This is a genomic window from Peribacillus sp. 05N428 (genome assembly GCF_056397085.1).
This window is the reverse complement of sequence record NZ_JBFTMS010000005.1, coordinates 173,014-230,684: the sequence shown is the minus strand read 5'-3', so window position 1 is coordinate 230,684 and position 57,671 is coordinate 173,014. Positions and strand designations below refer to the sequence as shown.

Below are 57,671 nucleotides of genomic sequence, written 5' to 3'. Positions count from 1 at the left end.
CTAATCGAAGGACACAATGATCTTTGTTTGTATTTTAATGTACAGACTAATCCTATCCAGAAAAAAATTCGTTTTAAGCACGCATTTTTTCTTTAAAAATAGGATTAAATGATCATTGTTTAAAGGTCACCCTTCCATTTTATGTTATTTTCATAATAATTTATTTAATCTGATAAATCAAGGGAAAAATTAATAAAATAAAACTATTTTTGGGGATGGGTTTGTTCTATTTTTCTAATTAAAAAAAGGACTTCCTTTAAAAGAAAGCCCTTTAATATCCTTAAGCTTCAAAGGGCTGCCGTCGAATATGGCTTCTGCCCTTTGTTACCTTATCCATCATTTTTTTCATGACCTTTTCCCGGATTATCTCAAGCAATTGTGTTTCTTCTTTTCAGTTTTCCAATAAACGTTCTTGATTAGGATTGCCCTGTACAAGCAAATGGGAAGATGGCATTAGAATTTGATGCTCATGTAAAGCAGTCATCATTTCAAACCTCACGCTTCTCGATGTTTCAAAGTAATCATCAGGTTTCACAAGTCCCACTATGCATAGTTCATATCCAACATATTTTAGATTCGGATTTAAATCCGTTATGCCTATGTATCTAAAATCCTCTTCAGGTGTACCATCTTCTAGCCTTAGAAGGCTTTCACCATACTTATCATTACAGATAATACATATATCCTCCAACAGACTTTTTACCTTTTCAGGATTTTCCTGGTAACTTACTGTAATGCGTTCAATGATTCGCATTCTCCCTTTATTAAAATTTTGGATCGTCCTGATTTCACTATGTGGGATGGTCAGCAATTTTCCTGACCATTCCCTGATCTGCATGAACCGGATACCGATTTCCTCAATCGTCCCGGAACTTGTCCCGTTGAATGTCACGAAATTCCCGACTCGGAATTCATTATCCGAGAGCCTTACAAATCCCAATAGGATATCCTTAAGCATTTGCTGAGCGGCAAATCCGATCACGACCCCTAAAATACCAGCTCCAGCTAAAATTCCTTTTAGGTCTATAAACTGTCCAATCAAATATATAAGGAAAAGCCCGGATATACCGTACCTAAGAGAAGAACGAGTAACCCCCTGTATTGTTTTTTCGACTTCTTCGTCGAAAAAATTGGATCTTCTAAAGAACCATTCAACCAGTTTATTCAAAATATAATAAACCGCCAATAACAGTATAGCCAATATGAAAAGCCTCAATAATAAAAATTCTTCCCAGTAATCCACAGCAAGCTCAGAAAATTTCAAGATATTCATGTTTTCACCTCCATTTTCACGTTTATTCAGAATCGATTAAAATCCAGTCATCATCCTTTCCGATTATCCCTTTATCAAGGATAAGTCTCGTTTTAAGGCGATAGGATACCCCTCGCTTATAAGGCTCCTTCAATATAGGCAGACAAAAGTTGAAAGGAATTTCGTTGCTTTCCCCTGAATTTATCTCCCTTGTAGACAAAATGGTGCTCGTTTTAAGGATCTCTTCCATTCCGGTAGAATGAGTATCCATGATCAAATCACATTCAATCCTTCTTATTCTTTGCGCAAGGGTACCACCCTTAATCAAAAAATATCCATTTATGCATTCACCGGATTTATACGTATTTTTCGGAAGGATTAAATCTATTTGTGCAGAACCTATTCCTAAAAGTAGCAAAGATTTTCTAAGTATCAAAGAATACACTCCATTTATATTTATTTGTTTTTCTATTAAAACCCACATGTTTATACATTTCCTTAAGGGGACTACAAAAAAACCTTTACCATTTTGGTAAAGGTTTACTAAAAGAAAATAGACCTTTACCAATAGGTAAGGTCTGGCTAACAACAATATGCTGCCAACAACACCGAGAGCAAAGAGCTCTGTAATGACGACATTGTTGTAAAAGCTACTCCCCTTTGGAGAATGTATTCAAGTATATAATTTATAATACGGTAGAATTAGAAAGTTTGTCAAACCTTTATATTTTATTTTTTTCGGGCTCTGCCCGGGTAATTCGAGTTCTTTGAGCATATCTTGTCATTAATGAAAATATAATGGATGAACTTGTCCAGTGAGAGAATTAACTGCCAGGTTTTAAATAGGCCAGTTCGTGGAATAGGAAGTATGTAACACCTCCTTCTATTTACAAATCGGTGAACGCCTTTCAAAAAGAATAAAGTGAACAAACTATGAATATTTTATAAAACCTAAAATTATATTTAAAAATTAACAAGATTTCTCTTTTACTTATGCCAAACTTGTTGTAATATAAATGTAACAATTGTAATATTTATTAAACTTTCGTTACATAAGTATCCTAATTAGGGATTGGGGAGATATGATATGAAAAAATTTTCAGGTATGCTATTATCCATTATCATTTTATTTTTCACATTAAGTGGTCCGGTTACCGCAAAAACGACATCATTGTCTGACGCAAATGCATTAAAGATAGCCGATAATGCCAGCAAACATTTTTGGAGTGCTTTACATGGGTACAAAACCCGTTCATGTTCACAAAAAACTTTCAATTATAAAGGGACAGAATATTCATACCTTTGCCAAGAGTTTAATACAAAAGATAAATTGACTGCCTACTTAGCAGAGACATTTACTAATAATGCAGTTGAAAAAGGGCTGACTAAATATAATTACATTACCCATAAAGGGAAATTAGCCCGTCCAGTCGGAGACGGCTTTAGCATGTTAGAGTGGAAAAAAGCAAAAATTAAATTGGTCTATCAAAAACAAAACGTTAGGTCATACAATTTAACAGTACCTACAGTTGACGGTGAGTCAGTAAAAAGAACGGTTACCTTTTATAAGTCCGGTTCCGCTTGGAAAGTCAATCAGTTCGATGCAGTTCAATAAAACATTGGTTTAAATGTAACGCCTCATATGCTGTATAGTTAGTTAAAAACTATATGATATATGAGGTGTTTTTTTGTTGTCCCTTGTATCTTGAGAAATAATCTTTCAGACTTGTATCAGCTCACCTTTCACTTCACAAAATATTTAATAAAAAAAACACAGCTTAGATGCTGTGCCTTAACGGATTTTTGCTTTTCGGAAGCCTTGATAGGTATCGTAGGCGGCAAAAATGATGGAGATGAGTATGAGACCCCAGTATATCGAGCTTTTCCATTCATCGATTGAGAATAGTGTTCTTTGGTATGCAAGGAATTCCGGGTTCAATAAATCAGGATTACTGATGATGATGATGAAAGCCAGAGTGTACAACAGCTGGTATATGGCATGAAAAAAAGCTAATTTCAGGGTCCATCGACCTAAAAATAATTTATATATCGCTAAGAGCACCCCAATGATAATGACGCAAGATACCAGCAGCCAATAGGAATTCAATACATCTTGATTAAAAGAAGGTGTCACGAAAATGAGACTGCCATTTCTTTTTTCATAGACGCCTAAGAGGTTTGCTGCATTGAAATAAAGGGCTGCGAATACGGAAAGGCCTAACAAACTTGCAAAAACCTCGACCATAGGGACCGCTTTTTTCTTTGAAATGTTTGGAATATCTTTTAAGTTTTCCGGTGTCCATGGTTTCAAGTCTTTTGTTACAGGCGACTGGTCTTTTGAAGTATCCAAGCGTTCTAAAATGGCAAATGAAAGCGTTAACCAGAAAAACACTTGGATACCTGTACTGATGATACCTGAAATTCCTTTCCCGAATATTTTTAAAATTGCTTCCATAACCGTATTCCCCGTATCCCGAAACGGATTATCCCCTACTAATGCAATCAGTGAAATGACTGCAGCGATTGGTAAAATCATTTTCAATAGACTGATATAAACATCATAATAACGAGGCCCGATCAGATGCATTGGCCGATCGCAATAACCACTTGCCAGTGTAACCGGATCTCCTAATTTTAAAAGTACCGCTTTCACGTCTTGCTCCGTATAATCCTCCGGAAGCATATCTTCGATCGTGGATTGAAGCTCAAGCGCAATATCCGCCCGGTTTTTTTCTGGCAGCCTGCAGGTCACTTCCTGAATATAAAGTTCAATCAGCTCCATCTTCTCCCTCTCCTTTTAATAATATATAAAGCTCTTGAGAAGTTTTTTCCCATTCTTCCTTTAACTGAGTGAAGATTTCTCCCCCATAATCACTTAAAGAATAGTACTTGCGCGGTCTACTTTCAGAAGTATCCCAGCTGCTGGTCACCAATTCTTGTTTTTCCAGGCGGCGAAGCAAAGGATATAAAGTACTTTGATCAATGGTAATTCCAGACTTCTCTAAACGCTGGACAAGCGAGTACCCATACTGCGGAGTTTTGAGCTGACTTAAGACAGCTAACGTCAAAGTGCCTCTGCGCAGCTCAGTGGTTAATGAATTCAGTAAAGTGCTCATCCAATCACCCCTTCTCTATACTATGTGACGTACACCATACCTTATACTATGCATCATACACTATTTTAGTTCTTATAACACCATAAAAATGAAAATATATTTTATTTAAAGCATAAAAAAGAGAAGCGGTTCACGCCTCTCCGTTTTTCCAATATTAATATTACACAAGAATGACCCACAATATCATCGTCGTGATAATCGTGACCACTCCTTGTATTAAGGTTGCCATTGTTTGAGCTTTATAGGCATCCGTCACTTTCATCCCGCTAAATTGGGTGACCACCCAGAAGAAGCTATCATTTACATGGCTTACTGTCATCGCACCTGCTCCAACAGCCATGACTACCAATGCAAGAGGAACAGCCCCTTCAATACCCAACGTTGGAAGCATGGGGGCAATCAAAGATGAAGTGATGACCAGTGATGCTGTCGAAGAACCCTGGGCCGTTTTCAACCCAGCAGCAATTAGGAACGGGACCAACAGGAACAAGGAACCGCTAAAGATGCTGCCCATATCCCAACTTTGGATGATGTCTGCAATCCCCGTATTTTTAATGACGGTACCAAATGCTCCCCCCGCCCCGGTAATCAATAAAATTGGCGCAGCATCCAATAAGGCGGCTCCTATCCAGTTTGTTAATGTTTCTTCATCATACTTAGGCAGCAATGTCAGAGCGGAAATTACTCCGACGAGCAATGCGATGACCGGCTGGCCCAAGAATACGAAAAATGCGGCGATCCCTCCCTCTGTCCCAAAGAGCGTTAATACAGAACTGGCTCCAATCAGGACAATCGGTAAAACGATCGGTAAAAATGATTGTAAGGCAGAAGGCATCTTGCCGAATGAACGGACAATTTCATCATAATCGTAATCCTGGTCACTTCGGTCATCTTCAACTTCTATCTTGGTCGCTACTTTCATTGACCATATATAACCAGCAAGTGCAGCTGGAATAGCCGTAATAAGACCTATCAAAATGACGGTCCCCAAGTATCCATCCGCTCCGATATTCCCGGCTGCCGCAATTGGCCCCGGAGTTGGAGGTACAAGTGTATGTGTTGCATACAAACCAGTTGCAAGTGCAACTGACATGGAAGCAACCGCTACTTTTGCGCGTCTTGCCAATGCTTTTCTTAAGCTCGATAAAATAACGAAACCTGAATCGCAAAAAACGGGTATGGATACGATAAAGCCAATCATACTCATGGCAAGCTGCGGTCTTTTAGGGCCGACAATCCTCAATACGACTTCTGCCATTCTTAATGCGGCACCGGCCTTTTCCAAAATGGTTCCGATTATTGTACCGAAAACGATTACAAGTCCAATGCTTGTCATCAGTCCGCCAAAACCGCCGTTGATATTCTCAACGATCTGATCCAGAGGCATTCCAGAAGCAAAACCCACAAATAAAGTGCCTAATAGAAGCGATAGGAACGGATGAAGCTTGAATTTAGTTGTCGCAAAAACAATTAAGAACACGCCGATGGCCAAAACAATAAATAACATAAGATTACCCCCTATTTTTGATTGCTGCCAAAAAAGTCCGCATTACTTGTTCGGCTGAAGCTTCCAACAATTCAGCTCCTCTTTCCATAGCTTCCTTTAAAGGCATGGGAGAGTTCACCAAACTATGAACACTCGTTATTCCGTGGTCATATAAAACTTCAATACCTGTTCCAATCGATCCAGTCAAAACAAATACCGGAATACCATGCTTTTTGGCTTCTTGTGCAACTCCCATGGGTGTTTTGCCTGAAGCAGTCTGGTAATCGATTTGGCCCTCACCGGTAAAGACACAATCGGCACCGGACAATTTTTCACCCAGTTTCGTATACTCCATGACAATATCTATGCCCCTTTTTGTTTCTGCACGGAAAAAGGCTTGAAATGCACCTCCAATTCCTCCTGCAGCACCAGCACCTGCTTTATCATGCAAGTGTATGCCTGTTTTGATTTCCACCAAATCAGCCCATGTTGATAAAGCTTTATCAAGCATTTCAACCATGTCAGGAGTCGCCCCTTTTTGAGGTCCGAATACCCTTGATGCCCCATCAGGACCGATTAACGGATTTTGGACATCCGACGCAATCAAAAATTCGGAATCCGCTATTCTGGAATCAAAATCCTCTGTATTAATGTCTGATATCCGTGATAATTCGGCACCTCCGTATCCCAGACTTTTACCTTCTTCATCAAACACCTTCATTCCCAAAGCCTGGAGCATACCGACACCGCCATCGTTGGTAGCGCTTCCACCAACCGCTAAAATGAACTTTCGACAGCCATCATTCAATGCTTTTTGTATAAGCTCCCCTGTCCCGTATGAAGTAGTGATCAATGGGTTCAATTCAGCTGGATCGACTAGGCATAGACCAGATGCACTGGCCATTTCAATCACACATGTTTTTTGATCGCCCAAGATTGCATATGCTGCCTGAACATCTTCAAGTAAAGGTCCTTTAACGGTCACTTCAACTTTTCGTCCATTTGTAGCTGCAACAAGACTATCCATCGTGCCTTCCCCGCCATCCGCCGCAGGAACCAATTCTGTCTCCGCATCCGGCAGTGCCTTCCTGACTCCTCGCTCAATAGCTTTTGAAGCTTCTGTTGCTGATAAACTTCCTTTATAGGAATCTGGTGCAATAACAATTTTCATGCTCAGTTCCCCTTTGAATATATTTTTATATCAATTTAATTATAATCTTCAGAAATATTTTAATCATCGTACATTCTAAACGAAAATTAGTATGACATATTTGACTTTTTTGGCTATACTGTATAGAAAAAATGATCTTCGGGAAAGTTTTCTGTTATTTGCCCATTTTCCTAGAGTACAAGATAGCTAAGGTCTTAAACTACCGACAATCCCCTTTACATGAAAAATCATAGCTTGTTTGCATGAAATATGATTACCATTCTGTTAGCGCAAACTGGATAACCAAATAAAAAAACTCTAGAAGGATGACTTGAATGCTGACCCAAGAAATTGCAATGGAAATTGTCAAACAAACCACCAATAGACTTAACAGAAATATTAATATTATGGATGATAAAGGAATCATCATCGCTTCCGGAAATCATGACCGCATCGACCAATTGCATTTAGGAGCAATGGAAGTACTGAAAACGGGAAAGCCTTTAATCATTCCCGAAAATGATCGTCATCAATGGGTAGGTGTCCTTCCTGGAATTAATTTGCCGATTAATTTTCAAAATGTAATTATAGGTGTCATCGGGATCACCGGAGATCCGACAGAACTTTTGGAATTCGGCGAATTGGTGAAGATGATAACGGAAATGATGCTTCATCAAGCTTTTATGGCGGAACAACTCGAATGGAAACAACACTTGAAAGAATTGGTATTTGAAGACTTATTAAAGGAAGATATCAATCAGCATTCGATTGATCAAAGACTTGAACTGATTGGAATGAAATTAGAACCTCCCTATCAAGTGGGGGTAATGGAAATGAAATTAAATCCGTTAAATAAGAATGAGCTGATTCAAATGACTGAAACTGTTTTTGGTTCCCAGCAAGCCCTTGTTGGGTTCCTGAATGTGAATCGGGTTTTCATTCTCACTACGGCGCTTAGCGTAAAAAACATGGACAAAAGACTGGATTCAGCCATCAAACAATTAAAAGCAAAAGGCTTCGTTATACGAATCGGTTTGGGCTCTATTGTGGATAAGGAATCATACATCGTCCACTCCTTCCGTGAAGCTGAAGCGGCACTTTTACTAGGTGAAGCCAATCAAGCTTTAACTAGATATACTGATGTGGAAACAAAAGCTCTGTTGGAAAGGATAGATGAGCGGACGAAACAGCAATTTCAGGAAAGAATTTTAGGCAGCTTATCCGAAAAGTTGATTGAGACGCTGCAACAATTTTTCCTTAGTAACTTAAATATCGGGGAATGTGCAAAAAGAATGTATATCCATCGTAATTCCCTTATATACCGATTAAAAAAAATCAAGGAAATTACCGGATATAACCCACAGGTGCTGCATGATGCCATAACTTTGCAGTTTGCAATTTGGGTAAGCCAATCGAAAAGGAGAAGTTGAAAGATATTGTGAGAACAATATTGCAAATTTAAATTGTTTTCGTTCAATCCCTATAAAAGCCTTGCATGGAAATCTGTATAATTGATCGAATTACCGAGTAGATTAAAAATACATGATTTTTTTGCATATCAGGAGGGATTGAATGAGTGGCATCGCAAATCTTTTAATTATCCTTGGATTTACCGTTGTTTTCATCATTATCATCGTTTTGGTTTTACTATTAATTTATATGATTTTCTTTGATCGCATGCAGAAGCATCATGCAATTTTAAGGAATTACCCCGTGCTTGGGAGAGTACGATACTTTCTGGAAAAAATCGGACCTGAGATGCGGCAATATTGGTTTAATAGTGATAACGAAGGAAAACCCTTTTCCCGTGATGACTATGAACATATGGTGAAAAGTTCAAAATATTTACGGGATGTCATAGGTTTTGGCTCAAAACGGGATTTTGATGAGGAAGGCTTCTTTGTTAAAAATAGCATGTTCCCAAAATTGGCCGAAGAAGAAAAATATGATCGTGAAACTAAAGTGACGACGAAAAGGTACATTCTATTAAAAGACCCGCTTTTCTCACAACGTGAAGAAAAATGGGAAGATGAAGTATCCTCTGCATTCTTATTGGATGATGAGGATGCCGTAATCATTGGCCCAAACACTAAGAACCCTTTTCGACTAAAAGGTCTTATCGGCATGTCAGCCATGAGTTATGGCTCTTTGGGAAAGAACGCAATCACTGCGCTTTCTGAGGGATTGGCTGCAGCAAAAGGCACCTGGATGAATACAGGTGAAGGTGGACTATCTCCTTATCATTTAATTGGCGGTGTCGATATAATCATGCAAATCGGTCCAGCCATGTTTGGAGTTCGTGATAGTTTCGGCGAAATGGATTGGGATGAGTTAAAAAGAAAAAGTGAAATACCTGAAATCAAAGCATTTGAAATCAAATTGGCTCAAGGTGCCAAAACTCGCGGAGGGCATATCGATGCTGAAAAAGTGAATCCGGAAATCGCTGAAATCCGTAAGGTCGTTCCGTACAAAGCGATTGATAGTCCGAATCGGTTTTATCAATACAATGACGTAAAATCCATGTGCGATTTTATCGAAAAAATCAGGGAACATACTGGAATCCCGGTCGGTATCAAAATGGTCATCGGCGGCACTGACAGTGTTGAAGAGCTTGCTAGCTACATGAAAGAAACCGGGAAAGGTCCGGATTTCATTTCATTGGATGGCGGTGAAGGCGGCACAGGTGCATCTTATCAGGAATTGATCGATAGCGTAGGATTGCCGATAAAATCCGCTTTGCCGATTTTGGTATCGACATTGGAAAAATACGGTGTCCGCGATCGGGTTAAAATCATCGCCTCCGGTAAATTGTTCACGCCTGATAGAATTGCGATAGCCCTGGCCATGGGAGCAGACCTTGTTAACATAGCTCGAGGTTTCATGATTGCGATAGGATGTATCCAGACGATGAAATGCCATTCCAATGCTTGTCCTGTCGGGGTAGCCACCACTGATCCGGAATTGCAAAAAGCACTTGTCATAGATGAAAAGAAATACCGCGTGGTTAACTTTCTTGTAACCCTTAGAAAAGGATTATTTCGGATCTCAGCGGCTGCCGGTTTAGAATCGCCTAACCATTTTCAACCTAAGCATATTAGCTATAAGGACGATAAAGGAATTGTTACATCCCTTGAAGATATTATGAAAGAGGTTAATGGACAAATAGGTTCCAGGCAATGAAAAAATCACCGCCCAAGTATGTTGGGGCGGTGTTTTTTTCTTTTTCAATCAATGAAGCCTTATAAGCTGCAAAAATGTATTAGGCATGTAATCGAATATCCCCCTGTCTCCACTTTTCCCTTACCCGCCAGCTTTCCATAGCGATAATAAACATAAGCTGCAGTAATACAAGCGGCATTAGCTAAAATTCGGGATTATCAAAAATTTCAGATGGATTGATAATACCATTTGCCATCACGTTTAAACTTTCTGCACTGGTCATTCAAAAGAAGGTATTCTAGGTGTGCCAATGTTTCACCAACAGCAAATCTGGTTTCGTGAATGGACAGATTTCCAAATAAGATCTGGCAAGCACTTTTTACAGAAATCGGCTCTTTCATGTTTTCATGAATTATATGCAACCGGTCCTGGTGGTGATCCAACAATTCAACAATTCTTTTATTGGCATTTTGAAACGGTTTCCCATGAGAAGGGATGACATATTCAACGTCCAGCTTTTGTATTTTTTTCAAAGAATTAAAAAACTCTTCCAATGGGTTGCTGAAACCTTTAAACCAATAAGAAATATTTGGAGATATCTTGGGCAATATATGATCTGTCGAGAAAAGGACGCTATTTTCCTTATTGTATAAGGAAATCAGGCCATCAGAATGTCCCGGAGTGAAAAGCACTTCATACTCATATTTGCCAAAATGCAGTTTCATTCCTTCCTCAAGATGATGATTTACGGTAGGATAGGGTTTTACTTGTGGCATGAATCCGCTTTCGTCACTGGATAAGGCCACGGCGACATCTTCTTCCATACCACACGCATTGTAATTTTCTTTAAGCAGATTCAGCGATTCGGCTTCCCAATACGTAGTTCCCGCATGCTCATCGACTTCTGTCATCCATACATCCGCACCGGTCAATTGTTGTAATGTCCCTGCATACCCGAAATGATCTGGGTGATAATGTGTGATGATAATATCGGTAATATCGTGTTTTTCGGTAATTGGGTTCCATAAATCCCTTGTCGTTTTGTTATTTAATCCCGCATCAATGATAGTCCATCCTTTTTCACCTTCCGCTAGGAAACAATGGACATGGTCCAATCTAAAAGGCAATGGAATGGTAATTTGAGTAACTTTCAATTCATTCAGCAAGTATAACTTCCCCTTCCGATTTAACTGCATTTACATAAAAAAAATCGAAATTGCTAAAACAAAACATTTAAGTTTATTAAATATCGTATATCATTAATAAATTCGACGAATTTTCTCAGTTTCCTTTAATCATATCTAGAGCCAATCGATTAAAATCCAGAAGCCATAGCCTAGGGGCAATGGATTATCCATGAAAATTTAAAAAACCGCCATTAAAATTAATGGCGGCACCTCGTTTTACATATCTTCCTCGATCGTTTGAACAAGGTTGAAAAGAAAATGATAAATTAAATGAAAAGCTTCTTCCAATGACATGTCTTCTTGAAACCCATTAATGTTATCCAAGGCAAAATTCACATCCCATAGCCCTTCGCCCTGGTTAAACATTAAACTGAACGACCCAATTCCTTCTTGGAGTTCCTTGGTTAAATACGTTTTTAAAACATCTCCCATTTTTTTCTGGAATTTCAATCCGAACATAGCATTATATGTACCGAAAACATCATCGACTTCTAACGAAAGTGCCTCAACACCGATTAATTCGAACCATTGTGATTCAAAGTAAAGGAATTCATCTTTGTTTTTTTTCAAATACTCGATTGGTTGTGATAAAAATGCAGACTTCTCTTCAGAGATTAATTCTTCACTCTCTTTATTACTCCGCTCCATATAAGCATCCGTAAAACGCGATGCATTTTCTTTTTCCACTATAATGATATCTTCAGCGAGTAATTTATGCTTTTCTACATAGTCCTTTTCTTCTTTAAATAACTCAATCTTGTTTTCGATTACGGATTTTGATATGTATGATTCCATTTGTTTTTTTAGCATGATATGTCCTCCTAGTGTCTTTTCAAGCTTTCACAATTTCAATCATAGCATATTCAGTATAGATAAAATAACTTTGTGAAAGAAATTACAATATCAGATATGGCAATCATTTCGAGTCTTCGATATAGTAGTGGTAAGTGTTTATACATATGAAAGAAATGAGATGTTGAATCATGCAAAAAATCATTGTAGTTGGTGCAGGAATTTTGGGAGCTTCCACTGCCTATCAGTTGGCTAAAAATGGGGTTGAAGTGATTATTATTGACCGCCAAGATGTCGGTCAAGCAACATCTGCAGCTGCTGGAATCGTTTGCCCGTGGATATCGCAAAGACGCAACCAAGCTTGGTATCTTCTTGCCAAAAATGGTGCGGCATTTTACCCGGGTTTAATTAAAGAACTTGAACGGGACGGTGAAACCGAGACCGGGTATGCCCAGGTCGGTGCCATAAGTCTGCATACAGATGAAGCTAAACTGAATGCCATGAAGGACCGGGCGACAAAACGGCAAGAAGATGCACCGGAGATGGGGGCGATCACCTTACTTTCCGCAGAGGAAACACGTGCCTTATTCCCGCCTCTTTCCAGCGAATATGCAGCCGTTCATGTGAGTGGTGCAGCGCGGGTCGATGGACGCGCACTACGTGATTCCTTATTGAGGGCTTCACAAAAATACGGTGCAAAACTTATGTATGGCGAGGCTAAACTTACATATAACGGTACTCAAGTGTCAGGTGTAACACTTAGAGATGAATTCATTCCTGCTGATAAAGTGATTGTTTGTGCTGGCGCCTGGGCATCGGAATTACTGAAACCACTGGGCGTGAATTTTCAAGTGACTTTCCAAAAGGCTCAAATCATTCATCTGGAAATGGCAAATGAAAATACAAATAACTGGCCTGTAGTCATGCCTCCGAGTGATCAATATCTATTGGCTTTTGATAATAATAAAATCGTTGCGGGGGCGACTCATGAAAATACGGAAGTTTTCGATAACCGAATGACCGCAGGAGGGCTGCAGGAGGTTTTCAACAAAGCCTTGCAAACCGCCCCCGGTTTGACAGATAGTACGTTTGTTGAAGCAAGGGTCGGATTCCGTCCATTCACGCCGGGATTCCTTCCCGTCATGGGACCTTTACCTGGCTGGGGAGGCATAATCGTAGCCAATGGTCTTGGAGCTTCAGGTTTAACAATGGGCCCGTATATAGGCTCACTATTGGCAAACCTCGCACTTGACAGAGAAATTGAAATCGAAATCGAAAATTATGATGTAAGAGGTGCGCTATAAATTTAGCTTCCCTTTAATTAACTTGCTGTATGAACTCCACTGATCAGAAAATGATCAGTTCCGTTTTTTTAAAATGGTCCTTTTCATAAAAAAATCAAGGACCTTTAATGGGTCCTTGATTCAGACTGTAGACAAACTCGAGGAAAATAGAGTTTGTCTATTTATTTTGGTTTGTACAATTTGGACGTTGCTTTAACTTTTAGATAGAACACTTTTGCCTAGTCATTTTTGTTTTAAAATAGAAGTATTAAAACTTGAGGTGATGAAGATGCTTTCTAAACATGATTCTATTCTGCGCGATCAACGTGAAATGATTACTTTAGATCAACTGGTGCCACCGAACCATTTGGTTCGTAAAATGGAGGCTGCCATTGACTTCACTTTCATTTATGACTTGGTGAAAGATATGTATTCAGAGGTAGGACGCCCAAGTATTGATCCAGTTATTTTAGTTAAACTGACATTCATTCAACATACCTTTGGTATTCGCTCCATGCGTAAAACGATTGAAGAAGCGGAAACAAATATGACTTACCGTTGGTTCTTAGGCTATGGTTTTCATGATAAAGTACCTCATTTCAAAAATCATGCTGTTCTTTGAAATGAAAAAATAAGAATCTTCCATTTCAATTTATTTCATCTATTTATTAATATCAGGTTCACTTACTTCTTCATAAATAACTTTTAACTCTTCAATAGTGAGTGTTTTTAAAAATTCCTCTAATTCATCCATGTTAATGCCTCCTATAATTAAGAACATTCGTTCCTATTATAATCACCATAATATCAGTAGTAAATAGTTAATTTTACTTTTAACACAAATAGATGAATTATAGAATTCAATAATTAACTGTTTTCCATCCTTTTATACCTACAAAAGATTCAATGAGCATACAGCACTCCTTTTTAACCCGCGGTCATTTCCTTTGAAAAATAGTGCTGTAACATCATTTTCATTTGCTCTTTATTTGCTGCAAATTGCTTATGTCGATGCCCATTTCCTCCAGATGGATGAGGAAATCCTAGAAGTATGTTATTGGCATCCATATAATCTTGACCCGCTAAATAGTTTAAGACCTTGGTAACATTAACGCCTAAAGGAATAATAAGCGGACGTTCAATGGTACCTATTTCGGTAGCAAAGCCTTCCATTATATTTTTTTTAAGCAACTCGGTCTTTAAAATGTTCGGAGTTGTTCCACTATAGTTTTTTCCGTTATAAAAAACTGGGTAGGTTAAAACTGAGGTAGTATGAACGAGGTGACTCGCTTCGTCAAAAAGATCTAGTGTGGACGAAATGTTTAAGTATGTGTGTAATCCAAGCTCATCCAACATTTTAACTAAATTTTTTCTCATCGTTCCGTCAAAACTGGAATTTTTTTTTACTTCGTGCAGGATCTCTTCGTCACCATGCAGGTGCCCTCTTGCATTAATTACGGTAGAATAAGATTTTTTCATTTGATGTAAACCAGGAGTGATTCCGACAATCACCACTTTGGCCCGTTCATTTATATATTCGAAAGGAGCATAATATAATTCGAGTTTTTTCTTTTCTTCTCTTTCAAGCAAAAATTGCTCGCTCTTTATCATTTCTTCTGTATAGACAGCAGGTAAAGCTTTAATTAAGTCTTTAAATTGCGTAAACTTAGAAAAATTAGCGATCCCCATAAATTACTACCCCTTCTTCCCTTTATTTATTTTGGCCAATTCAGTATATCAGAAATCCAGATTTGCCACCGACATAGGGGCATTATGAATCTTGTTGGAAACCTCAAAAAAAAGATAAATTGCTTTCCAACCCTTGGATTGAAAAGAATTTATCTTTAAAATGGTATTTGGGGATGAAAAAAATGTTTGGGTTTACAAAATGAAACTATTGATTGAACCTTCCGCGTTGGCGAAGTAATTCACGATTCAGGTTCGAATCCTTTTCAAATGCAGCGCGGCCGTGAAGCCAGAATATGTTGTTGACAACAACTAAATCTCCAACAGGCAGTTCAAGTTCAAGTACACTTTCATCACTTTCTAATGAATTGGATAAATCGCGCAAGTATTTGGCTTGTTCGATTGATTCAGGATAAACAAATTGATCGATAAAACATACACCAGGTTTGTTATTATGATTGAAGAAGGTCAATCTTTCAATTTCCTGGTCAACGTTCTTACTTTTTGGAGCTTTATACGTAAATTTGTGGCTGGATAATGGATGATTCACATACATATCAAGCTCTTTCCAATCGTCTAAATGCAATAAACGTGATTCGCCACCGCGTGCATTTTGTTCGATCATCTTCATCATTAGTAACCAGTCCGTTGGTTCATCTACAAAGGTGCCATCCGTATGAAGTGTAAATAAACGATAAGCCTGACGTAAATATGAATCACTGCTATCCGTGTCTTGAACACTGAAGCGGGCATAATATTTCCCTGACATGGAATCATGGTTTGGAGTTCCCAGCAAGTATGAAATGGCCGTTGCAAAAATGACATATTCATCTGTATTCTCCGTGACACCCTCCAAGCCAAGGGTGAAGCCGCCGGATTCCCGATCATGAACGATGTTACAAAGCAATTCACCAAAGTCTTCCCCTACTTGATCCAAAAGATATGAAGCAATGATGAGTCGTGCATATGGCGTATATTCCAGATGTTGAACAGACTGATTATCCTTGGATACCGTTTCTAAAAAAGCAGCAATCGCCTCTTTTGAAATTTCAATATGATATAAACGGCTGGATTGAGGGTGAACTTTCACCTCGTATTTTTCTGTTTTCCTTTCAAACTTCGCTCTCTTTTTTTCTGCAATGTTCATGAATGATTCCTCCTGTTATTTGTAATATAGGTGACAAAGTTAACAGGAAATATAAAAAGCCAGTCGCACATGATCCCCAAATAAAATGGGAATCCAACTGTACAACTGGCTTATATTCACTTCACTGCTCTATGCAAATAGAGTCACAGCGAATATGCAGTTTATGTATGATTTATTTTTCCTGTTTCCAATCATTAAGATCTTTACACGATTCTGAAAAGGTATTTTCCAAAAGGTGTTAATGTCATAATATTGGCTTAATTACATTAAAACGTTTTTCCGTAAAAATGTCAACACCTTTTACAAATTATTCTGATAAATCATTTTACTAACTTGGTAGTTTCGTTTTTTCTGCCGCTTTAATTTGCTGAAAATGGAGATCCAGGTCCTTCAAGGCAGCAATCAATGCATTAGCCGCTTTCCCCCGATAATAAGATGTAATCGATTCTATCGCTTCATCAACACCATCATTTAAACTGATTCCTTTTAACAAATGCCCAATAAATTCCCGTCCATGCTCTGTTGCCAGTGTACAAGAAGCCTCCAGGACAACACCATATTTAGCATCGACTTCTGCAGTGATGGTCAATGTTTCAAAGACACTTTTCGCCGCCATCCCTTGAGGTAAACGTGCGTGACCTGCAATAAAAATTGTTTTACCATTGAACATGAGGCCTCTTCCTCTCTTTAACGAATATTATTTTGTCAATACAGCTTCCAATAAGTGTGTTTGTTCCGGAATGCGGGTAACAACCTCTTTTCCAATTTCAATGGAGGCTGTTGCTGCAGGTGACGGTGCATTACAAACATGAATGGTCCGTTTCCCCATTATAATATGAAAATCATCCACCATATTACCATCATCCTGTAACGCCTGTGCCCGGACTCCGGCAGGTGCTGGGATTAAATCATCTTCTTGAATTTCCGGAATCAATTCCTGCAGGCTTTTCGTAAATTGCTTTTTACTAAAAGAACGGACATATTCATCCATCCCTTCCTTCATGAATTTACTGGCCAGTTTCCAAAAACCTTTATAGCTTAAAACTTCAGTTAAATCCTTCGCATTGAAGTCAGTTTTTTTATAACCTTCACGTTTGAAACTTAGTACAGCATTTGGTCCAGCATCTACTTCGCCGATAATCATCCGTGTGAAATGAACTCCTAGAAATGGAAACTTAGGGTTAGGTACCGGATAAATTAAATGATTGACAAGAAAGCGCTTTTCGGGCTTCAATTTAAAATATTCACCCCGAAACGGGACAATTTTCATATCAGTTTTATACCCCGCGGCTGCTGCGATACGGTCACTGTGCAATCCAGCGCAATTAATGACTATCCTTGCTTTTATTGTCCCGTTATTCGTAGTGATGATGACTTCATCAGAATCCTCGTCAATCTTCTCCACCTTTGTATTCAGCTTGATTTCACCGCCGTTGCCTCGGATGATATCCGCCATCTTTTCACTTACCTGACGATAATTGACGATGCCAGCTTGCGGGACGCGAATCGCTCCTAGTCCATTAACATGCGGTTCAATTTCCTTTAACTCTTCCACACCGATTCTTTGGATAGCTAGCTCATTTTGTAAACCGCGTGAAAATAAATCATCTAGAAGGGGCAACTCTTCTGGTTTTGTTGCAACAATGACCTTGCCACAAATATCATGATCAATTCCATGCATCCTACAGAATTCCGTCATTGATTTGCTTCCTTGACGGGCAAACCGTGCTTTGAAACTGCCTGGTTTATAATAAATTCCTGAATGGATTACGCCGCTGTTATGCCCCGTTTGATGATCTGCAACAACAGCCTCTTTTTCAATGACTACCACTTTAGCATTAGGAAACCGCTGATAAAGGGCCATTCCCGTCGATAAACCTACAATTCCCCCGCCAACAATTGCGAAATCATACACAATTAACACTCCTTTTATTGATGATTTTTAGTATTCAGCAACTCCATATACGTAATTAAATTGTTCTTAGTCCGTAAGATGTGAAATTCTACTGCTGCCCTTAGTTCTGCAGGATCCCCTCTTAGTGCCGCTTCATATATCATCCGGTGTTCCCGTTGCGTTTCTGGGTAATAATCAATCAGCAAATTCGGCGCAATGGGTGAGATCCCCAACGTTTCTACCATTTTTTGAACTCTTGGCCATGGGCACCCTTTTCGGAGGGTTTCATGAAAAGCCGCATTCAAAAGGATATAATGTTCATTGGTTTCATCAGATAACTGAATCCCTTCCATTTCAATCAAAATTCCCTTTAATTTTTCTTTATCCTCCTTTGTTAAAAAAGGAAGCGACTTTTCTACAGCAAGGCCTTCAAGCAGGGACCTGGTATGATAAATTTCTTCAATATCATCCCGGGTAATCGGTGTGACGATTGCTCCTTTATGAGGAACCATTTCCACCAACCCCTCCATTTGAAGTTGTGTAAGGGCTTCACGAATGGGCATTCTGCTTACTTCCAGGCGATCTGCCCACTCCTCTTGGATGAGTCGCTCCCCCTTTTTCAACGTCCCATTCAAAATCGCCTTCCTAAGACTTTTCGTTACATTTTTTACGATTGTAGATTTATCTCTTTTAGAATTAGCATTATCCAATCCAGCGTCCACCTTTCGATATTGGATACAATTAAAACTATATCAACTTAATAAAGCGATTACAATACAGAAAATTAAATAAATTGTATCCAATTAAAAAAACACTGGATACATTCCTAGGTAAACATCTACTTCTCTCATATAATGATAATTTATGGCATTCATTTATATGTAGCTAAACACTAGTGATTTAAAATAATCATCTTATATTGTTCAGTTCAGTATAGAGAAGTTTTTTTTGGATGAAATTCCATTTAAATCAAGTCTTTTTGTATCAAGATACATTAATATCTTATCTGCAGGCTCCAACCGTGTTAAAATCAAACAAATATAGTTATGAAATACAAAATATGAAATTGGTAAAAGTCATTAGAATAAAGGGGAAAATTGCATGGCAGAATTAATCGATTGGAAAAATAGTGCTCTCGGGCATAAATTCATAGCATCTTTTAGCGGAGGAAAAGATAGTGTTTTAGCCTTATATAAAGCATTGAAGGTTGGAGAAGCTGTAGGGCTGATTGTCATGCTGGAGGAGGAAGGAAAACGTTCCAGATCCCATGGAATGCCTCCGGAACTCATAAAAGCCCAAGCTGAATCAATAGGTTTGCCTGTATATACTGCGGCTGCCAGTTGGATTGATTATGAAAAGGTATTTATGCGCCTTTTAAAAGATGCTAAGAATCTAGGAGCAGAAGTGTTGGTAACTGGAGACCTGGATATGCCTGCCCATGGCTGTTGGCATGATAAGGTTACGAAGAATGCCGGATTGAAGCTTGGAATGCCTTTATGGGAAATGAACCATCGTGAAGCTGTCGAAGAGTTCATGAATCTAGGATTCGTTACGATGATTGTAACCGTTAATTTATCATTGGGGATGCGAGAGGATGATTTAGGACGAACGTTAACCCATGAATACGTGAAGGAACTTGAAGCTCGAGGCATTGACCCCTGCGGAGAAGGTGGAGAGTTTCATACTACAGTAATAGATGGGCCTATTTTTAAACAGCCAATTCCAGTTCGTAAATGTGAGATTATTAAGGACGGGGAGTATGCTTTTTTACCTTTGGAGCTAGATCATATAATGAATAAGAGTACCTTATAACCGAACTAATTACCAATATTCCTGGCAACCACTCTATACTGCACCCCAATTATGTGATGTTCTTTAACGATTGAGGTGCAGTTTATCTGATGAGTCCATTAACAGTGGGATAATATCATCTTAGTTAACATAATAATATTATAGTTACTTCATTTTGCAGCAACCATTCATTACTGATAACTTTCTGATTCATTATTTGTTAAACCGGAGAACAACAGATTTTTAAAAGAAAAAATATTTCTAATATACTATATTGATAAGAAATTGAGCGATTCTTTATAAAAATCAGTAGAGGTGATATCAAAAAAAAGACTATATATATTCTAGTCTTTTTTGAAAAGTCATTCGGTTGATTTAAAACTATTGCCCGACCAAAACTCTTATTTTTTTAAAATCCTCAGTGAAGGTGATTTTCCTAGTAAAAGGAGCGTTTCCCCTTCCGAAAGCCCTTTCTCTCCGCACCAATGATGCCGGTTTTATCTATCCTTTAAGAAATATAATGAAATAATGTTTCTCTATAATAACGCTCTTCTAAAGGACTGTGTTATCCATATAAATAGAATGAAAAATACAGGAGTTGTCTTTGTCCGTTCAGTTAATAATAGAAATCCATTAATGTTTCGTCCATTAAATCCTGTGTGAGTCCTATGTAAATCATCGTATCTTTTGGATTGGAATGATTAAGGATTTGTTGCAGTAAAGCGATATCCTTGAATTTTTGGTAATGCAAATAGCCGAAGGTTTTTCGGAGGGTATGTGTACCGACATCCGGAATGTCTGCCATTTCAGCCGCTTTGTTCAGAACCCGATAGGCCTGCACCCTAGTGATTGGACCATTACCTTTTCGACTTGGAAATAAATACTGTTCATTTTTCAGGTTCGATTTCCGGACATACTTCCTAACTTCCTTACGAAGTTGAGGATTGACAAGAAACCGCTTAATTTTATCTGTTTTTTGCTCCACGATGACTATATGCGTACCCTCAAGGATGTCTTTCACTCGCAATTGTAAAAGGTCGCCTATACGTAACCCGATGTTTATCCCGATCGAAAACATCATATAATCCCTGTAGCTGCAATATTTTAATAGTGATTTTTTCATCTTTTCTATGTGATCCAACCTGCGTATCGGCTGGACATTTTTAATTTTTTGAGAGGTTGCTTGCATGAACGGCTCATTCCCCTTTCTCCTTCTTTCATTGTACGTGAACAGCTTAAAAAAAGGCAAGTTTTATAAATTTTGATACGCTTATAAACCTTGATTTAACGGGATTTCGAATGTATCAATAGAGGTCCTTTGTTACATTCGGAATATTCTTATAAAATCAACCCAAAAAGAGCTTGTAATCTACTACCCTCCTTTCACCGGCTTATAGCTTCATAGAGCGCTTTTAATTGGTTCTTGACTTAAGACTCCAATGAATTAAAACAATAGCTTTAAAAGCCAAATATGGAGCTCGTTTTTTGGGGTTTTTATTATATTTTGTCTATAAAATATTAAAAAATAACTATTTTTCTAATTTTTAACATAGTCTGCTTTCGATATTTAAAAAGCCGCCGATTTCACCTTGCTATAGAATATTCGGCTTTGATTACAATATATTCCTGTAAAAATAAATGTACCTTGGAGAGGGGCAGTCAAAGGAATATGAAAGCTGCTCAAACAGACAACAGAACAACTATCGTATTCCCAATTATAAAAAAGGGCCTTTCCCCCTGCTAACCAGATTGTTAATGAAGAAGTTTTGCAATAACTTTTATGACTTTTTAACCCCTCGCTCTTTCTAAACAATTTTTCATTGATAACGGAATTCGAATACAGGAATAGCATCAATCTATTAACAATAATAATGTTATGTAAACAATTGATTTTGATAAAGAGAATTCAATTTACTTCCCTTTGTCAAATATCCCTCAATCCATTAATGAATATAAAAACTGGCATCATCAATGATTTCTATGTCTTTGTGACTTTTCAGCTCCTCCATCAACTGGAAAAGCGCTCCATCTTTTTGTTTTGCTTCAATCATGCAATCGAGATGTGGTAAGCTTCCTTTTATTTGTTGCAAAAATTCCATGAACATCCCAGTATCCACAAAGTCAGCATGTGCTCGAAATTCTTTATCGGACCTTGGACTTGAAATATGCATTTTAGGGTGTAGTTTGGAATTACTCCAGGTATTCAATATTCGGTCCCAATGATCTTTCCAATCTTCACTTGGTAAATGATGTGCGAGGTGATGGTGATAATCAAAAACCATCGGTATTCCCAATTTTTCACATAAATAAAGGGTTTCCGACAAAGTAAAGGTAGTATCATCATTCTCAAGAATGACCATTCTTTGAATCGATTCCGGAATCAAACCCCAATTATGGATAAACTGCTCTAATGCCTGTACATGCTCGCCATACCCCCCGCCAACATGCAAAACACAGCGATGTTCGGGATCCACTCCCATTTTTTTTAATAATGTATAATGCATCCTTAATGTTTTTAAGGATGTCTTCAGAATATCGATATTTGAACTATTCAAGATGACAAAATGATCTGGGTGAAAATCTATCCTTATTTTTGGGTGATTATTTATGAATGTTTTTAATTTAGCCAGTTCTTCTGAAATAGCATCTATGTAATCCCATTCTGGAATTTCCGGATGATTGGCTAAAGGGATAAGTTTTGAAGTAAGCCTAAAGAACTGAATATTATTAGCTTCGTTATGAATCAGTAAACGCCAGCAATTATGAAGATTGGATATTGAAAGGCGTTCGAGCTTCCTTATCGCTGCATCTCTGTCCTTAATCTTAGAAAACTGAGCAAAAGTCATCGTTTGGGATGGTGAACAGTTTGGCACATGATTACTCATGGCTACATAACCAAGGCGGATTAATGTCAAGGTGATAGCTCCTTTACGGTTGAATGTTTAATGGAAGTATTCCCCTTTTTGACCAATAATATATATGTGAAAAATCCACCGCTCCAAGAAGTTAAAAAAATGGCCTTTTTCCGAAAGAATATCGGGCCAAAGCCATTTTTCCAAGTTATCATTTCAGTCTAGAATTTCATACTTTTTTTCACTTACACTTCAGGGGTAGGAGTTGGTTTAGCATATCCACTTTTATATTTTTCATCGACTTTATTCCGGATCTCTTTGACGCTCATGCCGTCATTCAAGTCCAATATGGATTGCGCAGCAATTTCTAAGCAAACTCCGCATCTTGTCCCGTGGTCATCCCAAACCACTTCACCATTTTTTTTATTCTCATGGATAAAACAATCATAATTATTTTTATGGTTAGCTGACTCTCCGCAACCGCAGTAACAAGGTATTTTTTCTAGTAAATCTTTATTTTGAGCAACAGCTAAATAGATTGTCTTCATATCCTCTGGTTTTTCAGCTAAGAAATCCGGTGCTATTTCCTTACTGCTGGTCTCCTCCTGAAGATCTCCGGATACCGTATGCTCTGAATGTCCTTCATGTCCGCTTTCTTTTTGTACAACACTTTCCTCTTCACTTGAACAACCTGAAAGTATTATCGAAAAACAGATTCCCATAGTGACCGTCATTAATTTCAGCTTCATTTTTACACTCCTTGACCATTTTAATACTCCCATTTTATGGCACGCGAGCTGTTTCTACAAGTATAAGTTTCCTTAATTATTAGGAATTAAAATGGCAAGTATACTAAAATGGCTTTCTGGTACGACTTTCGTACATAATTTTAAAGTATTTACCACGCTTTAAGATAAAAGAATGAGGTGATACTGTGATAAGAGCGCTACCATCATTGTGTTTTTTAGGCACGTATTTACTTATTATACTCCTCGACAACCTACAGGGCTTGAATATATGGCTCTTTCTATAGAATAAAACAATATTTGATCGTAGGACGTGGAGAAGATTACTTTCTGCTCTTGTTATTTACCATATTTTTTTATATAAATATATGTAATAAAAGGATGGCGAGAGAAATTTTGATAGCACGTTCAACGAAAAAAACCGATGCATTCCCTTTTGGAAATCATCGGCTTAAATATTTTTAGTGGGTTCTCAAAAAACAAAGTCAATTTCGTATACGATACGTCCATTTCAATAAGTTTAACGAGCAAGGCACTTTATTTCCTACTTTTAGCTAAGGTTAGTGGAATCGTTACGAGTGAAACTCCTGCTGCAATCCAAAACCAACCGGTGTTTCGTTTTTTATCGCTTCCGCTTTTACTGGGAATACTTGATCCGTATGATTTTCTGGAGGTGGGCCGTTCTATGTCAGCTGTTTCATTCGTTTTATGCAAATGTTGATTTTCGGGTAATTGGGTCGTTCTTTCTAAATCGCTTGTATCTTCTCCCATTCCTTTAATGAAGGTCATCAGGAAGGTCATGGCTTGTTTGACTTCTTTGTCATTCAAGGAACGCAGTAACGCTAAATAGCTTGGCTTTTCTGGCGTTTTATCAGCTTCAGCTATACGGGCAATCCCTGTGTTGATTTTCAGGATTAGCGGTTCAAGCTGCTGAACATTAAGTGTCCCTAATGTGCCAAGTATGAGAAGCAGATTTTTCAGCGTATTTGCCGTTTCTGGGGTGTCCGCTGTCTTGACAAGAATGTTCAGCACTTTATCCCCTTCCTTCAACAAGCTGTTAACCATCGATAATATCCCACGTTCCTGCATGCCCTTCATGACTTCAAACGTTTCTTTAATCACTTCTTTATTTTCCAATAGGGTACGCTCGATATCCTCTAATTCGATCCTTCTTCTTTCTTCATCACTAATGCTGATTCGATTGATCACTTTTGTCGCTTTAGCCACGGTTCCTCTCCTCCTTTTTGATCTTCAAGAGGTCACCAGGGAATATATAATCTTCGCGGGCCCATTTTTTTTGTACTTGTACACCCATTTGCGGTTGAGGATTCCCATTACGATGGTTGATGCTCGGCAATGGATTGTCTCCTTTAACCCTAATAACTTCCATTTTTGCTTGAACTTCCTTATAGGCGGGAGTATCAGTATCTTTATCTGCATGGCTGCTTGTCAATTGGTTGATGGCCCCGTCACCTGAATCGTTCATCGGAAGATAAACTTCTTTACCTTTTACACGATCTGTAATCAGACATTGCGCTTTTGCATGTCCATACGGTGAAGTGAGCCGAACAAGGTTGCCATCCTCGAGCCCTCTATCTTTTGCCAATTCCCGGGATACCTCAAGGAAGACTTTTGGCGTTTTGGAACTGATGCCTTTTGATTTATATGTCATGTTTCCTTCATGGAAATGTTCCAATAAGCGGCCATTATTCACATGGATATCAAACTCATCCCCAAAGTCAATCGGTTTGGTCCATTCGACTGGAAATAACCTCGCTTTTCCATCGGGAAACGGAAAAGCTTCCGTGAATAACAATGGAGTATCTTTACCATCTGAAGCAACTGGCCATTGAAGACTTTTATAACCTTCCAAGCGTTCGTAATTTACTCCAGCATATAATGGTGATAGTTTAGCTGCTTCATCCATGATGTCACTTGGATGCCCATAACTCCAACCCGCTCCTAACGAATTCGCCACATTCATAATGATTTGCCAATCAGGCTTTGAGTCGCCAAGCGGTTCAAAGACTTGATACAGGCGTTGTATACGGCGTTCGGTATTCGTGAAGGTACCTTCTTTTTCAAAGCTTGGGCTTGCTGGAAGGACGACATCCGCGAATTCAGCCGTTCTTGATAAGAAGATATCTTGTACCACAAAGAAGTCCAGTTTTTCAAATGCTTCATGGACATGATTGATATTCGAATCGACCAGCCCCATATCTTCACCTTTTAAGTACATGGCTTTAATGGTACCTGAATGAATCCCTTCGACCATTTCATGATTATTAAGGCCAGGGTTTTCGGGTATTTTTGCACCCCAGATGTTTTCATATTTCGCTCTTACCTTTTCGTCCGTTACTTTTTCATAACCTGGCAAGCGATCCGGCATACTGCCAAAATCACTGGCTCCTTGTACATTATTATGTCCGCGTAAAGGGTAAGTGCCTGTTCCAGGTTTACCGTAGTTGCCCGTTATGAGCAATAAATTGGAAATTGCAGTACTCGTATCACTTCCTCCGCCATGCTGGGTAACGCCCATTGCCCAAAGTGCTGCAACGCTTCCCGCTTCATGAATGGCTTTTGCCAACGTAATTAAATCTTCCTTAACTACGCCTGTTACTTTTTCCGCATATTCCATTGTGTAGGGTTCTAAAGTCTTGATATATTCCTCCATCCCATTTACACGATTTTTGATGAAGTCTTTATCTGTCCAACCTTTATCGACGATATATTTAGTGACGGCCGAAAGCCATATCATATCCGATCCCGGAGCAGGCTGGATGAAGAGGTCGGACCGGTCAGCCATTTCATGCTTTCTGATGTCTGCGACTATCAGCTTCTGTTTCCCCAGTTTATGGGAACGTTTAATTCTTGTAGCCAACACGGGGTGTGATTCGGATGTATTGGAGCCAATGATCAATACAAGTTCGGACTTTTCGATATCCTTTATGCCCCCTGTATCTCCGCCATATCCAACCGTCCTGAATAGTCCCAAAGTAGCCGGTGTCTGACAATACCGGGAACAGTTATCCACATTATTGGTGCCGATGATTCCCCTAGCCAGCTTTTGCATTAAAAAGGACTCTTCATTGGTGCATTTGGAAGACGTTATGAAGGCCATCGAATCAGGACCGTAAGAATCCTTGATGTCGGTGAATTTAAAGGAAATCAATTCAAGGGCTTCTTCCCATTCAGCCTCTCTGAACGCATCCCCTTCTCTAATTAAAGGTTTTGTTAGTCTTTCTTCACTATTCACGAAATCCCATCCGAATTTCCCTTTAACGCAAGTTGAAATTCCATTTGCAGGTGCCTCCACTTGCGGTTCGATCTTAAGGATTTTACGGTCTTTGGTCCAAACGTCAAAGCTGCATCCTACACCACAGTATGTACAAACCGTTTTCGTCTTCTTGATCCTTGCATCCCTCATGGCGGATTCCATATCTGAAATCGCTAAAATCGAGCCATAACCCGTTTCAACATTTTTCGTAATTTCTATCATAGGTCGAAGAGTTTGTTTAGCGATGCCAGTTAAAAATCCAGCTTCACCCTCCATTCCTTTTTCCATCATTGCATTACACGGGCAAACGGTGGAACAGTGCCCACATGACACACATGAAGATTCATTGATCGGAACATTGTCATCCCAAATGACACGCGGACGTTTTGCTTCCCAATCAATAGTCAATGTTTCAGTGACCTGTACATCTTGACAAGCTTCAACACAACGGCCGCAAAGGATGCATTGATCCGGGTCATATCGATAGAATGGATTCGTCCGATCTACTTCATAGGGTTTTTGATCAAAAGGAACACTTTGATGATTTACCTTCATTTCCTTTACGGTATTGTGTATTTCACAAGTGCCATTATTATAATCGCAAACCGTACAATAAAGCTCATGGTTATATAATATCTTGTCCATCGCCATGACCTGTGCTTCTTTTACCTCTGGTCCAACTGTATCGATTACATCCCCATCTTTGATCTTGGTGGAACAAGATCTAACTAGTTCTCCATTAACGCTCACTAAACATGTATCACATGTTTCGATAGGACCTAGGCTAGGGTGGTAACAAACATTCGGGACTTCAATGGAGCTATCCGTCAGCATTTGTAATATTGTTTGATTACCTTCCAGACTGGTCTCAGCACCATTGATTTTTATATGCACTTTCTCTGGCAAAATAATCGCTCCCCTCTTAAAAAACGATAAAATTCATCATTTGGTTTTTTCTACCCTCGTACAAATTTTCTCAAACTTGTGAAAGTGAATAAATGGAAGTCTTCATTTGACCAATTTCATATTAGAAAATAAACTAAAGCCGAAGTGAGACATAGTATTCACTCACTTCGACTTTAGTATCAATGATTAGAGTTTGCTTTCAATACAAACGAACTTAAAGGGGCAACGGTTATCTGACTCCCTTTAATCCTATCAATTTCTTCCAGGCCCGCATGCTGACCATCCACTAAAACGGCCCAATTACCTTCGTGAGGAAGAGTAATGGTTATCGCGTCCCAATTTGCATTATGAATCACTGCCATTTTATAATCTTGATGTTGTAAGGTGAATGCAACAGCATTTGGCGGTGCATCAATGAAATGCAATTGCTCCTCAATTTCTTCGGGTGTGCTTAACCTAAAAACAGAATGATTTTTCCTGAGAGAAATCAGCCCTTTCATATATTTCACTTCCCGATCTAACTCCGCTCTCCTTTTCCAATCCAACCTGTTAATCCAATCAGAAGATTGATAGCTATTTTCATCTCCATCCTTGGAGCGCATGAACTCTTGTCCAGCATGTATCATTGGAATCCCCTGTGACAGTAAGACAATTGCCGAAGCTAATTTATGCATCTGTTTCCGTTTTTCTTCTGTCGCATCTGGATTAGTGATGAGCAGCTTATCCCATAAAGTATAATTATCATGTGCCTCAACATAATTGATCACTTGATCTGGTCTTTGATATGTTGCGATATCTTCATCATATTTCAAACCACCAGCGATGCCTTTTTTTATAATATCTTCCATTCCTGGTTTGCCATTGACGAATCCCTTATCATGTTCATTCATGACAAACCCTTTTAAACCATCACGGATTGCATCATTAAAGTGAGCGATTCCAGGCATTTTAAAAGCATTCTTTTGATTTGCTTTCAGCTCTTGGGCCAAGGGTGTATCCATATCCCAGCCTTCGCCCAAAACAATGAGCGTCGGATCAATTTCTGCCAGTGCCTTTTTCACTACATTCATCGTTTCCACATCGTGAATACCCATTAAATCGAAACGGAAACCATCAAGGTTAAATTCCTTCGCCCAATAGGTTACGGATTCAACGATGAATTTCCGCATCATTTTACGTTCGGAAGCAGTATCATTTCCTACACCAGTTCCATTAGATAAGGTGCCGTCGGCGTTATAGCGGAAAAAGTAAGTGGGAACGAGTTTATGGAAGTTTGAGTCTGCCACAGAATAAACGTGATTATATACAACATCCATGATCACTCGTAACCCGTGGTCATGTAAACCTTGAATCATTTCCTTTAACTCCCGGATCCTGACTTTTGGTTGATACGGATCAGACGAATAAGAGCCTTCGGGAGCGTTATAATTCTGTGGATCATATCCCCAGTTATATTGTGGTTCATTCAATTTCTTTTCATTGACTGTAGCAAAATCAAATATCGGGATAAACTGAACATGGGTAACACCTAGATCTTTAATATGATCAAGACCCGTTTTCACTCCTTCTGGACCTTTGGTTCCGGCTTCAACTACTCCTAAGAATTTACCTTTATGATGGATTCCGCTTTCAGGATGAATCGATAAATCCCGTATATGCAATTCATAAATGACTATGTCCTCAGCTTTTTCAAGAGGTGGTTTATCCCGTGTCCACCTTTTTGGGTTCGTATCTGTTAAATCTATCACGACCCCTTTATTACCATTAACAGTAACTGCGCGAACATAAGGATCGACGGCTTCACTCCAGGTTTCTCCCACTTTCACTTTATATGTATAAATCAATCCATCCTGATTTCCGGTCAGCTCAATGGTCCAGGTACCCTTTTCGGAACGAACCATTTGAATCTCCATTCCTTCTGTATCATCCCAATGTTTATAAGTAACTAGCTTGGCTTCAGTTGCAAGTGGTGCCCATAACCGGAATGCCGTATTATCTTTAAGATAGGTGTTTCCTAAATCTTTGCCTTCATAGAAATATAAATCATCCAATTCTGACGGGTTTACCGGATTAATATTAGCAATTGGCAGGGATTCCAACTGATTTTCCGTTTCATTATCCATAGATTTTTGATTATTTTTATTTTCCTCTTCAAAATAAGAAAGTGAATCTTTAATAGGTCATTCCTCCATTGAAATTCCCATTTTAGAACAGGAATTATTCATTTTTATAATCATGAGCGAATCTTCCATTATGTTATGATTCCACGGGTATTATCCATCAAAACATCCGATCTGCAAATTATGTCGAAAATTCAGAAATCTATATTTAATAATCGAAAGCTACAGGTCAGTTCTGGACCTTACTTATCGTATAATGAAAGTGAATCCAAAAAAAAGAAAAAAATGCCTCCATAACAGTTTTACGGTCTTGGAGGCATTTCTAGTACTCTTTATGGTGTTTTAATAATTTTCACTGAGTTATTTTCAACAATTGCAGTGAAGTTCTTAACTTCAGGCTGCTCAAAGATAAAGTCTGTGATGCCATCTTCGAGCTGTTCTTGAAGAACACGGCGGAGCGGTCTAGCCCCGAAAGTTGGGTGATATCCGAGTTCAATTAGCCTTTGTTTCGCTTCATTGGTCACATCTAAAGATAAACCATTTGCAGCAAGTGTTTCGTCTAGCTCGTGAATCATGATATCAACAATTTGCAGAAGATCTTCTTTCTTCAATGCAGAGAATTCAATGATGCTATCGAACCGGTTCAAGAATTCCGGTTTGAAGAAGCTGCCTAAAGATTGCAGGATTGAAGCCTCTTCCACAGCTGAACTTGTACCGAATCCCATTACTTTTTGTTTCTCACCGACTCCTGCATTACTCGTCATGATGATCACGGTATCTTTAAAAGTAACGGTCCGGCCTTGACTGTCGGTTAAGCGGCCATCTTCCATGATTTGCAGGAACATATGCATGACATCCGGATGTGCCTTTTCGATTTCATCCAATAAGATGATACTGTAAGGCTTGCGGCGAACTTTTTCCGTCAATTGTCCAGCTTCCTCATGTCCTACATATCCAGGAGGAGAACCGATTAATTTAGAAACGCTGTGTTTCTCCATGAATTCACTCATGTCAAGACGAATCATAGCGTCCTTGTCCCCGAATAATTCCTCAGCAAGAGTTTTCGCCAATTCGGTTTTACCGACTCCTGTCGGACCAACGAAAAGGAAAGAACCGGTAGGACGATTTTTGGATTTTAACCCGGCACGACTTCTTCGAACGGCCTTGGATACCTTTTTGACAGCCTCTTCCTGCCCAATTACTTTTTTCATCAGCTCCGCTTGGAGATGAACCATTCTTTCTTGCTCATCTTCTTGGAGCTTACCTACAGGAATGCCGGTCTTTTGTTCGATGATATTTTGGATGTCTTCAACGGTAACGGTTGGCTTAATTGCATCTTCACCTGCTTGCAATGACTTTTCCAGTTTTTCTTCTTCATCACGAAGAACGGCAGCTTTTTCATATGCTTCTTCTTTTAAGGCCATTTCTTTTTCTTTATAAATTTGCGCCAGTCGTTCTTTCATGTTTTCTACCTGGCCGTCTTCGATGGTCAAGTTCAATTTGGAACCAGCTTCATCCATTAAGTCTATTGCCTTGTCAGGGAGGAATCGGTCTTGAATGTAACGGTTTGAAAGTTCAACAGCCGCTTTTAGGGCTTCCTCACTATATGTTACACCATGATAAGATTCATAACTTTCTTTTAAACCGCGTAAGATGACCAATGCCTCAGCCGTTGTAGGTTCGTTAACCTGTACAGGCTGGAAACGTCTTTCAAGGGCACCGTCTTTTTCAATTTTCCTATATTCGGATAAAGTAGTTGCTCCGACAAGCTGAAGTTCGCCGCGTGCAAGTGCAGGCTTCAAGATATTTCCTGCATCCATTGATCCTTCGGCCGAACCTGCTCCCACAAGTTGATGAATTTCATCAATGAATAAAATGACATTTTTTCTTTCCTGTAATTCACTGATCAATTGCTTCATTCTTTCTTCGAATTGCCCTCTAATTCCAGTATTGGAAACAAGGGACGCTACATCAAGCATATATACTAGCTTATTACGTAATTTAACTGGCACTGAACCTTCAACAATCGCTAAAGCAAGGCCTTCAGCAATGGCTGTTTTACCGACACCAGGTTCACCGATTAAAACTGGATTATTTTTATTGCGTCTGTTTAGAACTTCAATAACGCGTTTGATTTCTTCATTTCGTCCGATAACCGGATCAATAAGTCCTGCTTTAGCAACATCGGTCAAATTGCGGCCATACTCCTCAAGCAATCCTCCATCCTCGCCATGTTCAGCTGAATCCGGTTTTGGTACACCATTATAATTAAATGGATTGAATGAATTTGGAGATCCGTTAAATTGGAATTTCCCCATATCCATTCCGCCCATAGCAGCTCCAAGTTTGTTTCGCTCTTCTTTATAACAAGTGGAGCACAGTTTCACATCATGCTCCTGACCATTCATATTTAGGTGAACTTGAATATTAGCTTGGTTTACATGGCATTTTTCACAAAGCATGTAGTACTCCTCCTTTAAAAAATTAAATTGAAAATAAATCTTTGACCTTCTTTGACTTTCTGACTTTATTATACATTGACCTTCTTTGACTTTCAATAATTTTGTCTGGGAATTTTTTTGCAAAAAACAGGAATTCCTTCGATTTGGTTTGCTTAGCATATTAAACTATCCATTTCCAGTCAACTAAAAAGCTTTCATGAATGCTTCATACTACCGATTACCGAATTCAGGACTCACCATAACCTTAAACTATTAGCAAAACGCCAATTCTCTTGTCCATGTGCCTCATTCACTCTTATTTTTTAATACAAAAAAAGACTTTATTAAGTCTCTTTAAGGTTAGTACAATTTTTAAACGTTGGATTTCCACTCCATGTACTCGCTTTCCGCGGGCGGTTGGGGAGCCTCCTCGGCGTCTTCGCACCTGTGGGATCTCCCCTTGACGCGCTTTTCCCGCAGGAGTCTCGCACCTTCCGTTCCAATGATCTTTGTTTTAATTTTAAAATAGAACACTTTTGCCTACAGTCTTTTTTTGTTTTTAAGTAGTATTAATACTTGAGGTGATATCGATACTTTCTTAAAAGTCCCCTCGTTGTTCAACCCATGCCATGCTTTCCTTTCCGCAATAGCTGCTTCAATTCCAATAAAAAATCAAAAAGGTTTCGGAATGAAACCTTCCGAAACCCTTTTGTCTACAATTTGAAAGAGACTTCATTAAGTCTCTTAGCTTTTTTATATTAAGATTGATTTTCTTCTATTATATACGTTTCGCACCGATATACTTTGGCTTCCAATAACTATTATTGGTTTTAGCGTATGACACTCCTTTTGATGATGACGAGTGTATGAATTCATTGTTTCCTATGTATATGGCCACATGTGTGGGTGTTTTCGCTTTATTTGGTGCAAAGAACATTAAGTCCCCTTTTTAGCAGGCTTTTAACTTTCTTTCCTTTTTTATATATGTCAGCAGCAGTTCTTGGTAAACTCTTACCAGCCTTTTGATATGAATACTTCACTAAACCCGAACAATCAAAACCTGATGAAGAAATGCCACCCATTTTATATTTTGTACCTAGTTCACTTTTAGCCACTTTAATCGCTTTTGTATGATATGAAGCAGCTTCCACTTGGTTTCCAGCAAAGGATGCGGTTACAAGCGTGATAGCCAATGACAATCCGACGACAATTTTCTTAAACAAATTATTTACCCCCTGATGTGATTTGCTAAACCTTATATACTAGAAAAGCTATATCACTCGCATCACAGGATCTTTACGAATATGTTACATTTAGTAGATTTAGGAAGAATGTCCATATAAAACATAGAAATAAGTCGAATCAAGTGTCCATTCAATATATTGAAAAGCACCTTTAATAAAACTATCTTTTCTTCATAAAAAAACAGCGGTAAAAAACCACTGTCAAAATTCTTTTGAGAAAAATGGAAGAAATAGTTTTACCCCACGTTTATTGAAAGGTAAACATTTCAAATCTGCAATTAAATGACTTATGTATCCTAATGAACAAGTGGCGAAAATTCCGTCAATCCCCATAAAAGCTTCGAATTGAAAGGCAATGATGCCAAAGAAAGCGATACCGGCAATCGAATGGGTATAACTTCTATGTGGTGTAAAGGATGCCAGGATTATATAGACTCCCAACAGCCACAACCAGCTTTCCTGCAAAGATAAACCGCCTCCTAATACCGCTAATCCAGTCAAAGTCAGCATATGCCTTTGCCTAATGAAAGATGAAATAATGATGATTCCGATTCCTGCCCCTGCACCGATCCACTTTTCCGTTTCAGAGCCTTCCAAAAGACTATAAATGATCATTAAAATTCCAATCGTTTGTGCTATCGTTCGGATAAACTTATGTGAAAAGGTAATCCTATTACTTAACTTCCCATCAATATCCATATCGGGCATCAGCCCTGAAACTCCCCCGATGCCCACCAAAAATAAAGTGGTGGTTGAATCTGTTTGAAGTGTGTTTGCCGTCAAGAATCCAACTGTTGCCCCTATAGCCATGTGTGCTGTCCCGTTCACTGTCTCTCTCCTGTCCCTCTAAGAAGTAATCTGCTCAAGAAACGAATGTTTGTTCGAATCTCTGCATACCTAACTATACAACATTTTGGGGAAAATTTCTCTAGTTCTTATAAATAAAGCCATAGAAATCAGTGATTAGAGCAAATAAAATATCTTTTCGTACATTTAAAACACTTTTTCTAAATGTCTATAATTGCTTTGTGTAGGTAATTTTCATTACTTTAAATCACGCAAAATATTTTTCAGTAAAATGAGGTTTTTCATGAAATTTTATCCAAAATATGAATATACTAATCTATAAGGGGAGTGATTCAGATAGCTTTTTTAAATGCCTTCAATAATTTTAAAAATGGGAAAAAGTCTAAGAAAATAAAGAACATGGATTTTCGGGAACAGCATGTAAATAAATCGTCGGAGCTCATTGGTAATAATGTAATTGTCCAAAATATAATTAACAATCACCTTTCCAAAAAAAATAACCACTTGTAGGGTGGTTTTTTTAATTATTAGGGGAAATGGTTTCATTCTTTTCCAACTTCTCACTTGCTTCGTAAATATAGTTATATTGTAAATAGTAATCGTATATGACGTTTTGCAGGATTTTAAGCAGTGATTTATCGAATGTATCGAATTCAGTTTGATAACTATTTAAGACGGTGACGAATTTCCCGTCCATGTTTTCGAAATAATGGATAAGAAAGTTCTTGTAATATTCACTGTCGCTATTGCTTTTATTCGTAATGCACGGATCGCCGGTTTGAATGGACTTATCAAGCATCGCTTTGATGGATTTAGGCAGCTTTGCTTTTTTGAACTGGTTCAGGGTATAGATATCATAGGTAAAGGAAAGACCTAATTGATCGGAATAAAAATCCACGGCACAGTCCAATGTATAGATTAAGGGTGTTTTAAAGTCTTTACTGTTGGCAATTTCCTCTGATATCTCCAATTGAAATTCCTCGGATGTTAAATAGGCTGCAAATTTCATTTTTGAACTGCTCATGCTGAATACTTCATAAACGGCTGCATCTTGTTTTTCAATTTCAATTTCGATATTAAAAAATTTAAAGTGTTTTAAACGGTAAAAAGCAATCGGGGCTAATAGGAATAGCAATATCCAAACTAGGTAAAGGAATAATGTGTTAAAGATGATTTGATAAAATTCAGACGTTACGATAGGTTCGATGATTAACGATATCAATGTATGTTCAAATCCCTGAGAAACAGGGGGGGCAGGTACAATGGTTTCCTCTGGCTTTTTTAAAGTTTGGATACCTAAATGAGCCATCGCAACTAACGTGTAAACAAAAATTAAAATTGTCCCAATCACATAAAATTTTGGCATGAATCCTATAATCCTGTCGAAAACAGAAATCCGTTTATCTTTCTGCTCCTCTATAGCCAATGTGGTTGCTCCTTTTAAGATTATTAATATCAGGAAAAGTCTACAGGAAATTGGGATTTCCTGGAGACTACCTATTTAATTTATATGTTTGCAATTATGTTAAAATACGTAAAATTTGTTTAATCATTGACATATTCCAAATTACTTTCGACGTTTTCATTAAAATTAATAATAATTCGTCGTTAAAAATGCCCAACCTTTTCATTGAAAATGAAAGGATGAGCAAATGTTTAGGGTTTTATTTAGGACGGCCCTTTATTGCAAATTCTTCGACCTTCCTTAGAAACAGCTCCATGGCTTTTGATGCTTCAAAGTCCAACTTTTTCACGATCGAAAAAGGTCTTATTAGGGGCTCATTTTTCAAATGGAAAGTTTTCAATTCATTGGACTTCAATTCTTTTTGTACTGTCAATCGGGATAACAAGGCAATGCCGAGTCCAGCCATCACCGCTTCTTTCACTCCTTGGATACTGGTGAAAATAAAGGTTTTCTTTATGTTTAACTCCAGACTGCTCAGAAGTTTATCGGAATATGTACGGGTCCCCGATCCTTGCTCCCTAAGTACCCATGTTTGGTTTTGGAGCATATTGCCCTCGATGAGATCCATCTGTGAAAGTGGATGATCCGGGGGAACGACCACAATCATCTCGTCATTCATGAAGGGCCTGACATCTATATCTTTATAATCCGTTTCCCCTTCAATCAAGCCTATATCAAGCTTATTCGAACGGATTCCTTGAATGACATCATTTGAATTAGAGATGATGATTTGTATATCCACCATCGGATATTGTGCCGCAAATTCTGCCAATACTTTTGGAAGGTAATATTCCCCTATCGTGAAGCTTGCACCTATTTTCATCGTTCCGCTAACCACGTTATTAAATTCATTTATTTCTCTTTTTGCGGTCTCATAATGATTAAGCATTTGCTTTGCATGTCTATACAAAATTTTTCCCGGCTCTGTTATTTGAACTTGTTTGGGGGAACGATAAATTAATTTCGTTCCTAACTCATTTTCCAGATTCCTTATGTGAAGACTGACTCCTGGCTGCGACAGGTTCAGGATATCCCCTGCTCTTGAAAAGTTTTTCTGTTCGATTACAGTTACGAATACTTTTAACGGATCCATTGTTACCTCCCTATTTTCCTATGCGATTCATTTTATCATAAGTAGAAGTAATCATTGAAATAACAAAAATATATTTCACTTATTTTTAATTTAGTTTTAAAGTTAAAGCATCAGCATAGATGGAGTGATCACACTGGAACAAATAAAAGTTGAAACAAAAAAACTCGGATTTACAAAAGGAATAGCATTGACTTTGCTAATTGCCATTGCAGCAAAATACTTAGCAGTGCTTCCATTCCTTCATATAATGGGACAGTTAGTCATTGCAATACTGATTGGTGTTGTTTGGAAATCGCTGATCGGCGTCCCGGCTTACGCCGTTGCTGGGACAAATTATTCAAGTAAAGTCCTTTTGAGAGTGGGCATTATCTTATTGGGTATGCGTTTGAACCTAAAGGATATTATTAATGCCGGACCGAAAACATTTGCAGTTGGTGCCATTAGTCTTGCATTTGGTATATTAGTAGTTTATGGATTGACCCGCCTATTTAAAGTTGAGAAAAAGCTTGGCATATTGACAGCTTGCGGAACGGGAATTTGCGGAGCTGCTGCCATACTGGCAATTTCCTCCCAAATAAAAGCAAAAGAAAAAGATACAGCAATAGCTGTAGCTACGGTTGCTGTATTAGGTACAACCTTCACTTTCGGATATACGATCCTATATCCATTATTGGAGTTATCCGATCAAGGATATGGTGTTTTTTCGGGTGGTACACTCCATGAAATTGCTCATGTCATCGCTGCTGCGGCACCAGGGGGAAATGAGGCTGTCGACTTGGCAGTGGTGGTCAAATTGACTAGGGTGGCCCTGCTCATTCCCGTTGCCATTTTAATTGGATTCATCATGAATTGGAAAGAACGATCAACGGTTACCGGAAAGAAATTTTCCTGGAAATCCATCCAGATACCGTGGTTCATTTTTGGATTTTTATTGATGAGTGCCATTTATTCTTCAGGTGCAGTTCCCGAAACTTTGGCCGAAAAGCTTGTTATGCTTTCCTATATCCTCATGGCTATGTCGATGGCGGGACTAGGATTGAATATCGACCTTGCAACTTTTAGGAAATATGGCGGTAAACCTTTTATTGCTGGACTCGTTGGCTCTATATTTTTGACTTACCTCGGATATGTATTGGTTCAGGCTTTCCATTTAAATTAACTTTTCAATTTAAACAAGCATCCCTTAATCGGCATGCTTGTTTTTTTCTATTGGATGTGGAACATTGGCACCATAAAAAATTTCATCCATTTCCGTTTGAAGCCTTTCTATAATTTCTTGCCTTTCCTCTTTATTCAGCTTTTCCTCTGTATAACCGAATAAGTAATTATTAATATCGAACCTTTTCAGCTTACATTTCGTATGGAATATATTTTCCTGGTATACATTTACATCGATCATGTCATATAAACCTTTTACTTCATCAGGAATATAGTTTTGAATGGAATTAATATCATGGTCAATGAACAATTTTCGCCCATCTTTATCTCTCGTAAATCCTCTTACTCGGTAATCGATCGTGATAATGTCGGTATCGAAGGAATGAATGAGATAATTAAGGGCTTTAAGGGGTGATATTTCTCCACATGTAGAGACATCGATATCGGCCCTGAATGTGCTAATGCCTTCATTTGGATGGTATTCAGGGTAAGTATGTACGGTAATATGGCTTTTATCCAGTTGCATGACCACATTATCAGGTAAAGGCCCTGGTGATTCCTCATAAGTCCCCATAGGTACTTCGACGACAGGTCCTTCTGAAACAAGAATGGTTACACTGGCGCCTTGAGGGACATAATCCTGTTTGGCCGTATTTAAAACATGCGCCCCTATTAAATCCGCAACATTGTGCAGGATTTTCGAAAGCCGCTCTGCATTATATTGTTCATCGATATAATCCAGGTAGGACTCCCTCTCTTCCCTGGTTTTTGTGTAACAAATATCATACATATTAAAGCTTAAAGATTTCGTAAGATTATTAAAGCCATGAAGTTCAATACGCTGCTCAGGTGTAAGTTTCATGAATGATTCCCCTTATACTTTTTTTAGGACTACCCTTATAGTTACCCTTTTCGTGAAATAAAAAACTAAATCTGCCAGTCTAAGCTTCTGACTTCTAATCGGTAAGCTAAGAAAAAGCCATTGCATTAACATGCAACGGCTTTTTTATTTTCCTGATTTTTTCTWGGCAGTATGAACTTTTTTCTTCTTTATCGGTGAAAGAATCCGTTCCAGACATCCGAGTAAAAGATCCGAGAGAATGGCCATCAATGCAGTCGGAATTGCTCCTGCAAGTATGATTGCCGTTCCATTTGACGCATTCGTTCCCCTGACAATGATATCCCCCAGTCCGCCTGCCCCTACGAATGTACCGACAGCAGTTACCCCGATTGCAACGACAAGAGCTGTACGTAAGCCAGCCATGATGACAGATAGAGATAATGGCAGTTCGACCATTCTTAGTAACTGGAGCTTTGTCATTCCCATTGCCTTGCCAGATTCTAAATAAGCATGATCTATACTTGTAATCCCGACATACGTGTTTCTCAGGATTGGCAGCAATGAATACAAAAACAACGATAAGATTACCGTATTTGTCCCCAGCCCCATCACTAGCATCAGGAGTGCAAGCATAGCCAATGCTGGTGTGGTTTGTATGACATTCGTTATCGAAAATACCCAATTACTCAATTTCTTATGTTTCGCGATGAAAATGCCTATCGGGATGGCTACAATTGCTGCAAATAACACTCCATAAGCAGACATTAAAAAATGGCGATAAAATTCAGTAAGAACATACATCCAATTTTGGGAATAATAAGTTCCCAACTGTTGCAAGGTTTCCATTAGTTTGCACCTCCCAATTATTCAAAATATTTATGTGCTTTAAGGAATTCCGATGCTACGACCGATGGCTCCTTCAAGTTCCCATCCACTTCATAATTCAGTTCCTGCATGGTTTCAGTAGTGATCTCGCCAATTAACTTGTTAAGTTCCTCTTCAATTTCAGGATACCTTTCCAATAATTCTTCGGTAACGACCGGTGAACAGTCATATGGAGGGAAATATTGTTTATCATCTTCTAAGAGCTTCAAATCATTAACCTTAATCCGTCCATCTGAGGAATATGCAAGGACAATATCCATCTGACCATTTTTGACTGCATCGTATACCAAGCCAATCTGCATCGGATAAGTTTCGCCAAACTCCAATCCATATGTATCGACGAATCCTTTATAACCATCCCCTTTTCTTTTCAGCCAAGCACTATCCACACCTAACCTTAAATTATCTGCATCCTTTTCCAAATCCGATATTCTCTGATACCCTTTTTCCTCAGCCAATTCATTTGAAATCGTAAAGGCATATGTGTTATCAAATCCATAAGAATCAAAAAATTTGAACCCATATTGTTCCTTGAATTCCCTTTGAACAATTTCCATCGCCTTTACTGGGTCCTTTTCGATTTCCTGTCCCAGGACACTCGTTAAATCAGTCCCTGTATATCGAGTTGCGGCTATATCTATATCACCGGTCTCCATCGCTTTTTGCTGAACGAAATTCGAACCTAGATTTTTGATGATTTTCGTATCAAGTTCCGTATTCCTTTCAAGGAGTTGAGCGATCATGTTCGCCAGGATTTCGGATTCGGTCATGCTTTGGGCACCGATCTTTACAGTAGTCCCAGAAGATGACCCTAGACCAGGCAAAGAACAGCCGGTGATCATTAATGCACAAACGATAAGAGCCATTAAAATTGTATTTCTTATTTTTTTATTCATGGTAATCCTCCTCAAGCAACTTCCTTCATGCCTTTCAAGCCTTTTGGTACGACTTTTCGCTCTATGATCGAGAATACATAATCAACCAGGATAGCCATGATGATTACCGGAACTGCACCAGCGATGATATATTCTGTTTGGTATAAATTCAGGCCGATAAAAATGTAATCTCCCAAGCCCCCGCCTCCAATAAAGGAAGCTAAGGTGGCCCATCCAATTAAATAGACGGAAGCCGTACGGATACCGGCCATAATGACGGAAAGTGCAAGCGGGAACTCAACCAGTCGAATCCTCTCCCAGCTTGTCATCCCGATGCCGCGTCCGGATTCCAGCAGATTTTCATTTACTCCTTTAATGCCTGTGTATGTATTCCTGAGTATGGGTAAAACGGAATAGAAAAATAACGCAATGATTGCGGGTGTTTTCCCAACTCCAAGGAAAGGGATGAAAAAGGCGAGAACCGCTAAGCTTGGCAATGTCTGCATAATGTTCGCAATTCCGATTATAATCGATGCGCTCCTTTTCATTCGCGTCAACATTATCCCTAGTGGTACAGCGACTATTATTCCAAGGAAAACAGCGATCATGGAAATATATAAGTGCTCCCATGCTTTAAAGATCAATTCCTGCCAGTTCGTTTGTAAAAATTCGAGCATTGTTTCCATCTCTTATACCCCCTAAAACATTTCTACTACTTCTGCCACTTGATTTTCTTCCTCCCCCCAAATGCTGTCATATACGATGTCGACCAATGTAGCCCTAGTGACAATTCCGACCAAATGCTTATTTTGGTCAACTACAGGCACGTATTTGAAACCTCGTTTTAAAATCTTTTGAACGGAATCACGGATTAAAGTATCCTGTTTCACTGAATAGACTTCAGTATTGATGACTTCGCTGATAAATTTAGCTTTTTTTCGATATTCACTGATCGTTTCAACATCTACGAACCCTTTCAAAACATTTTGCTCATCGACCACTAGTAAAGAATCGACCCTTTTTTCGCGCATTATCGTAATAGCATCGGTAAGGGATTTTTCCTCTGTAATGGAAATTGGGTTTCGACTCATGATTTGTTCAACCAACTCAACATTGGGTCTTGTTTGAAGCAAACGATCTTTGCCGATGAATTCTTCAACAAACTCATTGGCTGGGTTTCTGAGGATTTCATCCGGTGTTCCCACTTGGACGATTTCACCAGCCTTTAAGATGACGATCCTGTCGGCTAGCTTAATGGCTTCATCCATATCATGCGTAACAAAAACGATTGTTTTATCAAGTGTGCGCTGCAGATTTTTAAACTCCTCCTGAAGGGCATCGCGGGTGATTGGATCTAGTGCGCCAAAAGGTTCATCCATTAAAATGAGTGGAGGATTGGAAGCAAGTGCTCTGAGAACGCCTATCCTTTGTTGCTGCCCGCCGCTCAATTCGTAGGGATACCTTTCCAGGTATTCGGGTCCCATATCGACAAGCTGAAGCAATTCCAGTGCGCGTTCCTTCTTCTTCTGTTCATTCCATTTAAGAAGTTTTGGAACGAGGGTGATATTTTCAAGAATGGTCATGTGAGGGAAAAGGCCGATTTGCTGGATAACGTACCCGATCTGTCTTCTTAGCTCGACTGGGTCTTTATCCATGATATTTTCACCATTAATAAGTATCTTGCCTTCAGATGGTTCGATAAGACGGTTAATCATTTTCATTGTCGTTGTCTTTCCACATCCACTCGGACCAATGAAGCAAATGAACTCCCCTTTTTTAATATCCAATGATATATTTTTTACAGCTTTCTTTCCTCCCTTATAGATTTTCGATACATTTTCGATTTTTAACATAAAAAGCACCTCCATCATTCGCATACAATTACAAATTTTACAAAAATATTAATTTTTCATATGCACAGTCTCTTGTACCCATAAGGTGAACTACTTAAACCTTTTTTTATAAAAAACTAGTTCATTGTATTTATATTGAAAAAATGGTATAAAAAAAACTGCCCCAATTAAGTATGAGGCAGTTTGATAGATTTCTAGTATTAAAAATGAATTAAAATCCTATATTTCTAGCAATGAGGGTTTTTATGGTTTCATCTGTCCCTGTAAAGAATGTTGGCAAAGAATTGTCCCTATGACGCCGGGCAATTTTATCGTCACACATACTTCCGTAACGATCATGCAACTGCATGCACTTATCAGATATTCGCTTAGACATCTCCGTTATCCATTGTTTAGCCATCGATACTTCAGTTATGATATTCTCCCCAGTCATATGTTTACAGATCAACCCATCAATAAACGTTCTTCCCAGATGAATATCTGTCGCTATTTCAGCGATGGTAATCTGTGCCTTTTTAAATGCACTTCTTTTCTTATCAATTGCTTTTTGACTTTTTATAAAATTCATCGTCAAGTGAAGCATGTCTTTTGCTGCCATTATAGACCTGATCGCACAGATTAGTCTTTCCTGCTGCAGTTTTTGCATGATATATGAAAGGCCCTTCCCTTCCTCCCCAAGGAGGTTTCCAACTGGAACTGAAGCATCATCGAAAAATAGTTCGGCTGTGCCTGAGCTTCCCTGTTCTGTTTTACTAAGCTTTCTTCCCCGTGATAACCCTGGCGTATCTTTATCAATGAGCAGTAGACTGATTCCGTCCTTGGGAGGAACGGCATTTAGATCTGTTTTGCATGCTACTATCATGAAGTCAGCTTTAAAGCCATTTGTAACGAACGTTTTGGCTCCATTGAGAAGATAATACCCATCTTTCTTGATGGCTGTGGTTTGGATATCAGCTAATTCCGATCCCATTTCCGGCTCTGTCCATGCAAAGGCAGAAATCATTTCCCCTGTAATGAACTTTGGTAAATATCTTTGTTTTTGATCTATTGTTCCGAATGAAGCAATATAAGGGGCTACAACATCAGAATGAATGGATATTCCTCCCAAGGCTGAACCCACCATCTCCAATTCCTCTGCCAGCACAACAGAATATCCAAAATTTGCTCCTATTCCACCGAATTCCACTTCAATCCATGGACATAAAAACCCATTATCTCCTACCTTTTCCCAAAATGAGTAAGGTATTTCCCCCTCTTTTTCCCATTGATCATAAAAGGGGACAGCCTCCTTGGCGAGAAATTCACGAATTGATTGTTTAAATAATAGGTGTTCTTCCGTTAGAAAGGAACGGGAATCATCCTTATTGATTGCCATCGTGCTAACCATGGGCTAACCTCCATTCTTTTTTTACTGATAATTACTAGCATGAACAAATAAAATATGTTAAACGCCTCGTTGTAAACGGTTACAATTTCAAACAATTAAAATGTTCCTCAATATTCATGTTCAACAAAAGTATGGAATTTCCTTTTAAAAATCTATTTTTTTCCATTTTTAATGATTTGATTATGACTTAACCGCTTTGAATTTGGTTTTGAACTTGTATTCTGTCGAGGTTATTCTTGGAATACAAAATGTAATAAATAGACAATTCTTCTTTTTACGCTCAAATCTCATTCTTTTTTTGCTTAATACAATGGTTATTTAACAGCTTTAGTTAGTGAAATATATCAGCTAATAGCATGTCAATATCCTTCTCTAAAAGATTCAATTCCCTTAGATCTACTATTTTGGTCCATGCCCAATAACCCTCCAAAACCTTTTTGGAAGGATATTTCTCTGATTCAGTTAATTAGGCAACATCCAGGAACGTTTCTTTTCTCTTTAATATACTGTAATTCCTAATAATATAGACAATAATTCCAGGTTTTTCAAACACGATTATTGACTACTAAATCTTTCTTGGTTTATATTAATTCCTTCATAACATCTTTTTTGGTAAGAACAGCTTTTGCAAACTGCTAAGGAATCCGTCTTCAAATACTTTTTGGGTTCTTGTAAAAGATTCTTGATCATGTTGAGGTATTCCAATCCACCAGAAACATCCTTCTTGGTTGGTATAAACGTTTCTTTTTTACCTTCCATAAGCGAGTATATCTCTATTCTTTCCGGTAATTGATCAAATGCCTTTTCACAAAATACCGAAATCATATTATTAAATAAAAGATTCATTTCTTCATCTGTATCAACTAAATACTTCTTTATGATGAATGAGTTGCCTGACCATTCTGCCACTTCAAAAGTTAAGGAAAGTTCGGTACCCAACTCATCCATGTCCATGTTAAATTTTTCATATAAAAACAAAGGTGGATTTTCATTTCTTTCAGTAGTTAAACATTGGAGTAAATGATCTGTAATATTAGCAAGAGCCTTATAATAATGAACCTTCGACTCGAACTGACGTACTTCAACGGCACTCCAATGATCATCTATGAACTCCAAAACCTTCTTAGTCGTCTGACTTTTTGGAGGAAGTTTATAATATCGACTTACAACTTGATTAACCACAAATTGAACAATCTTCCTCCAATCCGAATGAGTGGTGATTTTTCCTTCTATATGAAAATAGTAAAATTGATAAGGACATCTTATAAAATCCTGTAAATGATAATCAGTTAAAGTAGCAATGGAAATCCGATGTTCCCTATCGATCATTCCCTTCTCCTCTCTCTCTCCTCATAAAATTTCAAATTCTATATTGAAGTGACAAAACTATTCTTTATAAATTCCCTCCCAAAATTTTGGCAGTTCTTGATACCCTCATCATCTGGGGTTAATTCTACTTTTAACCCTTCCAGGACGATAACAGCACCCTGTTCCCTTAATTTTTCTGTTAAAATATCTACGGCTGCACCATATTGTGGGTAAGATGAATCGCAGGAACCAAACGCCGCAGCCTTCTTTCCAGTTAGATCAATATGATTCATATCCTCATAAAAGTCTAAAAAATCATCGGGTAACTCCCCGTCTCCCCACGTATATGCCCCTAATATGATTCCATCGTAATCTTCAAGCATGGAAGCTTCAGGACCATCCATAATATCTATCTTTTCGATAATCACATCACTGATTTCTGTGATTCCTTCTGCAATGGTATTCGCCATTTCTTCTGTATTTCCACTCATACTGGCAAAAATTATAATGATTTTAGACATGATAAGTTCCCCTTCCAACATCTCGAACGATTTATTGTTTTTATGTTATATGTACATGAAATTTGTTTTCTTAAAAAGCATGTACATCACCAAAGTTCATTTTATTCTTAATTTTTTGTACGTTGCTCAGTTCATCGGAATATGAAAGAAATGACTCCCTATCATGTGCATCAAGTGCTTCGTTTACTTTAAAACTCAAATGGTTAATTTTAAGGTTCAAATCCAAAATGGAGCAAATGCTGCCCTTGGAATACAGTTCCTCGATATCTTCCACGTGCATAAAAAACTGAAACTCGTTGTTGACAACTATTAAAGAGTGCCATCCTAGGCAATCAATGTACTTCCGTTCATTTGTAATTGTCCAAACATCTCCTTGAAGAAACTCAATTATATGTTGGTGCCTTTCACCCGGACAGCAGCAGCTTACTTCATGCTGAAATAGTTCTAATATAATAAAATTTTTATCCATAGGTGCTCCTCCTTCACTCACATTCAGTTTTTTTGAATTCTTCTTCAACCTTGGCACTTGGTCAGTCCATTTGTTTTTGACGGTTACCGCCTATTCAAAATTCATTTTATTAACATGCAGAGAACCAATCGAAATTGATAATCATTTTCAATTAGTATTTTATGTGATAATGATTATCATTGTCAATATGTTTTAGCTAAGTTTTCATATTTTTGTTTTGTTGCCTTGGAAAAATAGATGCCTAGCTACCGCTGCTGCCAAGTACAAAAAAATACTCTGGAGAATAACTCATCCCAGAGTATTTTTTTACGCTATACAACTATTTTATCGTCTTTATCCCTTACCCGGGCTAAAAGCAGGAAACTGTCCAGCCGCTATCTTCCTTCGCATTCAAAAAGTTCATCTTTGTTCCTACACTACTTTTTATCCTTGTATTTTCCCATTAATGACAACACACTTCCCATTGGTTTGCTTCTTTATCATCCTTCCATCCTTGATGTATACAGTGTAAGTATTATTGACTTTAGCATCTAATCTTGCTAGGTCTCCCGTTATTGCTATGATATTTTTGACAGCTTCCTTCTTCAGATTTTCGATAACTTTCTTTTTCCATTGTTCCCGTTTTATTTCATCAACCATCAGGATCCCATCCTTCTTGTTTGATTTATGTCTTCTTCCTGATATAGAGTATTACATTTTTATTATCTTGTTACCCTTATGCTTTTCCTTATTAATCCGTTTCGAATTCTTTTTTTGTTTTCTAACATAACAGGTTACGGTAAAATTAGTGATTCAGGTACAAGCTTTTTTAGCAGGAAATAATCTATCGTAACTATGCAAGGGTTTTCCTCATAAAAATGTTTTATGGTATGATAGTTAGATTGTTTTTCCACCCTGTGACAACTTTTACATTCATCAAGGAAAGAGGTATTTATGCACACCACAGAATTAACCAAGCGGCATTGGCTGCTCATCTTAACACTTACTTTATTAACATTTGTTCTCGGGACAAGCGAATTTGTTATCGTCGGGATCTTAACCGATATTTCCTCGAATCTCCATATTACGAATGCAAAAGCAGGCACACTCGTTTCTGCGTTTGCCATTACGTTTGCCATTGCCACACCGCTCGTGATGTCGGCAACAAGCCATTTTCCAAAACGGAAATGGATGTTGTTCTTGATAGGTTCGTTCATCATCCTGAATGCTTTGTGCGTGATTTCAACCACCTACGTCATGCTCCTTGCACTTCGGATGATGACTGCGATTGTAACAGGAGTTTTAATTTCTCTTGCTATGATTGTTGCCAGTGAAAACATGCCAATCGCAAAACGTGGACTTGCTATATCATTCGTTTTCGGTGGTTTTACACTTGCAAACGTGATCGGAGTACCAATTGGCACTGTCATCGCTGAAAGGTACGACTGGAATGCACCCTTCCTGTTAACGACTTTTCTCGGAGCTATTGCGTTTTTGGCATCTTTCTTCATTTTGCCTACTATGCACAGTACATTCCGCAGCTCAATGCGTGATCAATTTTCTTTGTTGACACACCCGCGAATCTTAATGGCCTTTTTCATTCCATCGCTTGGATTTGGAGCGACGTATGCCGTTTATACGTATCTTGTTCCGATCCTGAAAGGAATGGAAGCACCAAGTGGTTCAATCAGTTGGATCTTGTTTGGCTACGGATTCATTTCCATTTTCAGCAACATACTCGCTGGTAAAATTGCCAGCTACAATGCCATCGGACGCCTTAGGTTTGTTTTCCTCGTCCAAGCAGTTGTCCTGATCAGTTTATATTGGACGACAGATAATTTTATCTTTGGCTTGATTAACATTAGCTTGATGTCATTAATGGCCATCCTTTTAACAACATCTACCCAGCTATATTTGATAGACCTAGCCGGTATTTATCAACCCAAAGCTACAGGATTGGCTGCTTCACTGATGCCTGTGGCAAGCAATGTCGGTATCGCCTTTGGTTCCGCATTAGGCGGAATTGTTTACCATCAGGGAAATTTGATGAGTGTGACATTGGTAGGCGGGCTGATTGCCATCTTGGCAAGTCTTCTAACTTTCCTGAGTCACCGCTTGGACCAGAAACAAAAGAAACCGGCATAGGAGAAAAGCTGAGAACACCAATGAGAGATGCTTTGTTGCTGCATGGCTTCCCATTGGTTGAACAAGATCCTAATAAACTGGAATATAGCCTAGATAAAATGAGAGGATGAACGACGCATTTCAAGTCTAAATTCGATATTGTATCCAAGACGAATGACATTCGTGGAAAAGATACAAAAAAACAAGCATTATGAAAAGATTTGAAAAAATCAGGAGTATTTCTCTAGTTCCAAGGAGAAGATCAGTAACAGGAAAAACTTGCCTTAAAATTGATACAACGGTGTTCCTGGTATTTGGTTTTATTTGGAATTATGTTAGCGGTGTTCATCGGTGGTCAAGACATTTTAATGGCATACGGTATAGCAGGGCTGTTCGTTAGCTGGCTATTAACACGTGAGAACAAAGTTTAAAACAACAATCTTTACGAAAAGAGCCATAATCAAAAAGAAAACCGGTCATTTGAGTTCGGTTTTCTTTTTTTTTAGATGGCCTTTTTGAATTCATCTACTTCTTTATAGTGAAATATGAAAATTGTAGTACATTATGTAGAAGATTTGTTTATACAGCAATAGATCTTTGGGTGAAATTTCTCCATTACTAAAAAATTTAATAATCATGCTGTCAAACTACTTCTTTTGAATTCATAACTGAGGAATATGGCTTGGCATAATTTAAAAACCTCATGACTTATGGTGCGGTTCCACCACTACAAGGCCTGGGCGCAGCCTTTGTTAGGAACGGGGAAATAAAAGTTAATATATAAGTTGCCCCTTCAAGAAACCTGCCTCTCTAGTTGCATAAGAAAAGGAGCTGCTGAGCTCCAGGTAATGAAGTAAAACACCATTTTCGTTTAAATAAAACTCTTCACAATCTTCCTAGCATAATCAACATAAATACCCCTTTTTAAAAATTCACCTCCAAGAACTAGAGGTGGGGATATGAATCAATTAAACTTTACATAGTCCCCTTCTTTGATTTGATTCTTTTCAAACCATCCAAGATTTACTTCAATTGCATAATAATAAAAAATTCCTGGATCATAGGTAGGGCAATACTCCTCTATACAAGGCTCCATATCAAGTATTTTTAGAATTACCCCATATGAATCAAGAAAAGCGATAGATAAAGGAATAAATGTGTTTTTCATCCAAAATCCACCATATATTTCTTCTGAAAACACAAATAACATCCCCTCATTTTCGGGTAATTTCCCAACAAACATCAAGCCTTTTTCTCTTTTCCTTTGAGTATCTGCAACTTGAACATTTAATCTAGTTATCTTGTTTCCACTGATTATTTTTATCATTTTTGTATTCATTCTATTTTTCATGTTCACTCACCTTCGCAGGGAATAGACGTTTTTTCTAAAAAAAAGAAAATGTCAATCTCATGAACTTCTTTTAAAAAGACATCAACTTTCTTTCCCTGCTTTTAAATAATAAGAAGGAAGAAAGTTGGTGATGAAACGAATACAGATGAAAAAATAACTAAGCAAGCCCCATTTAACTTCTAATACTTTATTCCATGGCTTTTAAAATTAATACTCTGTTTTCAATAATTACAGCAACTGTATATAAAAGCATAGGTGTTTTTTGGAGCAAGTGATAATTTCGTGAGCCTGTTCCATATTAGAGAAGAATTATTGGTGAACGAGCTAGAAAGCATAATCAAATTAGAAATGTACTTAAAGGTACAAAAATTCACTTTATGTACTGCCGCGGTTATTATTCCAACCATTTAGGACGTTCGTTTTTTTGTTAGAATGTTCGATTATGTATGATGTTAAATGTACGTGTCTTACCTTTTAAGACTTCATCTTTTAAGTGACATTTCAAGGCTTGTCTTATTGGGAAATGCCTCAACATTAACGCCGATGAGGATCCTAAAAGAATCCTCCCTATTTAGCACCTTTCATAAGGTCCATCCTAGGGCCTGTACAACTGTACTACGTAACGTCATACGGTATCAGCAAGGCTACTACATAGGGGGATTTTGTGGATTGGTATAGTATATTATATGCTCAATATTCCAATTAGTGTCGAATAGTCATGCATATCCGCATAAGCCCCGTTGTCCTACTCATGTTTGGGTATACTCTGCTTGAGATCTTGATTTGAAGAAGGGTATTTATGATACTGAAAGGATAAGTGCTAGATTAAGAATGCAGCACTTAGCCATTGATGGGCAAAAAAAGGGTCAGCATTTCTTTATATAATGAAAGCTGACCCCAGTTTTTTTGAAGATCCTCTGAATGAGGGTCCTCCTTTAAAGCATTTTATTGATACTCTCCATAAAGTCTATCGTAACGGTGGATAATTTTCCCTGAGCTTCCTTCATCGAGCTTCCATGAACACCGAAATAAAATTTAATTTTAGGTTCTGTTCCGGAAGGTCGTAAACATATCCATGTCCCATCTTCAAGAAAGAATTTTAATACGTTCGACTTCGGGAGCTTGATGTCCTCTTCCTTATTTGTCCCAAACATATATTTTTTACTGCTGAGATAATCCTCTCGAACCACTACTTGATGACCAGAGATTTGATCTGGTGGATTTTCCCGGAATTCATTGAGAATCGCTTGAATTTGCTTCGCACCTTCAATTCCTTTTAAAGTCAACGACCGTAAATCTTCCAAGTAATATCCATATTTATCGAATACATCCAGTAAACCTTCGTACATCGTTTTACCTTGCTTTTTGTAATAGGCACAGACTTCCACCGCCAGAATAGTAGCTTGGATGGCATCCTTATCACGTGCAAAATCTTTGATTAGATATCCATAGCTTTCTTCATAGCCAAACAGGAAAGAATGTTCTCCACTTGTGTGGTATTCATTGATTTTTTCAGTAATGTATTTAAATCCAGTTAAAACATCTACGGTTTTTAAACCATTTTGCTCAGAAATCGCACGTCCTATTTCTGAAGTCACGATGGTCTTTAATACGACTCCATTTTGAGGAAGGGTCCCTTTCTTTTGTTTTTGTGAAATTAGATAATCCAAAAAAAGAGCGCCTGTTTGGTTGCCTGTTAATACTACATAATTTCCAGCATTGTTCTTCACGCTAATTCCAAGCCTATCCGCATCCGGATCGGTGGCAATCAATAAATCAGCATTAACACGGTTTCCAAGCGCAATGGCCAATTCAAACGCAGCATGTTCCTCTGGATTAGGCACTTTAACAGTAGGAAAATTAGCATCAGGCATTTCCTGTTCTTTAACAATATGGACATTTCGATATCCTAAATCATGCAAAGCGCGTTTTACTGATTTATTGGCTGTACCATGAAGCGGTGTAAACACAAGCTTTACATCAATTTCATCTGCTAACTTTGAATCTTCAGGAATAGTGAGTAAATGCTCATTATAAGCGGTATCCAGCTCCTCGCCAATGATTTGAATGAGTCCTCTGTCCTTTAGGATTTCTTCGTCCTCCACTACAATGGAAAGCTCACTTTCAATCGCGTTCACGTAATTAATGACTTGATCCGCCGCTTTAGGAGGTAGCTGTGCTCCGTCTGATCCATACACTTTATACCCATTATATTCAGGCGGATTATGGCTTGCTGTAATGACGATCCCAGCAAATGCACTCAGCTTACGTACAGAAAAAGAGAGCTGTGGGGTAGGCCGTAATTCATCAAATACATAAGCTTTAATTCCCTTTGTTGCCAAAGTCTTGGCTGCTTCCAATGCAAATTCGGGAGACTTATGTCTTGAATCGTAAGCAATTACAACTCCTCTGGATTTTGCCTCATTCCCAAACGATTGAATATATTCAGCAAGTCCTACAGTCGCTTTTCGTACGGTATAAATGTTCATCCTATTCGTACCTGGCCCCATTTCCCCTCGCATACCACCTGTCCCGAATTCCAAATTTTTATAAAATGCGTCTTCAAGTGATATTTCATCATCCTCCATTTCTTCAAGCATTAAACGCATTTCATTATTTAAATTGGGATAACTAGTCCAAATAGTATATAAAGACTTCCAGTCCATGAAAATACAGCTCCTTCCTGCCTGTATGTTTTTACTTTGTTTGGCATTTCTTTTTGATCGTAGTACACATTGCAAGCGATCAATTGAATATGAAATCTAACCATCGATCCTAGAGCATAGCTCCCTTTTCACGTTCTTCATCCTGTAACGGAGATTGTAGAATCGCCAAATGCACTCCCACCCAAAGTTGTTGGTTACGATCTATTCATTTTTCCAACCATTACTTTGGAAGAGTGTCATTTTATTCTTCTTTTCCTTCACGCAATGCTGTTTCCTTACTTGATTTTTTTTTTCTTTTTACTCTTTTCCGTTTTCGTTTTTGTTTTCGATTTCTTTTTCATTTCCTTTTTCTTTTCCGATTCCGCTTTGGTTTTCTTTTTTGTTTCCTTTTGCTTATTCGTTTTCTTTTCCATTTCCGCTTTGGTTTTCTTTTTCGTTTTCGTTTCCGTTTCCGTATTCGTTTTCTTTTCCGTTTCCGCTTTGGTTTTCTTTTTYGTTTCCKTTTGCGTATTCGTTTTCTTTTCCATTTCCGCTTTGGTTTTCTTTTTCGTTTCCGTTTGCATATTCGTTTTCTTTTCCATTTCCGCTTTGGTTTTCTTTTTCGTTTCCGCTTTAGTTTTCGTTTTCGTTGCCGTTTCTGTTTTCACTGTATTAATAAGAGAATATAGTCTTTGTTGCTCAATAATTTGTTTATTGACATCAAATTTTTCTTCAATGACTTTCCTTGCGCTTTCCGTATAGCCGGTCCAAATATCTGGATTTTCTATAAAGAATTGTATGCCTTTCGCTAACTCCAATTCATTTTTTTCTGGAGCTAGGTATCCTGTTCTCTGGTGTTCAATTAATTCAGGGATTCCCGCGTGTCGAGTGGAAACGACAGGTAAACCGCTAGCCATTGCTTCTTTTAAGGCATTAGGAATACCTTCGATATCACCATTTTTAGCTGTCTGACTTGCTAGACAGAAGATATGGGCTTTTTTCAATTCGTCCGAAACTTGTTTTGAATCCATAGCTCCTCTAAGAATCACAACATCTTTAAGGTTATATTCTGCAATGGTGGATTTAATTCGTTTCTCATCTTCACCTGCTCCAATAATATGCAGTCTAGCATTTGGATATTGTGTATAAATACGTTTAAATGCTTTTATAAGAGTAACAAATCCTTTTTTGTCTACAAGTCTACCTACCGATAAAACTCTTATTTCGCCTATTGTAGGAAGAGTGCGGTTAGAATAAGGGAAAAGATCTAATTCGATACCACCATATAATACATGCATATTCTTAGCCGGAATTCCTAACCTTCTTAATCCTTCTGCAAGATATTGGCATACAGGGTAATAGTGTGCACCATGTTTATTTAATGCTGAATATCGCTTAGCATTTTTTTCGAAAATTTCCGGTCTGTCCGAACCATCTCGTCCTCTAATGCTAACAATCAAAGGAATATTATATTTTTCACATACAGGCAAAATCTCTTGTCCGTGTGAGCCGTGATGAGCATGAATGGCTATGATATCTTGTTCTTCGAAGAACTTTTTTAGATCTTTAATTTTGTTTATATTATAGTAGTTTTCAAAGGGGAATTCTGTACGGTCGGCATTGTCGAATGGGCCGATTACGATTGTGCGATAGTTAGTTATTTTTACGATTTGATTATATATAAAACGTTGGTGTGTTTTAATGTTTTCACTTACAAAATAAGCAATGGTTTTCATCTCACCTCAGTCCCTTTAATAAGAAATTTTCTCTTTTCCCGTTCTGCAATTTGTTTCACTTGCTTGTGATATTCAGGAGGGGACATAGAATCGGCTTTATAAATGTCTTTATATGGTAGGCCTTCAGAACAGTTTTCAAACAGAGGATTTAATTTGAATAGAGGATCTTTTGTAGAATTTCGTTTAAGGGATGTCATGAGAAAATCTGACAAACTATACTCATTAAGAACTTCCAATGGGGTTTTCATATTTTCAGGATTCAAATTACTTTCTCCTTTTAATGACTTACAAAATTTTTAATTTATCTTTTTTCACTAGCATTATTCGTCCAATACCCATTCTTCGGTTTTGGATTTTTACATATTAAACTTTTAATTTATTGAACAGTGCTGCCTAATATTCAACATTGAAGTTTGACAACACCTTATTTTTTCCTTATTTATTGTACTTTTTGTACCAATTTACAAAATGAGCTAAACCTTCTTCTATTGTTGTTAAAGGATGGAACCCCACATCAGCATGCAAATCGGCAATATCTGCATATGTCTCCTTAACATCTCCCGGTTGCATTGGTAAGAATTCTACTTTTGCCTTTTTGCCAATTAGTTTTTCTAATGTGTTAATGAAATCCATTAATTTTATAGGTTTATTGTTACCAATATTATAAATTTTGTATGGGGCATAGCTTGAACTTGAATCAGGGTTAGCTCTGTCCCATCCAATAGTATGAATCGGTGGTTTATCAAGTAACCGGACAATTCCTTCAACTATATCATCAATATAAGTGAAGTCTCTTCTCATATCTCCATTATTAAAAACCTTTATTGTATTCTCTTCGATAATATTTTTAGTAAAAGAGTAATAAGCCATATCAGGTCTCCCCCATGGACCATACACCGTAAAGAAACGGAGTCCTGTGGTTGGAATATTATATAAATGACTATAAGTATGAGCCATTAATTCATTAGACTTTTTAGTGGCAGCGTATAAACTTACTGGATGATCCACTGGGTCTTTGGTTGAAAAGGGGATATTAGTATTTGCTCCATATACAGAACTAGAGGATGCATAAATTAAGTGCTTTACGTTATTGTGTCGACAAACCGAGGTTGGAATTAACATAAGAATCCGGATTTTCTATGCTATAACGTACTCCAGCCTGGGCTGCTAAGTTAATGACTATATCAATGGTTTTGTCTTTGAATAATTGATTTAATTTTTCTTTATTTGACAAATCCAATTTGTGGAATTCAAAATCAGGGTTTTCTTCTAATATCTTCAGTCGATTGTTTTTTAAAATAACATCATAATAATCATTAATATTGTCTACTCCAATAACTTTGTTATCTAGGGCTAACAAACGTTTTGTTAAATGGAAACCAATGAACCCTGCTGCCCCTGTTACTAAAATGTTCATAGCATTAATTCCAACCCTTTCTATTACATTAGGATTCTGACACCTTTTTCGGAACACTGACTACATTATTTATACAGTGATACTTTCGATTCTTTACACCAACAGAACAGAATTCATGACGGATAAAAAGAGGAAATAAACTCAAAATTCTCATTGGAGAGAGACTTACGTTTTATTCGTAAACCACCAATTCATGCTATCTTTTTCGCTTTAAGCCTCATGAGTTATTCACTCTTATACCCGCTGTGAACTAGCACTTACGTATGTGAGTTAATGCTAAAACCATCTTGGAAACCGGTGAATGCGAAATCATCATCGTTTTTTTATATGCTCGTTTACGGTTAGATAACTATGACTATACTAGGGTATTTTCATTTTCATCTAATGGGATTGGTGTTTTTATCCATTCAGCATACGTACCGGGATCTAACGCCTTCACTTGTTCTAAAAAAGCATCTAAAAAATTTCTTTCTCGCAGGTCTTTAAATAACTCGAGAGGTCTTTTTTGTTCACGTGAAAAAGAGTACACATGGTCKACTAATTTAAAACCATTCTTGGTTACAATAATATGTCGTAATGGGGCATCAATTTGTTTGAAACCTGATTTTTCCATTGTTTTTAAAATATAGAGTAATCGTTTTGTGATGTCCTCAGAAAGTACAGATTGTTTTTTAAGAAACGTATTTAAATCTGGTCCTAATAGATATTCCATTAAAATATAATTGGGTCCTGTTTCAAAGACTTTCGGGATAAAGGGCAAGTCTTGACTTGATAAAAGGACCATTTTTTCCTGATTTGCATGTTCAGTTTTTCCGTAAAGTTTAACGCATGTCTCTTCAGACACTCGATAAACAGCACCTTGATGCCCTTTTCCAATGAGGGTTTGTGTTATGGCGCTATCCACTTTCACTCCATTACCTGACACTCCTGAGTGGACTGGAATGTTTCTAAAATCCAAACTATTTTGATTGAAATAATCCTCCCACTCATTGAAGGTGTCCGGTTCAAGCTTTTTCACTTGATCTAGGAACGAGTCCTTTAAAAGGATTATTTTTAAATCTCTTAATAATTTTAATGGTACAGGGTGTATCCTTTTAAAGGAATTTACATGGTCAATCACCTTAAGTTCCTCATTACCAACGACAAAAATATGGCGTAGGGGGGCATCTATCATGGTGAACTTTACTTGTTTTAATTCCTTTAATATATAGAGAAGTTTCTTTACTATAGAATCAGGGATATACGTACAATTTCTCAGATATTCTTTTAAGGTCGGTGCATTAAAATATTCCATGACTATATAGTTTGGTCCTGTTTCATATACCAAAGGCATAAAGGGTAGATGTTTTCCAGCTGCAAGAGCTTCTTCCTCCATTTTCGCTTGTACTGGGTCTGAATAGATTTTTACACATTTATCTTCTGAAAGTTGAAAAACTGCACCTTGAGCACCCATTCCAATCAGCGAATAGCTAGTTGGATTGTGAATTTCCAAAGATTTTTCACCTTTGGTAACAGTAATGGTTTTAAAGTCCTCCATGATCTCCTCCTAACTGCTCATCTATGGCCTGCTGTTGAAACTTTTGAAGTTTATATAGGGCTTTTTTGACTTTTTCGGCTTTATGAGCCTTTTTTTCTTTTTTACGAGAAGCTATTTTTTCATCATGATCCTTAGCTCTCTGTTGAACTTTAGCTTTTATTTCATTTTTATTAGATGCTACCAGTTCATCTTTGACTTTATCTTTAGTCTGCTGTTGAAGCTGTGGAACCTGTTTAAGTTGTTGAAGCTGTGGAAACCCTTGAAGCCCTTGAAGCTGTTGTAGCTGTTGCATATAAATAAGGGCTTTTTTGGCTAATTCGGCTTTTTTCCTAGGCGCTATCCTTTCGCCATCATACTTACCTTGCTGTTGAGGCTGTGGAGTCTCCTTATGGACTTTTTTATCTATTTGGCGCGGTGTTATTAAATATCGTTTACCTACTTTATAAGGGGCTACAAGTTCATCATAAAATTCAGCTTGTTGTTGAAGTTGTTGGGCGAGGTTAAATTTTTGTTCTACTTTTTGACGAGCCGCTACAGTATATGTTTCCCATATCTCTCTGTTAGATAGCATAAATTCAAGAGCTTCTGCCAGTTCATCTACATTGTTTTCTTGTACTAAAACCCCTTCTTTGTTATTTGTTATTAATTCAGGGATACCGGCATGATTGGTCGAAATCACTGGTACTCCAAT

The 57,671-nt window shown here is 38.0% G+C and carries 44 protein-coding genes and 5 pseudogenes (1 of these 49 running past the window's edge); 8 read left to right on the top strand and 41 right to left on the bottom strand.

Going from position 1 to position 57,671, the window contains the following annotated elements:
* Positions 1-391 precede the first annotated feature (391 nt).
* Together AC1DIV_RS07565 and AC1DIV_RS07560 are read right to left on the bottom strand one after the other, a co-directional pair.
* Entirely contained in the window at positions 392-1,273 is an 882-nt protein-coding gene (locus tag AC1DIV_RS07565; protein WP_048686051.1) for a mechanosensitive ion channel family protein, read from the bottom strand.
* 22 nt (positions 1,274-1,295) lie between these two features.
* A complete protein-coding gene (locus AC1DIV_RS07560) occupies positions 1,296-1,688 on the bottom strand; it encodes a sporulation protein (RefSeq protein ID WP_063594970.1) in 393 nt (130 codons plus the stop codon).
* A gap of 651 nt (positions 1,689-2,339) precedes the next feature.
* On the opposite strand from AC1DIV_RS07560, the gene AC1DIV_RS07555 reads away from it, so the two are divergent.
* Positions 2,340-2,867, top strand: coding sequence for an IseA DL-endopeptidase inhibitor family protein (locus AC1DIV_RS07555; RefSeq protein WP_323596919.1), 528 nt, complete (start codon positions 2,340-2,342; stop codon positions 2,865-2,867).
* 177 nt (positions 2,868-3,044) lie between these two features.
* Here AC1DIV_RS07555 and AC1DIV_RS07550 read toward each other — a convergent pair whose 3' ends face one another.
* The 4 genes from AC1DIV_RS07550 to AC1DIV_RS07535 form a co-directional block, all read right to left on the bottom strand.
* Positions 3,045-4,034 carry a hypothetical protein gene (locus AC1DIV_RS07550; protein WP_340876488.1) on the bottom strand — a complete coding sequence of 330 codons (990 nt, stop codon included), beginning with the start codon at positions 4,032-4,034 and terminating at the stop codon, positions 3,045-3,047.
* Positions 4,021-4,368, bottom strand: a complete 348-nt coding sequence (locus AC1DIV_RS07545) for a PadR family transcriptional regulator (protein ID WP_034306796.1) — start codon at positions 4,366-4,368, stop codon at positions 4,021-4,023. Before AC1DIV_RS07545 ends, AC1DIV_RS07550 begins: the two co-directional genes overlap by 14 nt.
* A gap of 160 nt (positions 4,369-4,528) precedes the next feature.
* Entirely contained in the window at positions 4,529-5,875 is a 1,347-nt protein-coding gene (locus AC1DIV_RS07540; RefSeq protein WP_477576118.1) for a GntP family permease, read from the bottom strand.
* Between the two features lie 4 nt (positions 5,876-5,879).
* A complete protein-coding gene (locus AC1DIV_RS07535) occupies positions 5,880-7,025 on the bottom strand; it encodes a glycerate kinase (RefSeq protein WP_340876489.1) in 1,146 nt (381 codons plus the stop codon).
* Between the two features lie 314 nt (positions 7,026-7,339).
* On the opposite strand from AC1DIV_RS07535, the gene AC1DIV_RS07530 reads away from it, so the two are divergent.
* Together AC1DIV_RS07530 and AC1DIV_RS07525 are read left to right on the top strand one after the other, a co-directional pair.
* On the top strand, positions 7,340-8,434 hold the full coding sequence (locus tag AC1DIV_RS07530; protein ID WP_477576116.1) for a CdaR family transcriptional regulator: 1,095 nt from the start codon (positions 7,340-7,342) through the stop codon (positions 8,432-8,434).
* A 142-nt stretch (positions 8,435-8,576) separates the two neighbouring features.
* Positions 8,577-10,184, top strand: coding sequence for an FMN-binding glutamate synthase family protein (locus AC1DIV_RS07525; RefSeq protein ID WP_323596933.1), 1,608 nt, complete (start codon positions 8,577-8,579; stop codon positions 10,182-10,184).
* A gap of 206 nt (positions 10,185-10,390) precedes the next feature.
* Here the strand turns inward: AC1DIV_RS07525 and AC1DIV_RS07520 are convergent, their stop codons facing one another.
* Positions 10,391-11,329, bottom strand: a complete 939-nt coding sequence (locus tag AC1DIV_RS07520) for an MBL fold metallo-hydrolase (protein ID WP_340876493.1) — start codon at positions 11,327-11,329, stop codon at positions 10,391-10,393.
* Between the two features lie 237 nt (positions 11,330-11,566).
* Complete coding sequence (locus AC1DIV_RS07515; protein WP_340876495.1) at positions 11,567-12,160, bottom strand: branched-chain amino acid aminotransferase; 594 nt, start codon at positions 12,158-12,160, stop codon at positions 11,567-11,569.
* Positions 12,161-12,333: 173 nt separating this feature from the next.
* Between AC1DIV_RS07515 and AC1DIV_RS07510 the strand changes: the two genes are divergently transcribed.
* A complete protein-coding gene (locus AC1DIV_RS07510; protein WP_340876496.1) occupies positions 12,334-13,446 on the top strand; it encodes an NAD(P)/FAD-dependent oxidoreductase in 1,113 nt (370 codons plus the stop codon).
* Between the two features lie 268 nt (positions 13,447-13,714).
* A pseudogene (locus tag AC1DIV_RS07505) lies at positions 13,715-14,026 on the top strand (transposase); the annotation flags it as partial.
* Between the two features lie 326 nt (positions 14,027-14,352).
* On the opposite strand, the gene AC1DIV_RS07500 reads toward AC1DIV_RS07505, so the two are convergent.
* The 5 genes from AC1DIV_RS07500 to AC1DIV_RS07480 form a co-directional block, all read right to left on the bottom strand.
* Positions 14,353-15,114, bottom strand: coding sequence for a uracil-DNA glycosylase family protein (locus AC1DIV_RS07500; protein WP_340876497.1), 762 nt, complete (start codon positions 15,112-15,114; stop codon positions 14,353-14,355).
* Positions 15,115-15,319: 205 nt separating this feature from the next.
* Entirely contained in the window at positions 15,320-16,258 is a 939-nt protein-coding gene (glaH, locus tag AC1DIV_RS07495; protein ID WP_477576114.1) for a glutarate dioxygenase GlaH, read from the bottom strand.
* A gap of 328 nt (positions 16,259-16,586) precedes the next feature.
* The gene (locus AC1DIV_RS07490; RefSeq protein WP_340876499.1) at positions 16,587-16,928 is read right to left on the bottom strand and encodes a DUF3870 domain-containing protein; all 342 of its coding nucleotides are present in this window, start codon (positions 16,926-16,928) and stop codon (positions 16,587-16,589) included.
* 27 nt (positions 16,929-16,955) lie between these two features.
* A complete protein-coding gene (gene lhgO, locus AC1DIV_RS07485) occupies positions 16,956-18,173 on the bottom strand; it encodes an L-2-hydroxyglutarate oxidase (protein WP_477576113.1) in 1,218 nt (405 codons plus the stop codon).
* Positions 18,174-18,187: 14 nt separating this feature from the next.
* Positions 18,188-18,862, bottom strand: a complete 675-nt coding sequence (locus tag AC1DIV_RS07480) for a GntR family transcriptional regulator (protein ID WP_048681884.1) — start codon at positions 18,860-18,862, stop codon at positions 18,188-18,190.
* 391 nt (positions 18,863-19,253) lie between these two features.
* Between AC1DIV_RS07480 and AC1DIV_RS07475 the strand changes: the two genes are divergently transcribed.
* A complete protein-coding gene (locus AC1DIV_RS07475; protein WP_340876503.1) occupies positions 19,254-19,964 on the top strand; it encodes a Dph6-related ATP pyrophosphatase in 711 nt (236 codons plus the stop codon).
* 595 nt (positions 19,965-20,559) lie between these two features.
* Here AC1DIV_RS07475 and AC1DIV_RS07470 read toward each other — a convergent pair.
* From AC1DIV_RS07470 to AC1DIV_RS07420, 11 genes and pseudogenes are all read right to left on the bottom strand, one after another.
* Positions 20,560-21,132: a tyrosine-type recombinase/integrase gene (locus AC1DIV_RS07470; RefSeq protein WP_249595880.1), complete on the bottom strand. Its 573-nt coding sequence runs from the start codon at positions 21,130-21,132 to the stop codon at positions 20,560-20,562.
* 754 nt (positions 21,133-21,886) lie between these two features.
* Positions 21,887-22,858, bottom strand: a complete 972-nt coding sequence (uvsE, locus tag AC1DIV_RS07465) for a UV DNA damage repair endonuclease UvsE (RefSeq protein ID WP_477576111.1) — start codon at positions 22,856-22,858, stop codon at positions 21,887-21,889.
* 182 nt (positions 22,859-23,040) lie between these two features.
* The gene (locus tag AC1DIV_RS07460) at positions 23,041-23,544 is read right to left on the bottom strand and encodes a PCYCGC domain-containing protein (protein WP_252270174.1); all 504 of its coding nucleotides are present in this window, start codon (positions 23,542-23,544) and stop codon (positions 23,041-23,043) included.
* A gap of 702 nt (positions 23,545-24,246) precedes the next feature.
* Positions 24,247-24,768 (bottom strand): annotated as a pseudogene (locus AC1DIV_RS07455) (helical membrane plugin domain-containing protein); the annotation flags it as partial.
* Positions 24,761-27,724, bottom strand: coding sequence for a formate dehydrogenase subunit alpha (gene fdhF, locus AC1DIV_RS07450; protein ID WP_477576109.1), 2,964 nt, complete (start codon positions 27,722-27,724; stop codon positions 24,761-24,763). The gene fdhF and the pseudogene AC1DIV_RS07455, both read right to left, overlap by 8 nt.
* Before the next feature lie 179 nt (positions 27,725-27,903).
* Positions 27,904-29,790: pseudogene (gene pulA, locus AC1DIV_RS07445) on the bottom strand (type I pullulanase); the annotation flags it as partial.
* Positions 29,791-30,176: 386 nt separating this feature from the next.
* On the bottom strand, positions 30,177-32,306 hold the full coding sequence (locus tag AC1DIV_RS07440; protein WP_477576107.1) for an ATP-dependent Clp protease ATP-binding subunit: 2,130 nt from the start codon (positions 32,304-32,306) through the stop codon (positions 30,177-30,179).
* Between the two features lie 757 nt (positions 32,307-33,063).
* A pseudogene (locus AC1DIV_RS07435) lies at positions 33,064-33,367 on the bottom strand (C40 family peptidase).
* 363 nt (positions 33,368-33,730) lie between these two features.
* Entirely contained in the window at positions 33,731-34,357 is a 627-nt protein-coding gene (locus AC1DIV_RS07430) for a metal-dependent hydrolase (protein ID WP_340876513.1), read from the bottom strand.
* 499 nt (positions 34,358-34,856) lie between these two features.
* Positions 34,857-35,762, bottom strand: coding sequence for a hypothetical protein (locus AC1DIV_RS07425; protein WP_340876515.1), 906 nt, complete (start codon positions 35,760-35,762; stop codon positions 34,857-34,859).
* 238 nt (positions 35,763-36,000) lie between these two features.
* Positions 36,001-36,894, bottom strand: a complete 894-nt coding sequence (locus tag AC1DIV_RS07420) for a selenium metabolism-associated LysR family transcriptional regulator (protein WP_048680535.1) — start codon at positions 36,892-36,894, stop codon at positions 36,001-36,003.
* Positions 36,895-37,027: 133 nt separating this feature from the next.
* On the opposite strand from AC1DIV_RS07420, the gene AC1DIV_RS07415 reads away from it, so the two are divergent.
* Complete coding sequence (locus AC1DIV_RS07415) at positions 37,028-38,053, top strand: YeiH family protein (protein ID WP_477576127.1); 1,026 nt, start codon at positions 37,028-37,030, stop codon at positions 38,051-38,053.
* Positions 38,054-38,077: 24 nt separating this feature from the next.
* On the opposite strand, the gene speD is transcribed toward AC1DIV_RS07415, so the two are convergent.
* From speD to AC1DIV_RS07365, 10 genes are all read right to left on the bottom strand, one after another.
* Positions 38,078-38,914, bottom strand: a complete 837-nt coding sequence (speD, locus tag AC1DIV_RS07410) for an adenosylmethionine decarboxylase (RefSeq protein ID WP_054395755.1) — start codon at positions 38,912-38,914, stop codon at positions 38,078-38,080.
* Positions 38,915-39,058: 144 nt separating this feature from the next.
* A complete protein-coding gene (locus AC1DIV_RS07405) occupies positions 39,059-39,739 on the bottom strand; it encodes an ABC transporter permease (protein WP_477576106.1) in 681 nt (226 codons plus the stop codon).
* Between the two features lie 17 nt (positions 39,740-39,756).
* The gene (locus AC1DIV_RS07400; RefSeq protein ID WP_262868995.1) at positions 39,757-40,674 is read right to left on the bottom strand and encodes an osmoprotectant ABC transporter substrate-binding protein; all 918 of its coding nucleotides are present in this window, start codon (positions 40,672-40,674) and stop codon (positions 39,757-39,759) included.
* Between the two features lie 11 nt (positions 40,675-40,685).
* Entirely contained in the window at positions 40,686-41,339 is a 654-nt protein-coding gene (locus AC1DIV_RS07395) for an ABC transporter permease (protein WP_340876516.1), read from the bottom strand.
* Between the two features lie 12 nt (positions 41,340-41,351).
* The gene (locus tag AC1DIV_RS07390) at positions 41,352-42,506 is read right to left on the bottom strand and encodes a betaine/proline/choline family ABC transporter ATP-binding protein (protein ID WP_053535096.1); all 1,155 of its coding nucleotides are present in this window, start codon (positions 42,504-42,506) and stop codon (positions 41,352-41,354) included.
* Positions 42,507-42,717: 211 nt separating this feature from the next.
* A complete protein-coding gene (locus AC1DIV_RS07385; protein ID WP_477576105.1) occupies positions 42,718-43,893 on the bottom strand; it encodes an acyl-CoA dehydrogenase family protein in 1,176 nt (391 codons plus the stop codon).
* A gap of 555 nt (positions 43,894-44,448) precedes the next feature.
* Positions 44,449-45,222, bottom strand: a complete 774-nt coding sequence (locus AC1DIV_RS07380; protein ID WP_477576103.1) for a hypothetical protein — start codon at positions 45,220-45,222, stop codon at positions 44,449-44,451.
* Positions 45,223-45,260: 38 nt separating this feature from the next.
* Positions 45,261-45,722: a flavodoxin gene (locus AC1DIV_RS07375; protein WP_477576102.1), complete on the bottom strand. Its 462-nt coding sequence runs from the start codon at positions 45,720-45,722 to the stop codon at positions 45,261-45,263.
* 70 nt (positions 45,723-45,792) lie between these two features.
* Positions 45,793-46,191, bottom strand: a complete 399-nt coding sequence (locus AC1DIV_RS07370; RefSeq protein ID WP_477576100.1) for an IDEAL domain-containing protein — start codon at positions 46,189-46,191, stop codon at positions 45,793-45,795.
* Positions 46,192-46,614: 423 nt separating this feature from the next.
* Complete coding sequence (locus AC1DIV_RS07365; RefSeq protein WP_323596976.1) at positions 46,615-46,830, bottom strand: hypothetical protein; 216 nt, start codon at positions 46,828-46,830, stop codon at positions 46,615-46,617.
* A gap of 294 nt (positions 46,831-47,124) precedes the next feature.
* Here AC1DIV_RS07365 and AC1DIV_RS07360 point away from each other — a divergent pair, with 294 nt between their 5' ends.
* Entirely contained in the window at positions 47,125-48,315 is a 1,191-nt protein-coding gene (locus AC1DIV_RS07360) for an MFS transporter (protein WP_477576099.1), read from the top strand.
* 943 nt (positions 48,316-49,258) lie between these two features.
* On the opposite strand, the gene AC1DIV_RS07355 is transcribed toward AC1DIV_RS07360, so the two are convergent.
* From AC1DIV_RS07355 to AC1DIV_RS07325, 7 genes and pseudogenes are all read right to left on the bottom strand, one after another.
* Entirely contained in the window at positions 49,259-49,645 is a 387-nt protein-coding gene (locus AC1DIV_RS07355) for a DUF192 domain-containing protein (RefSeq protein ID WP_477576098.1), read from the bottom strand.
* 935 nt (positions 49,646-50,580) lie between these two features.
* Positions 50,581-52,311: a phospho-sugar mutase gene (locus AC1DIV_RS07350; protein ID WP_340876523.1), complete on the bottom strand. Its 1,731-nt coding sequence runs from the start codon at positions 52,309-52,311 to the stop codon at positions 50,581-50,583.
* Between the two features lie 275 nt (positions 52,312-52,586).
* Entirely contained in the window at positions 52,587-54,026 is a 1,440-nt protein-coding gene (locus AC1DIV_RS07345) for a glycosyltransferase (protein ID WP_477576096.1), read from the bottom strand.
* A complete protein-coding gene (locus AC1DIV_RS07340) occupies positions 54,023-54,289 on the bottom strand; it encodes a hypothetical protein (protein WP_477576094.1) in 267 nt (88 codons plus the stop codon). The genes AC1DIV_RS07345 and AC1DIV_RS07340 overlap by 4 nt, the downstream gene beginning before the upstream one ends.
* A 172-nt stretch (positions 54,290-54,461) precedes the next feature.
* Positions 54,462-55,443: pseudogene (locus AC1DIV_RS07335) on the bottom strand (NAD-dependent epimerase).
* A gap of 355 nt (positions 55,444-55,798) precedes the next feature.
* A complete protein-coding gene (locus AC1DIV_RS07330) occupies positions 55,799-56,980 on the bottom strand; it encodes a hypothetical protein (protein WP_340876528.1) in 1,182 nt (393 codons plus the stop codon).
* Positions 56,967-57,671: the 3' portion of a glycosyltransferase gene (locus AC1DIV_RS07325; protein ID WP_477576092.1), read on the bottom strand. The gene runs 810 nt beyond the window's last position; only the last 705 of its 1,515 coding nucleotides appear in the window; its start codon lies off the right edge, out of view; it ends in the stop codon at positions 56,967-56,969. Before AC1DIV_RS07325 ends, AC1DIV_RS07330 begins: the two co-directional genes overlap by 14 nt.

Coding starts and splice junctions, on each gene's coding strand:
- AC1DIV_RS07515 (WP_340876495.1), bottom strand. CDS start 12,160: ATGCTAAAAAAACAAATGGAATCATACATATCAAAATCCGTAATCGAA.
- AC1DIV_RS07535 (WP_340876489.1), bottom strand. CDS start 7,025: ATGAAAATTGTTATTGCACCAGATTCCTATAAAGGAAGTTTATCAGCA.
- AC1DIV_RS07355 (WP_477576098.1), bottom strand. CDS start 49,645: ATGAAAAATAGAATGAATACAAAAATGATAAAAATAATCAGTGGAAAC.
- AC1DIV_RS07375 (WP_477576102.1), bottom strand. CDS start 45,722: ATGTCTAAAATCATTATAATTTTTGCCAGTATGAGTGGAAATACAGAA.
- AC1DIV_RS07380 (WP_477576103.1), bottom strand. CDS start 45,222: ATGATCGATAGGGAACATCGGATTTCCATTGCTACTTTAACTGATTAT.
- AC1DIV_RS07490 (WP_340876499.1), bottom strand. CDS start 16,928: ATGTTCAATGGTAAAACAATTTTTATTGCAGGTCACGCACGTTTACCT.
- AC1DIV_RS07360 (WP_477576099.1), top strand. CDS start 47,125: ATGCACACCACAGAATTAACCAAGCGGCATTGGCTGCTCATCTTAACA.
- AC1DIV_RS07545 (WP_034306796.1), bottom strand. CDS start 4,368: ATGAGCACTTTACTGAATTCATTAACCACTGAGCTGCGCAGAGGCACT.
- glaH (WP_477576114.1), bottom strand. CDS start 16,258: ATGAACATTGCAGAAAAAAAGAGAGCGAAGTTTGAAAGGAAAACAGAA.
- AC1DIV_RS07365 (WP_323596976.1), bottom strand. CDS start 46,830: ATGGTTGATGAAATAAAACGGGAACAATGGAAAAAGAAAGTTATCGAA.
- AC1DIV_RS07540 (WP_477576118.1), bottom strand. CDS start 5,875: ATGTTATTTATTGTTTTGGCCATCGGCGTGTTCTTAATTGTTTTTGCG.
- AC1DIV_RS07525 (WP_323596933.1), top strand. CDS start 8,577: ATGAGTGGCATCGCAAATCTTTTAATTATCCTTGGATTTACCGTTGTT.
- AC1DIV_RS07395 (WP_340876516.1), bottom strand. CDS start 41,339: ATGGAAACAATGCTCGAATTTTTACAAACGAACTGGCAGGAATTGATC.
- AC1DIV_RS07555 (WP_323596919.1), top strand. CDS start 2,340: ATGAAAAAATTTTCAGGTATGCTATTATCCATTATCATTTTATTTTTC.
- AC1DIV_RS07390 (WP_053535096.1), bottom strand. CDS start 42,506: ATGTTAAAAATCGAAAATGTATCGAAAATCTATAAGGGAGGAAAGAAA.
- AC1DIV_RS07420 (WP_048680535.1), bottom strand. CDS start 36,894: ATGGATCCGTTAAAAGTATTCGTAACTGTAATCGAACAGAAAAACTTT.
- AC1DIV_RS07350 (WP_340876523.1), bottom strand. CDS start 52,311: ATGGACTGGAAGTCTTTATATACTATTTGGACTAGTTATCCCAATTTA.
- AC1DIV_RS07400 (WP_262868995.1), bottom strand. CDS start 40,674: ATGAATAAAAAAATAAGAAATACAATTTTAATGGCTCTTATCGTTTGT.
- AC1DIV_RS07565 (WP_048686051.1), bottom strand. CDS start 1,273: ATGAATATCTTGAAATTTTCTGAGCTTGCTGTGGATTACTGGGAAGAA.
- AC1DIV_RS07385 (WP_477576105.1), bottom strand. CDS start 43,893: ATGGTTAGCACGATGGCAATCAATAAGGATGATTCCCGTTCCTTTCTA.
- speD (WP_054395755.1), bottom strand. CDS start 38,914: ATGAAACTTACACCTGAGCAGCGTATTGAACTTCATGGCTTTAATAAT.
- AC1DIV_RS07440 (WP_477576107.1), bottom strand. CDS start 32,306: ATGCTTTGTGAAAAATGCCATGTAAACCAAGCTAATATTCAAGTTCAC.
- AC1DIV_RS07510 (WP_340876496.1), top strand. CDS start 12,334: ATGCAAAAAATCATTGTAGTTGGTGCAGGAATTTTGGGAGCTTCCACT.
- AC1DIV_RS07370 (WP_477576100.1), bottom strand. CDS start 46,191: ATGGATAAAAATTTTATTATATTAGAACTATTTCAGCATGAAGTAAGC.
- AC1DIV_RS07470 (WP_249595880.1), bottom strand. CDS start 21,132: ATGCAAGCAACCTCTCAAAAAATTAAAAATGTCCAGCCGATACGCAGG.
- AC1DIV_RS07550 (WP_340876488.1), bottom strand. CDS start 4,034: ATGGAGCTGATTGAACTTTATATTCAGGAAGTGACCTGCAGGCTGCCA.
- AC1DIV_RS07475 (WP_340876503.1), top strand. CDS start 19,254: ATGGCAGAATTAATCGATTGGAAAAATAGTGCTCTCGGGCATAAATTC.
- AC1DIV_RS07460 (WP_252270174.1), bottom strand. CDS start 23,544: ATGAAGCTGAAATTAATGACGGTCACTATGGGAATCTGTTTTTCGATA.
- AC1DIV_RS07530 (WP_477576116.1), top strand. CDS start 7,340: ATGCTGACCCAAGAAATTGCAATGGAAATTGTCAAACAAACCACCAAT.
- AC1DIV_RS07500 (WP_340876497.1), bottom strand. CDS start 15,114: ATGGGGATCGCTAATTTTTCTAAGTTTACGCAATTTAAAGACTTAATT.